At 63.8% G+C, this 56,228-nt stretch carries 52 protein-coding genes and 2 pseudogenes (1 of these 54 running past the window's edge); 28 read left to right on the top strand and 26 right to left on the bottom strand.

Annotation, left to right across the window (positions count from 1 at the left end):
* Window positions 1-1,157 carry the 5' portion of an MFS transporter gene (locus IAE33_RS17145; RefSeq protein WP_201164391.1) on the bottom strand. 13 nt of this gene lie to the left of the window's left edge, so only the first 1,157 of its 1,170 coding nucleotides appear in the window; its start codon is at window positions 1,155-1,157; its stop codon lies beyond the left edge, outside the window.
* A 94-nt stretch (window positions 1,158-1,251) separates the two neighbouring features.
* Between IAE33_RS17145 and IAE33_RS17140 the strand changes: the two genes are divergently transcribed.
* The gene (locus IAE33_RS17140) at window positions 1,252-2,187 is read left to right on the top strand and encodes a LysR family transcriptional regulator (RefSeq protein WP_201164390.1); all 936 of its coding nucleotides are present in this window, start codon (window positions 1,252-1,254) and stop codon (window positions 2,185-2,187) included.
* Window positions 2,188-2,198: 11 nt separating this feature from the next.
* Here the strand turns inward: IAE33_RS17140 and IAE33_RS17135 are convergent, their stop codons facing one another.
* A complete protein-coding gene (locus IAE33_RS17135; protein WP_201164389.1) occupies window positions 2,199-2,663 on the bottom strand; it encodes a hypothetical protein in 465 nt (154 codons plus the stop codon).
* Between the two features lie 127 nt (window positions 2,664-2,790).
* Between IAE33_RS17135 and IAE33_RS17130 the strand changes: the two genes are divergently transcribed.
* From IAE33_RS17130 to IAE33_RS24985, 4 genes and pseudogenes are all read left to right on the top strand, one after another.
* Window positions 2,791-3,282 carry a DUF1543 domain-containing protein gene (locus tag IAE33_RS17130; RefSeq protein WP_201164388.1) on the top strand — a complete coding sequence of 164 codons (492 nt, stop codon included), beginning with the start codon at window positions 2,791-2,793 and terminating at the stop codon, window positions 3,280-3,282.
* Window positions 3,283-3,390: 108 nt separating this feature from the next.
* Window positions 3,391-4,161: an SDR family NAD(P)-dependent oxidoreductase gene (locus IAE33_RS17125; protein ID WP_201164387.1), complete on the top strand. Its 771-nt coding sequence runs from the start codon at window positions 3,391-3,393 to the stop codon at window positions 4,159-4,161.
* Window positions 4,162-4,284: 123 nt separating this feature from the next.
* Window positions 4,285-5,166: pseudogene (locus IAE33_RS24990) on the top strand (cache domain-containing protein); the annotation flags it as partial.
* Window positions 5,152-6,285: a methyl-accepting chemotaxis protein gene (locus IAE33_RS24985; RefSeq protein WP_442967384.1), complete on the top strand. Its 1,134-nt coding sequence runs from the start codon at window positions 5,152-5,154 to the stop codon at window positions 6,283-6,285. The pseudogene IAE33_RS24990 and the gene IAE33_RS24985, both read left to right, overlap by 15 nt.
* A 125-nt stretch (window positions 6,286-6,410) precedes the next feature.
* On the opposite strand, the gene IAE33_RS17115 is transcribed toward IAE33_RS24985, so the two are convergent.
* Window positions 6,411-6,695 (bottom strand): hypothetical protein, encoded by a 285-nt coding sequence (locus IAE33_RS17115; protein ID WP_201164385.1) that lies wholly within the window; start codon window positions 6,693-6,695, stop codon window positions 6,411-6,413.
* Here IAE33_RS17115 and IAE33_RS17110 point away from each other — a divergent pair.
* Complete coding sequence (locus IAE33_RS17110; RefSeq protein ID WP_201164384.1) at window positions 6,688-6,837, top strand: hypothetical protein; 150 nt, start codon at window positions 6,688-6,690, stop codon at window positions 6,835-6,837. The genes IAE33_RS17115 and IAE33_RS17110 overlap by 8 nt on opposite strands.
* A 2-nt stretch (window positions 6,838-6,839) precedes the next feature.
* Here the strand turns inward: IAE33_RS17110 and IAE33_RS17105 are convergent, their stop codons facing one another.
* The 6 genes from IAE33_RS17105 to hpaA form a co-directional block, all read right to left on the bottom strand.
* Window positions 6,840-7,064, bottom strand: coding sequence for a hypothetical protein (locus tag IAE33_RS17105; protein ID WP_201164383.1), 225 nt, complete (start codon window positions 7,062-7,064; stop codon window positions 6,840-6,842).
* Between the two features lie 117 nt (window positions 7,065-7,181).
* Window positions 7,182-8,246 carry an aldo/keto reductase gene (locus tag IAE33_RS17100; RefSeq protein WP_201164382.1) on the bottom strand — a complete coding sequence of 355 codons (1,065 nt, stop codon included), beginning with the start codon at window positions 8,244-8,246 and terminating at the stop codon, window positions 7,182-7,184.
* An 89-nt stretch (window positions 8,247-8,335) separates the two neighbouring features.
* Window positions 8,336-9,061, bottom strand: a complete 726-nt coding sequence (locus IAE33_RS17095) for a hypothetical protein (RefSeq protein ID WP_201164381.1) — start codon at window positions 9,059-9,061, stop codon at window positions 8,336-8,338.
* A gap of 11 nt (window positions 9,062-9,072) precedes the next feature.
* Window positions 9,073-9,381 carry a chorismate mutase gene (locus IAE33_RS17090; RefSeq protein ID WP_201164380.1) on the bottom strand — a complete coding sequence of 103 codons (309 nt, stop codon included), beginning with the start codon at window positions 9,379-9,381 and terminating at the stop codon, window positions 9,073-9,075.
* A 56-nt stretch (window positions 9,382-9,437) separates the two neighbouring features.
* Window positions 9,438-9,860, bottom strand: coding sequence for a homoprotocatechuate degradation operon regulator HpaR (hpaR, locus tag IAE33_RS17085; RefSeq protein WP_201164379.1), 423 nt, complete (start codon window positions 9,858-9,860; stop codon window positions 9,438-9,440).
* A gap of 184 nt (window positions 9,861-10,044) precedes the next feature.
* A complete protein-coding gene (gene hpaA, locus IAE33_RS17080) occupies window positions 10,045-10,950 on the bottom strand; it encodes a 4-hydroxyphenylacetate catabolism regulatory protein HpaA (protein WP_201164378.1) in 906 nt (301 codons plus the stop codon).
* A 168-nt stretch (window positions 10,951-11,118) separates the two neighbouring features.
* Here hpaA and IAE33_RS17075 point away from each other — a divergent pair, with 168 nt between their 5' ends.
* The 11 genes from IAE33_RS17075 (at window position 11,119) to IAE33_RS17025 (ending at window position 22,795) form a co-directional block, all read left to right on the top strand.
* A complete protein-coding gene (locus tag IAE33_RS17075; protein ID WP_201164377.1) occupies window positions 11,119-11,790 on the top strand; it encodes a fumarylacetoacetate hydrolase family protein in 672 nt (223 codons plus the stop codon).
* Entirely contained in the window at window positions 11,787-12,554 is a 768-nt protein-coding gene (locus tag IAE33_RS17070) for a fumarylacetoacetate hydrolase family protein (RefSeq protein ID WP_201164376.1), read from the top strand. The genes IAE33_RS17075 and IAE33_RS17070 overlap by 4 nt, the downstream gene beginning before the upstream one ends.
* Window positions 12,555-12,559: 5 nt before the next feature.
* Window positions 12,560-14,020 carry a 5-carboxymethyl-2-hydroxymuconate semialdehyde dehydrogenase gene (hpaE, locus tag IAE33_RS17065; protein WP_201164402.1) on the top strand — a complete coding sequence of 487 codons (1,461 nt, stop codon included), beginning with the start codon at window positions 12,560-12,562 and terminating at the stop codon, window positions 14,018-14,020.
* A gap of 86 nt (window positions 14,021-14,106) precedes the next feature.
* Window positions 14,107-15,030, top strand: a complete 924-nt coding sequence (gene hpaD, locus IAE33_RS17060) for a 3,4-dihydroxyphenylacetate 2,3-dioxygenase (RefSeq protein WP_201164375.1) — start codon at window positions 14,107-14,109, stop codon at window positions 15,028-15,030.
* A 56-nt stretch (window positions 15,031-15,086) separates the two neighbouring features.
* Window positions 15,087-15,497 (top strand): 5-carboxymethyl-2-hydroxymuconate isomerase, encoded by a 411-nt coding sequence (locus tag IAE33_RS17055; protein WP_201164374.1) that lies wholly within the window; start codon window positions 15,087-15,089, stop codon window positions 15,495-15,497.
* 44 nt (window positions 15,498-15,541) lie between these two features.
* Window positions 15,542-16,849: an MFS transporter gene (locus IAE33_RS17050; protein WP_236406796.1), complete on the top strand. Its 1,308-nt coding sequence runs from the start codon at window positions 15,542-15,544 to the stop codon at window positions 16,847-16,849.
* A gap of 17 nt (window positions 16,850-16,866) precedes the next feature.
* Entirely contained in the window at window positions 16,867-17,670 is an 804-nt protein-coding gene (gene hpaH, locus IAE33_RS17045) for a 2-oxo-hept-4-ene-1,7-dioate hydratase (protein WP_201164372.1), read from the top strand.
* A 10-nt stretch (window positions 17,671-17,680) separates the two neighbouring features.
* Entirely contained in the window at window positions 17,681-18,481 is an 801-nt protein-coding gene (gene hpaI / locus IAE33_RS17040; RefSeq protein WP_201164371.1) for a 4-hydroxy-2-oxoheptanedioate aldolase, read from the top strand.
* 264 nt (window positions 18,482-18,745) lie between these two features.
* Window positions 18,746-19,282 carry a sigma-70 family RNA polymerase sigma factor gene (locus IAE33_RS17035; protein WP_201164370.1) on the top strand — a complete coding sequence of 179 codons (537 nt, stop codon included), beginning with the start codon at window positions 18,746-18,748 and terminating at the stop codon, window positions 19,280-19,282.
* A complete protein-coding gene (locus tag IAE33_RS17030) occupies window positions 19,279-20,235 on the top strand; it encodes a FecR domain-containing protein (RefSeq protein ID WP_201164369.1) in 957 nt (318 codons plus the stop codon). The genes IAE33_RS17035 and IAE33_RS17030 overlap by 4 nt, the downstream gene beginning before the upstream one ends.
* Window positions 20,236-20,338: 103 nt before the next feature.
* Complete coding sequence (locus tag IAE33_RS17025) at window positions 20,339-22,795, top strand: TonB-dependent siderophore receptor (protein WP_201164368.1); 2,457 nt, start codon at window positions 20,339-20,341, stop codon at window positions 22,793-22,795.
* Between the two features lie 152 nt (window positions 22,796-22,947).
* On the opposite strand, the gene quiC is transcribed toward IAE33_RS17025, so the two are convergent.
* On the bottom strand, window positions 22,948-24,855 hold the full coding sequence (gene quiC / locus IAE33_RS17020) for a 3-dehydroshikimate dehydratase QuiC (RefSeq protein ID WP_201164367.1): 1,908 nt from the start codon (window positions 24,853-24,855) through the stop codon (window positions 22,948-22,950).
* Window positions 24,856-25,142: 287 nt separating this feature from the next.
* Between quiC and IAE33_RS17015 the strand changes: the two genes are divergently transcribed.
* Window positions 25,143-26,516, top strand: coding sequence for an MFS transporter (locus tag IAE33_RS17015; RefSeq protein ID WP_201164366.1), 1,374 nt, complete (start codon window positions 25,143-25,145; stop codon window positions 26,514-26,516).
* A gap of 73 nt (window positions 26,517-26,589) precedes the next feature.
* On the opposite strand, the gene IAE33_RS17010 is transcribed toward IAE33_RS17015, so the two are convergent.
* From IAE33_RS17010 to IAE33_RS16985, 6 genes are all read right to left on the bottom strand, one after another.
* Window positions 26,590-27,999 carry a DOPA decarboxylase gene (locus tag IAE33_RS17010; protein WP_201164365.1) on the bottom strand — a complete coding sequence of 470 codons (1,410 nt, stop codon included), beginning with the start codon at window positions 27,997-27,999 and terminating at the stop codon, window positions 26,590-26,592.
* A 112-nt stretch (window positions 28,000-28,111) separates the two neighbouring features.
* Window positions 28,112-29,350: a serine hydroxymethyltransferase gene (gene glyA / locus IAE33_RS17005; RefSeq protein ID WP_201164364.1), complete on the bottom strand. Its 1,239-nt coding sequence runs from the start codon at window positions 29,348-29,350 to the stop codon at window positions 28,112-28,114.
* The gene (locus tag IAE33_RS17000) at window positions 29,347-30,615 is read right to left on the bottom strand and encodes a threonine synthase (protein WP_201164363.1); all 1,269 of its coding nucleotides are present in this window, start codon (window positions 30,613-30,615) and stop codon (window positions 29,347-29,349) included. The genes glyA and IAE33_RS17000 overlap by 4 nt, the downstream gene beginning before the upstream one ends.
* A gap of 93 nt (window positions 30,616-30,708) precedes the next feature.
* Window positions 30,709-31,140: a RidA family protein gene (locus IAE33_RS16995; protein ID WP_201164362.1), complete on the bottom strand. Its 432-nt coding sequence runs from the start codon at window positions 31,138-31,140 to the stop codon at window positions 30,709-30,711.
* Between the two features lie 27 nt (window positions 31,141-31,167).
* Window positions 31,168-32,340: an NAD(P)/FAD-dependent oxidoreductase gene (locus tag IAE33_RS16990; protein ID WP_201164361.1), complete on the bottom strand. Its 1,173-nt coding sequence runs from the start codon at window positions 32,338-32,340 to the stop codon at window positions 31,168-31,170.
* The gene (locus tag IAE33_RS16985; protein WP_201164360.1) at window positions 32,337-33,542 is read right to left on the bottom strand and encodes a benzoate/H(+) symporter BenE family transporter; all 1,206 of its coding nucleotides are present in this window, start codon (window positions 33,540-33,542) and stop codon (window positions 32,337-32,339) included. Before IAE33_RS16985 ends, IAE33_RS16990 begins: the two co-directional genes overlap by 4 nt.
* A gap of 344 nt (window positions 33,543-33,886) precedes the next feature.
* Here IAE33_RS16985 and IAE33_RS16980 point away from each other — a divergent pair, with 344 nt between their 5' ends.
* The gene (locus tag IAE33_RS16980; protein WP_028634358.1) at window positions 33,887-35,275 is read left to right on the top strand and encodes an aminotransferase-like domain-containing protein; all 1,389 of its coding nucleotides are present in this window, start codon (window positions 33,887-33,889) and stop codon (window positions 35,273-35,275) included.
* 27 nt (window positions 35,276-35,302) lie between these two features.
* On the opposite strand, the gene IAE33_RS16975 is transcribed toward IAE33_RS16980, so the two are convergent.
* The 4 genes from IAE33_RS16975 to IAE33_RS16960 all read right to left on the bottom strand — a co-directional run bounded on the left by IAE33_RS16975 (window position 35,303) and on the right by IAE33_RS16960 (window position 39,495).
* Window positions 35,303-36,238, bottom strand: coding sequence for a LysR family transcriptional regulator (locus IAE33_RS16975; protein ID WP_201164359.1), 936 nt, complete (start codon window positions 36,236-36,238; stop codon window positions 35,303-35,305).
* Window positions 36,239-36,357: 119 nt separating this feature from the next.
* Entirely contained in the window at window positions 36,358-37,068 is a 711-nt protein-coding gene (locus IAE33_RS16970) for a YebC/PmpR family DNA-binding transcriptional regulator (RefSeq protein ID WP_060481290.1), read from the bottom strand.
* 113 nt (window positions 37,069-37,181) lie between these two features.
* Entirely contained in the window at window positions 37,182-37,958 is a 777-nt protein-coding gene (gene tam / locus IAE33_RS16965; protein WP_201164358.1) for a trans-aconitate 2-methyltransferase, read from the bottom strand.
* Between the two features lie 127 nt (window positions 37,959-38,085).
* Window positions 38,086-39,495 (bottom strand): amino acid permease, encoded by a 1,410-nt coding sequence (locus tag IAE33_RS16960; protein ID WP_028634362.1) that lies wholly within the window; start codon window positions 39,493-39,495, stop codon window positions 38,086-38,088.
* A 323-nt stretch (window positions 39,496-39,818) separates the two neighbouring features.
* On the opposite strand from IAE33_RS16960, the gene IAE33_RS16955 reads away from it, so the two are divergent.
* Entirely contained in the window at window positions 39,819-41,243 is a 1,425-nt protein-coding gene (locus tag IAE33_RS16955) for an aminotransferase-like domain-containing protein (protein WP_201164357.1), read from the top strand.
* Window positions 41,244-41,291: 48 nt separating this feature from the next.
* Here the strand turns inward: IAE33_RS16955 and IAE33_RS16950 are convergent, their stop codons facing one another.
* The 3 genes from IAE33_RS16950 to IAE33_RS16940 all read right to left on the bottom strand — a co-directional run bounded on the left by IAE33_RS16950 (window position 41,292) and on the right by IAE33_RS16940 (window position 44,115).
* A complete protein-coding gene (locus tag IAE33_RS16950) occupies window positions 41,292-42,119 on the bottom strand; it encodes a sugar phosphate isomerase/epimerase family protein (RefSeq protein ID WP_201164356.1) in 828 nt (275 codons plus the stop codon).
* Window positions 42,120-42,150: 31 nt separating this feature from the next.
* Window positions 42,151-43,203 carry a Gfo/Idh/MocA family protein gene (locus IAE33_RS16945; RefSeq protein WP_201164355.1) on the bottom strand — a complete coding sequence of 351 codons (1,053 nt, stop codon included), beginning with the start codon at window positions 43,201-43,203 and terminating at the stop codon, window positions 42,151-42,153.
* A gap of 135 nt (window positions 43,204-43,338) precedes the next feature.
* Window positions 43,339-44,115 carry an IclR family transcriptional regulator gene (locus IAE33_RS16940; protein WP_201164354.1) on the bottom strand — a complete coding sequence of 259 codons (777 nt, stop codon included), beginning with the start codon at window positions 44,113-44,115 and terminating at the stop codon, window positions 43,339-43,341.
* A gap of 194 nt (window positions 44,116-44,309) precedes the next feature.
* On the opposite strand from IAE33_RS16940, the gene IAE33_RS16935 reads away from it, so the two are divergent.
* Window positions 44,310-46,073, top strand: coding sequence for an FAD-dependent oxidoreductase (locus IAE33_RS16935; protein WP_201164353.1), 1,764 nt, complete (start codon window positions 44,310-44,312; stop codon window positions 46,071-46,073).
* On the opposite strand, the gene IAE33_RS16930 is transcribed toward IAE33_RS16935, so the two are convergent.
* Entirely contained in the window at window positions 46,041-47,024 is a 984-nt protein-coding gene (locus IAE33_RS16930; protein ID WP_201164352.1) for a polyprenyl synthetase family protein, read from the bottom strand. The two genes, IAE33_RS16935 and IAE33_RS16930, sit on opposite strands and share 33 nt — an antisense overlap.
* Window positions 47,025-47,209: 185 nt before the next feature.
* Here IAE33_RS16930 and fni point away from each other — a divergent pair, with 185 nt between their 5' ends.
* From fni to IAE33_RS16905, 5 genes and pseudogenes are all read left to right on the top strand, one after another.
* Window positions 47,210-48,256, top strand: coding sequence for a type 2 isopentenyl-diphosphate Delta-isomerase (gene fni / locus IAE33_RS16925; protein ID WP_201164351.1), 1,047 nt, complete (start codon window positions 47,210-47,212; stop codon window positions 48,254-48,256).
* Window positions 48,253-49,530, top strand: coding sequence for a glycosyltransferase (locus IAE33_RS16920; protein WP_201164350.1), 1,278 nt, complete (start codon window positions 48,253-48,255; stop codon window positions 49,528-49,530). Before fni ends, IAE33_RS16920 begins: the two co-directional genes overlap by 4 nt.
* A complete protein-coding gene (gene crtY / locus IAE33_RS16915) occupies window positions 49,515-50,681 on the top strand; it encodes a lycopene beta-cyclase CrtY (RefSeq protein WP_201164349.1) in 1,167 nt (388 codons plus the stop codon). The genes IAE33_RS16920 and crtY overlap by 16 nt, the downstream gene beginning before the upstream one ends.
* Window positions 50,678-52,168, top strand: coding sequence for a phytoene desaturase (locus tag IAE33_RS16910; protein ID WP_201164348.1), 1,491 nt, complete (start codon window positions 50,678-50,680; stop codon window positions 52,166-52,168). Before crtY ends, IAE33_RS16910 begins: the two co-directional genes overlap by 4 nt.
* Window positions 52,165-53,097, top strand: a pseudogene (locus IAE33_RS16905) (phytoene/squalene synthase family protein); the annotation flags it as partial. The gene IAE33_RS16910 and the pseudogene IAE33_RS16905, both read left to right, overlap by 4 nt.
* On the opposite strand, the gene IAE33_RS16900 reads toward IAE33_RS16905, so the two are convergent.
* Entirely contained in the window at window positions 53,021-53,572 is a 552-nt protein-coding gene (locus IAE33_RS16900; RefSeq protein WP_028634370.1) for a sterol desaturase family protein, read from the bottom strand. The pseudogene IAE33_RS16905 and the gene IAE33_RS16900 overlap by 77 nt on opposite strands.
* A 187-nt stretch (window positions 53,573-53,759) precedes the next feature.
* On the opposite strand from IAE33_RS16900, the gene IAE33_RS16895 reads away from it, so the two are divergent.
* Window positions 53,760-54,695, top strand: coding sequence for a LysR family transcriptional regulator (locus IAE33_RS16895; RefSeq protein ID WP_201164347.1), 936 nt, complete (start codon window positions 53,760-53,762; stop codon window positions 54,693-54,695).
* Here the strand turns inward: IAE33_RS16895 and IAE33_RS16890 are convergent.
* Window positions 54,641-55,876 (bottom strand): MFS transporter, encoded by a 1,236-nt coding sequence (locus IAE33_RS16890; protein ID WP_201164346.1) that lies wholly within the window; start codon window positions 55,874-55,876, stop codon window positions 54,641-54,643. The genes IAE33_RS16895 and IAE33_RS16890 overlap by 55 nt on opposite strands.
* Before the next feature lie 194 nt (window positions 55,877-56,070).
* Here IAE33_RS16890 and IAE33_RS16885 point away from each other — a divergent pair, with 194 nt between their 5' ends.
* Window positions 56,071-56,208 (top strand): hypothetical protein, encoded by a 138-nt coding sequence (locus IAE33_RS16885; RefSeq protein ID WP_201164403.1) that lies wholly within the window; start codon window positions 56,071-56,073, stop codon window positions 56,206-56,208.
* The last annotated feature ends 20 nt before the right edge of the window (window positions 56,209-56,228 follow it).

Genomic DNA, 56,228 nt, shown 5'->3' with positions numbered 1-56,228 from the left:
TGAGCCCCACTGGCACGCCCCCGCCAGGCGAAAAGCACTACCATGGCCAGGCCCAGCGCAGCGGTAGCCGCCCCGGCAATGGCAATTGCCCGGTAGCCCAGGCCGGCATTGATCACTGCGCCGCCCAAGGCAGCGCCGATGGCGTTACCCAGGTTGAATGCACCGATGTTTACCGCCGAGGCCAGGTTGGGCGCCTGCCTTGCGGCTTCCATCACGCGCATCTGCAGGGGCGGCACCAGTGCAAAGCTGGCCGCACCCCACACCACGATGGCCAAGGCCGTTGGCAGCGGCCAGGCGAGTACCCACGGTAACCCCAGCAGCACGGTAATCAGCACGGTCAGCGATACGACAAGGGTGCGGTCAACCGAACGGTCCGCTGCCTTGCCGCCCCAGATGTTACCCAACGTCAGACCAATGCCGAACAGCACCAGCATGCCGGTGACGAAGGTCGTGGAGGCCCCCGCTTCGTTCTGCAAAATCGGTGCAATGTAGGTAAATACCGTAAACATCGCACTTGAGCCGACCACCGTCAGCAACAGCGCGGCCAGCACCGGGCCACGGGTCAGCACGCGGATCTCCGCCAGCGCCCCATCACCTTTGGGCGAGGGCACATTCGGCAAGGCGTACCACAGGGTGGTCATCGCCACTAGGCCAAGCCCGGCAATCCCCCAGAACGCGGTTCGCCACCCAAGCATTTCGCCGAACCAGGTCGCCAGCGGTACCCCGCCAATGGTGGCCAGCGTCAGGCCCATGAACATGGCGGCCACCGCCCCGGCGCGTTTGTCCGGCGGCACAACGCTGGCTGCCACTATGGCGCCGATGCCGAAAAACGCCCCGTGGTTCATCGAAGTGACCACCCGGGCCACCAGGAGGCTGGTGTAATCGCTGGCCAAGGCCGACATCACGTTGCCCAGGGTGAAAATCGCCATCAGGCCAATCAGCAAATAGCGCCGCGGGATGCGCACAGTGGCCAAGGTCATCAGCGGCGCGCCAATCAGCACGCCCAGGGCGTAAGCACTGACCAACAGCCCAGCAGCCGGGATCGAAACACCCAGGTCGGTGGCGATGCTGGGCAGCATGCCCATGGGGGCAAATTCAGTGACGCCGATGCCGAAGGCACCGATGGCAAGTGCAACAAGTGGGGGGTTGATACGCATGGCTGGCTCCTTATCTGTGCTGCAAATGCTACGATCTGTTTACAATGCGCACTAGACCGCTTTTTTACCAACCACCTTTGCTTGAGAGGCACAAATGGAACTGGCTGGACGCTCCGGTGAAATGGAGGTGTTCGCACGTGTGGCGCAAGCAGGCAGCTTGTCCGCCGCCGCCCGGGCGCTAGGCCTGACCCCCTCCGCCGTCAGCCGCATCCTGGCACGCACCGAGCAGCGCCTGGGCACGCGCCTGATGTTGCGCACAACCCGGGCGATCACCTTGACCCCAGAGGGCGAGGCTTACTTGCGGGGTGCACACCGGGTGCTTGCCGACATGCTCGAAGTGGAACAGGCCATCACCGACCAGGGTGTGCCCCGTGGCCGCCTGCGGGTCAGCGCCGCACTGGGGCACGGCCGCATGACCGTTGTGCCCCTGGTAGCAGCCTTCAGCGCCCGCTACCCGCAGGTGCTGGTGGACCTTACCCTCAGTGACGAGCTGGCGGACATCCTGGGCGGCCAGGCCGACGTGGCCCTGCGTTTCGGTGAGCTCCCCGACAGTTCCTTGAGCGCACGCCTGATCGGCGACACCGGCCAGGCCATCGTGGCCTCGCCTGGCTACCTGCAGCGCTGCGGCACGCCCCACGTGCCAGAAGACCTGCAAAACCACAACTGCCTGCGTTTCAACTTCCGCCGGGCGACACCCGACTGGCCGTTCAGCCGTGACGGTCAACTGTTCAGGCTGAAGGTGAACGGCAACATCCAATGCAGCAGCGGAGAGGCATTGGCGCAGTTGGCCAGGCTGGGCGCGGGCGTGGCACGCATTGGTACGTTCACCGTGGCAGAAGACTTGGCTAGCGGGCGCCTGGTATCACTGCTCGACGGCTACAACCCCGGTGACCGCGAACCGATCCATGCCGTGTTCGCGAGCGGGCCGTCCATGCCCGCGCGGGTGCGGGTGTTCGTCGACTTTCTGGTGGCGCACCACCAAGGGCATCAGCATTGGCCTACGGCGTCGCCCCAAACGCCGCACAGATAGCACCTGCGGGGTCAACCACCTGCGACGCGCCCTGCCATCCCAGCCAGCGCCTTGCGCAGGCTTGGCAGGTCGCTGTAGCGGTGCTCGCCGGTAACCTTGCCATGGCTCAGTTCCAGCCACTGCACCGAGTCGCGGTCGCCCCCATACTGCTCTGCCACTTCGCCGCTGCGGTCGAGCAGAATGCGGTAATTGGCCGAGCGCATGGCTGGCACCATCACGGCCTGGACCATGCTGGGCATTTTCTCGATGTCGGCCACAAACACCACTCCGCGGGCTTCCAGATAGCCTGCAGGCGTATGCTCCACGGCGCTGTTGACCAACCGTGCACTGGCCATGCTGCGGGCCACCATCACCACCCGCACGTCGTCAGCAAGCGTATAGGCCTTGTCGTGCTGGTCATTCAACGTCCAGTTGCCGGCAGCCTGCGCCAGGGGCGTGAGCACTAAGGTCAGAAGCAGTAACAATGAGGGGCGCATGCGGCTGTCTCGCAGTGAAGGTTCCCACACACTAGACGGGTTGTTCGCGCTCGCCAAGCCGCCGTGCTTGAAGCGGTGGGCAGATGTTGCAGAATAGCGCGGTCAGATGCCCGTCAAAGGAAACCTCATGCTGTATGTCGTCATGCTGGGCGGCCGCCACCCAGGCGCCAAGATCGAAGTGCACGACGTGGTCTTCGCCCAGGCCGAAACCCTTCAGCACACCTACCCGCAGCTACGTGACGCCTGGTTCGGCAGCCTGCAGGGCCTGCACGTGGACAGTTGGCTGGAGGTAGACGGGGTGGACGGCCAGCGCATCGAGTGGCACACCCAGCCCCCTGCTCGCGGTGCCAACCGTCTGTACTTCATCAACCTGGGTGGCTACGAGCGGGGTGTGTTCGGCGAAGCCCACCGGTACCTGCTGGTGAGCGCCCGCAACAAGACCGATGCCAAGGCGCTGGGGAAACTGCAGATGGCTGCCGGCTGGTTGAAGCCGCATACCGACGCGCTGCTGAACGTGGACGACTGCCTGGCTATTGACCAGGTAGGCGGGCTGCACCTGCACCTGGTGCCGGGGCCACACAAACCGACCGTCGCGCGTAACGACTATATCCCCATCTGACTCGGCCCCTTCAAGCGCTGGCCCTATCCTTCACCGCAGCCGATGGAGCTTCGGCGCCCTGAGGTGGTCTACTCCTCAAGCCGAGCCCACCGCCCCGAGGGGAACACCATGAGCCTGATCCCAGCCTTGCCTGGCCCCGCCAACGTACTGATTTGCGGCGCCAGCCGGGGCATAGGGCTGGCGCTGTGCACAGCGCTGCTGGCCCGCGATGATGTGCGTGTGCTGGTTGCCGTGGCGCGCCAGGCCAGCACCTGCGAAGCGCTGGTGGCACTGGGCAGGCAGTATGGCGAACGTGTGAGGCTGGTCGACTGCGACGCCAGGCACGAAGGCTCACTGGCGCTGCTGGCCACGGAGGTGGGTAGGGTTTGTGAGCACCTGAACCTCGTTGTCAGCACCCTCGGCATCCTGCACCAGGAAAACGCCAAGGCGGAAAAATCGTTGGCACAGCTTGACCTGGGGGGTTTGCAAGCAAGCTTCGCCACCAACGCCTTTGCGCCAATCCTGCTGCTCAAGCACGTGCTGCCTTTTCTGCGTAAACAGCCTGCCACGTTCGCGGCGTTGTCTGCCCGTGTCGGCTCGATCAGCGACAACCGATTGGGCGGTTGGTACAGCTACCGGTCAAGCAAGGCGGCCCTTAACCAGCTGTTGCACACGGCCAGCATCGAGTTGAAGCGGGTCAACCCAGCTGCCACGGTGCTGGCACTGCACCCAGGTACCACCGACACAGAGCTTTCCCGGCCCTTCCAAGGGAATGTGCCGGAAGGCAAGTTGTTCGAAACAGGGTTTGCAGCGCGCTGTGTCATCGAACTGGTGGGGCGCTTGGGGCCGTCGGTGACGGGCAGTTTCTGGGGGTGGGATGGTGAGCGGATTGGGTGGTAGGGAACCTTACCTCGACACTGCATCCGCTCGTCGTTGTGCGCACTAAAAAACGTGAGGCCTGTTCAATTTCCCCCATGACCCGCCGATACACCGTCAACGAATTGCCGTTTCCGGAGCCTTTCAATGTCACTGATCCCCGCACGTATCTCGCAGCGCATGACGTTAGCCATCCTGGCTTTGCTGGTTCTTACTGCTGCGGCGATATTTGCGGTGATTACGCTGGGTGGCAAACCCCGGCTGCTGGCCGCCGGAACGGACGCGGCCGAGCAGTCGGCAAAGGCCCTGACCAACGAACTGGCCCTGCCGCTGAACCGCATCGAGGGTACGGCCTCTGCCATGGCGCTGCTGGCACAGACCCTGCCTCACGATGTGGCGCTTTTCCAGGATAACCTGGCGGGCATTATCGACAGCCAAGGCAATGCCGCCATCGCAGGTGGCGGCGTTTGGCCAGAGCCCAACGCGTTCACGGCGGGGACCGAACGGCGTAGTTTTTTCTGGTCACGTAACGCCGACAACAAGCTGGTTTTTTCCGCCGAATACAACGATGCAAATACGCCGCCCTATCAGGCTGAGTCCTGGTATACCGGTGTCAAGTCCACCGCGCCTGGTCGTTGTGTCTGGTCGGACGCTTACCAGGACGCCGTAAGCGGTGTGGCAATGACCACATGCAGCGTGCCCTATCGCAATGGGGCCGCGTTCGCAGGTGTGGCCACCATCGACTTGAAGCTGGACGGCCTGGCCACTTTTCTCAAAGAGAAAGGCGATATAACAGGCGGTTATGCGTTTGCCGTGGATGCCTCGGGTAACGTGCTGTTCTTCCCCGATACCAAAGCCGACAAGGCACTGCTCACCGTCGCCGCGCTGGGCCAGGAGCAGCCCTGGCTCAAGCCCGTGGCGGATCGCCTGGCCGACAAATCGCAGGCCCTTTCAACATTCAGGCTGGACGACGATGGCAGGCTGGGCACTCCGGCTTACGTGACGCTGGCAACCATGGATAGCACCGGCTGGCGAATTGGCCTGGTAACGCCCGAATCCAGGGTCGTGGGCCTGGCAAATCATCTGACCGCGCAGATACTGTTGTTCCTGTTACCCCTGATGGCCATCCTGCTCGGCCTCGCCTGGCTGGCCGGCAAGCGGCTGTTGGTGCAGCTTGAGGAAACCACCCGGCAAATCGATACCCTGGGCCAAGGCGGCCAGGCCGGGGCTGGGCTGGAAATCGTGCGCGCCGATGAAATTGGTGCACTGCGCGAATCGGTCAATCATTACGCGGGCTCGTTGCGCGACATGCTGCACCGCATCGCCCAGGAATCTGTCTCGCTTGAGCGTCAGGCTGACGAACTGGCGCAATTGTCACACGGCTTGGCTGAACGCGCTGAGGCCCAGCGGCAGGACAACACCCTGCTGGCCACGGCAATCACTGAAATGTCGGCCAGTGCCAATGAAGTCGCACACAACACCTCTGATTGTTCCGACACTGCCCGGCGCTCATTGGATGACGCGCAGCAAAGCCAGAACCAGGTCAACGGCAACAGCCAGTTCATCGAGGGCCTGGCCACCGATATCTCCGGGGCTGCCGACGCTATCACGCAATTGGGAGCGGACATCGAACGTGTGGGGAGCGTGCTGGAGGTCATCAAATCCATCTCGCAACAAACCAACCTGTTGGCCCTCAACGCAGCCATCGAGGCTGCGCGCGCCGGCGAGCAGGGGCGTGGTTTCGCGGTGGTGGCCGATGAAGTACGCACGCTGGCCGGCCGCACGCAAACCTCTGCGAACGAGATTCAGGAGATGATTTCGCAACTTCGCCAGGCTTCAAGTTCAGCCGTTGCAACGATGCAAAACGGCGCCGAACGCACGCGGTCATCGGTGCAGCAGGCGGCCGGCGTCGCATCCACGTTGGGCACCACGGTAAAAAGCTTCGACGACATCGTCCAGCGTGCGCAACAGATTGCAGTGGCCGCTCAGCAGCAAAGTCACGTCACCCACGAAATCAACGAACTTGCCGTGCGCATCCATGCGTCCAGCGAGCAAGGGGCACGGGACGCCAATGCACTGCGTGAACTCGGCAAAGGCATGCAGTCGATCTCAAGCCGGCTGGGCGACTTGAGCCGGGGTGGGCGATAGCCCCTCTGGGCGGGGCGCAGTCAGGGACCGGCTTTTGATTAACAGCAACCGCCTGCGCCGGGGTCATCGCAGGCGGTGCTGTAGGCTCATTTCCCGAGCATGGCGTTCAGGTTGCAAATGTCGGCTCAAGGATGCTCAGTTGACACGGAGTTGTTAGCCTCAACATCCTTCATGTCCTCCTCCAGCACATCCGCATCACGGGCCTCGTCCTCGTGGGTACGTGCAGTGCCGTTGTCGCGTGGTACCTGGCTGTCCTGATCGGAACCGGGGTTACCTGGCGGTGGGTTCCAGTCTTCGGGCCGCTGCTGGGCCCCATTTTCCCCAGCACCCTGCTTAGGTTCGGATGGCGTCTGCTCCAGGCCGGAGCCATGGCCTTCACTGGTGTCAGGGATGTTGTGATCAATGGACATTGGCATTCTCCTGATAAAGGCGCTTGAATGGGCACCTGAAATTCAGAGCCGCTGGCTGACCCAGGAGTGCCTGACGGGCGACCAATGGCGCAGCAATGATCGGGAGGGCTTATTGCACGGCCAGAACAGCGGCGCGCGCTGACCTTAACTGACCTCTATCTGCGTAAGCCCCAACACTTCAGCCTGCGCCAGCACCTCTGCGGGTGTGGCATCGGCTGGCGGCATCACCAGGCTGTTCTCGCCATCACCAAAATGCAGCACGATCAGGTGCAGTGCAGCGTCGTGGGCAGGAAGCTCAGCCTGGTTCAGCTCAAAGGTATGGCTGGACGCGTTGCCGTTGAGTAGGTAGTGAACGGTGAACGTTTGCATGAGCACCTCGATCATGTGTGGGAGACTTATTACCTGACCGACAGGACAGGAAAAGATTCATGTCGAGGTGCTCGCGGCCCTATCCATCAGGGCAGACCCGCCCTGTTGAGGTAACGGCTACTGCTTCATGGTTTCTCGATAGGCCTCGATGAATGGCGCTTCGGCAGGATCGATCCGGTCCATGCCGGCCGCAATGCGGTGCCAGTAAGGGTACTGCGGTGCCAAGCGGGTAGCGTTCTCGATCTGTTGCAGGTCTTCGCACGTCAGCTTCAGCGCCACGGCCTGCAGGTTGTCCTGCAACTGTTCAAGGGTGCGCCCGGCGGTAATGACGCTGGTGATGCCGGGCCGGTCCTTCAGCCAAGCCAGGCACACCCGCGCGGGTGAGCAGCCATGCCGTTCCCCGACCGAAATCAGCGTTTCGATGATGTCGTAGGCGCGCTCGCGGTCGTGCACATAGGGTTCCGGCCAATCGTTGCCCTGGCGCGTGCCCTTTGGCGTCTGCTGCCCGCGGCGGACCTTGCCGGTCAACAAGCCCTCCCCCAGTGGCCCCCACACCAGCGTTGCGAAGCCCTGGTCGATGGCCATCGGCAAAAGCTCGTACTCGGCCTCGCGCGACTCAGGGGTGTAGTAGATCTGTTGGGACACCGGCTGCTGCCAGCCATTGAGTTGGGCACTGCCGAGGGTTTTCATCATCTGCCAGGCGGTGTAGTTGGAGGTGCCGAAGTAGCGGATCTTGCCGCTTTGCACCAGGTGGTCCAAGGCTGCAAGGGTCTCCTCGACAGGCGTAACGCCGTCCCAGTTGTGGATCTGGTACAGGTCGATATGGTCAGTGCCAAGGCGCTTGAGGCTGGCTTCACAAGCGCGGATCAGGTGATAGCGTGACGCGCCGCTGTCATTGGGGTTGTCACCCATCGGGCTGCGCGCCTTGCTGGCCAGGATGATCGACTGACGTCGCTCGCCCAGCGCCTTGCCCACGATCTCCTCAGCCAGCCCATGGGAATACAGGTCGGCCGTGTCCACCAGGTTGACGCCCGCATCAAAGGCCGCGTCGAACATGCGCCCGGCCAGGTCCACATCCACACTGCCGGTTTTCTCGAAGGCGCCGCGCCCACCAAACGGGACGGTCCCTACGACCAGTTCGGACACCATCAGCCCGGTATTGCCAAGTGCACGGTACTTCATAGGGTACTCCTTTCAAAAGACCTGAAGTACCGACGGCAATGGCTGCTGAATCGTTCCATCCAACACACACGCACCTGGCGGAAAACTCGTCAGGGCCGCATGAGGGGCTCTATGCCGATCCATTTCTTGACCGGGTGATAACAGAGCTTCTGCGGCGGGATGGCCAGCGTCTGCCCCCCAACCTGCAAGCTCCCCAGGTGAATGGTCCACCTGGAGTCGGCATTGAACTGGTTGGTTTGGAAGATCACGTAGGCCGAGCCATATCGCTTGTTGTTGGTGAGTTTGGGAATCAGCCGGTGCACTTCATCGCTGTTGATGTCATAGGGCGAAGGCCGGGCGGACTGCTCGGTCAACGAGGGGAAATCGTGAATGTCGTCGCTGCCAACATAGACCTCGGGGCGCGCGTTCAGCCGTGTACCATCGGCAAAGGTGATATAGGCCTGGCGGCTGTCGTAGAGCACCGGCACAGGTGGCACGCCACGGGTCGAGCCTGATGAAGGCCGGGCGCGGTCCTGGTTGTAGGCAATCATCTGCACGTAGAACTCTGGCTGTTTGTACCGCTCGCCAGGGTACTCCACGTGCAACCCCTGTTCGTAGGGCTGATCCCGCCAGCGGGCGGCGTGGTCGTAGAGGTAGGTTTCAAGGTACACCGTGGTCTCACCCTGCGGGCCGGACACCTTGAACTGGAACTCGGACTCGCACAGGTCCGCATACGCAGCACGCTCGCGCTGCCAGGGGACACAGGCAGTGAGCGAGGTCACTGCAAGCATCAGCAGGGTAATACTGGCGCGTTTGAACACTGCCACCACCTCCATCGTCACGCTCGTCAGGTGGCTGAAGCCTGGTTGGCCAATTGAGCATGGGTGGCCAGTTCTTCGGCGATGAACGCCGAGATCATTGCCCGGTAGACCTGCTCGACGACTACCGGCGAGGCACCGGTTTCTTGCGCCATGGCGCGTACCTTGGCGATGACCTGCTCGACGCGCGCCGGGGCACGTACGTCGTCGGTGGTTTTCTTGAAGCCGGCAGCTTGCGCCACCAGGTCGCCGCGGCTGGCCAGCAGCGACACGACTTGCCGGTCGATCTCATCGATGCGCTGGCGGACTTCGTCCAGAGAGGTGCAACGCGTTTCCATTCGCCAGGTTTCCTTGTGTTGAAATTGAGGATGGTTCAAATCGGTCTGCCCGCCACTCAAGGCTCGATGCGTTTAAGCTCGTTGAGCAACTGCAGCAGCTGCGTCAGCTTTTCTTCGCCAAACTGAGCCTGAATCTTGCTGTAGTTGGCTTCCATGCCCTCGCGCATGGCATTGAAGCACGCCTGCCCGGCTACGGTCAGCATCACGAAGACCCGCCGTTGATCCTCTGTGCCCTTGCGCCGGCCTACCAACCCGTCACGCTCAAGGCGGCTGAGCACACCCGTCATGCTGGGTTTGAGAATACAGGCCAAGTGGGCAAGCTGGTGGCTCTCCAGTTCACCGTGCTGGTGCAGGATCCGAATGACACGCCATTGCTGCTCGGTCAGGTCATGTGCGTTGAGCAGTGGCCTGAAAAATGCCATTGCAGCCTCGCGGGCCTGCAGCAGGCTCAGCGTCAACGAGGGGCGCGTCTTGGTCATGGGTATTGCCTGTGCCGTTTGATCCAGCCCACAAGAGTAAGAGCTGACGCACGGTGCGGCAACTGGCACGGCCTGTGGAAAGTGCAAGCTGTTCCACGGAAAACCCATTCAAGCCACCACGGCAAGCTGCGAGCATCGTCTGCAAACAACGACAAGTACCCGCAGGTATCGCCACGTGGCCACATCACTGCAACTCCGCTTGCCGCTGCCGGTACTCACCCGGCGTGAGCCCCGCGTAACGGTTGAAGAACCGACTGAAATAGGCCGGGTCCTTGAAACCCAGCTGGTAGCAGATTTCGTTCACGGAACTGCCGGAGAACAGCAGCAGGCGCCTGGCTTCCTGCATCAGCCGCTCCAGCACCAGGCGCTTGGAGGGCAAGTCGGCGATGCGCCTGCAAATGTCATTGAGCCGCGCCTCGGTGACACCGATCTGCGCCGCATAGCTCGCCAGCGGCCAATGCTCGAGGTAGTGCGCTTCGATCAGCGCATTGAAGCGGTGGAAGATTTTCAAGTCTTCATGGCGCGCCGGGGTGGCCTCGCGCGAATGGGGGCAAAGCCGCAGCAGGCTGATCATGATCAACCGGGTCAGCGATTGCAGCGCAGCGTCGCGCCCCGGGCCAGGGCGGGAAAACTCGTCGCTGAGTGCGTCCAGCCACCCTTCCAGGCGCCGGGCTTCGGCCTGGTCAGTGGCCGACAAGCGCGCCAACGCTACGCAGGCCGGGCGCACCTGCATGCCGGCCGGCAACAAGCTCGCATCCGCCTCGATCAGCTGCCACACCAGTTGTTGCCGAACCGTAAGCACATGCCCGTCGCTGTCAGGATCAGTGACGAAAGAATGCGTCACCGTGGGCGGGGTAAGGAAGAACATCGGCCCCGCTTCGATGAACTGCTGGTCGTCGAGGTAGACACGGACGTTGCCGGATTTCACGTAATGCACCTGAAAGAAGCGATCGTGGCGGTGTACCGGCATGTTGCGGCCAAAGAAGCCGGCAAGGTTGCCCAGCCGGTCGTGGTGCACCTCGCTCTCGCTGTAGCGCTGGTCGTAGACCTGCCCGATGTTGATGTTGGGAATGGGGTGCCGGTTGCTCATTGCTGGTTGCCCGCCAAAAACGCTAGCTACGTTGCCAAGGCGCATGGTGCGCCCGCCAAGGGGGCACCACAAGGGAAGCCTTGACCATTGTTAACATATTAACTATAACATTAACACATTAACGATTATTGGGGCGGCACACTGCTCCACCACCGCCAGGAGAAAAGCATGAGCCATGCGTTGCATGACGTTGCGAACGGCACCGTGTTCGGCGTAGCGCTGAACTACAACGGCCTGCTGCAGCAGCGTCTGGCCGAGTTCGACAAGCCGCCTTACAAGCAGGCGCCGGTGAAGCCGGTGCTGTTCATCAAAACGCCCAATACCCGTAATACCCACGGTGGCGAGGTGGTTCACCCCGCCGGCGAACGCCTGCAACCAGGCCCGGCACTGGGCGTGGTCATCGGCAAGGATGCTACCCGGGTGAGCGCGGCTGATGCCCTGGCGCATGTGGCCGGGTTCACCATCGTCAACGAATACAGCCTGCCCGAAGACAGCTACTACCGCCCTGCGGTGAAAGCCAAGTGCCGTGACGGGTTCTGCACCATCGGCCCGGACCTTGTGCCCGTGCAGGCCGTTTCCGACCCGCACGACCTGACGCTGAAGCTGTACGTGAACGGTGCCGTAGTGCAGGAAAACATCACCGCAAACCTGGTGCGCAGCATCCCGCAACTCATCGCCGAACTCAGCGAGTTCATGACCCTGCATGCCGGGGACGTGCTGATCACCGGCACCCCTGAAGGCCGGGTCGACGTGCACCCGGGTGATCGCGTGGCCGTCGAGATCACAGGCCTTGGCCGCCTGGCCAACACCATTGTTGCCGAGCTGGGAGACCCCGCATGAAACACGCGCGCATCCGTTATGAAGGCACCGTGCACGCGGTGACCGTGGAAGCCGACAGCACCCTGCGCCTGGCCGACGGCCGAGTGCTCGACGAGCATCAGGTCGAGTGGCTGCCACCGGCCACCGGCAGCATGTTCGCCCTCGGCCTGAACTATGCCGACCACGCCAGGGAACTGGCCTTTGCGCCGCCCACGGAGCCCCTGGCGTTCGTCAAATCCCCAGGCACCTACACCGGACACGATCAGGTCACCTGGCGCCCGGACAACGTCGACTACATGCACTACGAGTGCGAGCTGGTCGCGGTCATCGGCAAACCGGCGAAAAACGTCAAGCGTGAAGACGCCATGGCCTATGTGGCCGGCTATACGGTTTGCAACGACTACGCGATCCGCGACTACCTGGAAAACTACTACCGCCCCAACCTGCGGGTGAAGAACCGCGATGCCACCACGCCGGTAGGCCCGTGGATGGTCGATGCGACCGATGTACCTGATGTCAGCAACCTGAAACTGCGCACCTGGATCAACGGTGAGTTGAAGCAGGAAGGCACCACGGCGGACATGATCTTCGACATCCCGCATCTGATCGAATACTTCTCCAGCTTCATTACCCTGCAGCCAGGCGACATGATCGCCACCGGCACGCCGGAGGGGCTCGCCGATGTGGTGCCAGGCGATGAAGTGGTGGTGGAGGTGGAAGGCGTCGGTCGCCTAGTCAACCGCATCGTCAGCGAAGCTGACTTCTTCAAGAACAACAAGGCATGAGCAGCATGATCAAGCACTGGATCAACGGCCGTGAGGTCGAGAGCAAAGACACGTTCGTCAACTACAACCCGGCCACCGGCGACGCCATCGGCGAAGTCGCCAGCGGCGGTGCCGAGGAAGTGGCGCAGGCCGTAGCGGCGGCCAAGGACGCTTTCCCCAAGTGGGCCAACACGCCAGCCAAGGAGCGTGCGCGGCTGATGCGCAGGCTGGGTGAGCTGATCGACCAGAACGTGCCGAAGCTGGCAGAGCTAGAAACCCTCGACACCGGCCTGCCGATCCACCAGACCAAGAACGTGCTGATCCCGCGTGCTTCCCACAACTTCGACTTTTTTGCCGAAGTGTGCACGCGCATGGACGGCCACTCCTATCCAGTTGACGACCAGATGCTCAACTACACCCTGTACCAGCCGGTAGGTGTGTGTGGCCTGGTTTCGCCCTGGAACGTGCCCTTCATGACCGCCACCTGGAAGACCGCGCCGTGCCTGGCACTGGGTAATACCGCGGTGCTCAAGATGAGCGAACTGTCGCCGCTGACCGCCAATGAGCTAGGCCGCCTGGCGGTGGAAGCCGGCATCCCCAACGGCGTGCTCAACGTGATCCAGGGCTACGGCGCCACCGCCGGTGACGCGCTGGTGCGCCACCCTGACGTGCGCGCCATTTCGTTCACGGGCGGCACCGCCACCGGCCGCAAAATCATGCAGACCGCCGGCCTGAAAAAGTATTCGATGGAACTGGGCGGCAAGTCGCCCGTGCTGATTTTCGAGGACGCCGACCTTGAGCGGGCGCTGGACGCAGCACTGTTCACCATTTTCTCGCTCAATGGTGAACGCTGCACCGCCGGCAGCCGCATCTTCATCCAGGAAAGCGTTTACCCGCAGTTCGTCGCCGAGTTCGCTGCCCGGGCCCGGCGCCTGATCGTTGGCGACCCAACCGACCCCAAAACCCAGGTCGGCTCGATGATTACCCAGGCGCATTACGACAAGGTCACCGGTTACATCAAGATTGGTATGGAAGAAGGTGCCCGCGTGGTGGCCGGCGGCCTGGAGCGGCCCGCCAACCTGCCTGCGCACCTGGCCAAGGGGCAGTTCATCCAGCCGACCGTGTTTGCCGATGTGAACAACAAGATGCGCATTGCCCAGGAAGAAATCTTCGGGCCGGTGGCGTGCCTGATCCCGTTCACGGACGAGGCCCAGGCGCTGCAACTGGCCAACGACACCGAGTACGGCCTGGCCTCCTACATCTGGACCCAGGACATCGGCAAGGCCCACCGCCTGGCCCGTGGCATCGAAGCCGGCATGGTGTTCATCAACAGCCAGAACGTGCGCGACCTGCGTCAGCCGTTTGGTGGGGTGAAGGGCTCCGGTACCGGCCGTGAAGGCGGCCAGTACAGCTTCGAGGTGTTCGCCGAAATCAAGAACGTTTGCATTTCCATGGGCGGCCATCACATCCCGCGCTGGGGGGTGTAGGGCTCCAGGCAAAGTGGGTAACCCTGAGGGCGCGGCCTTGCCCGCCCTCACACGATAACAAGATCATCCTCTAACCGGAGTTACACATGGGCAAAGTCGCTCTCGCTGCCAAGATCACCCATGTACCGTCCATGTACCTGTCCGAACTGCCTGGCCCGCGCCAGGGGTTTCGCCAAGCGGCCATCGACGGGCATTACGAAATCAGCCGCCGCTGCCGTGAACTGGGGGTGGATACCATTGTGGTGTTCGACACCCACTGGCTGGTCAATGCCAACTACCACATCCTGTGTGGCGAGCACTTCAACGGTGTCTACACCTCCAACGAGCTGCCGCACTTCATCAGCAACATGGCTTACGCATTCCCGGGCAACAAGGAACTGGGCGTGATCCTGGGTGAGGCGTGCAATGCGTTCGGCGTCGAAACCATGGCCCACCACGCCACTACTCTGGGCCCGGAATACGGCACGCTGGTACCCATGCGCTACATGAACCAGGACCAGCACTTCAAGGTAATTTCGGTCTCGGCCTTGTGCACTTCCCACTACCTGGCCGACAGCGCCCGCCTAGGCTGGGCCATGCGCAAGGCCGTGGAAGACCATTACGACGGTACCGTGGCGTTTCTCGCCAGCGGGTCGCTGTCCCACCGCTTCGCGCAGAACGGCCAGGCACCGGACTTTGCCACCAAAGTGTGGAGCCCGTTCCTGGAGACGCTGGACCACCGTGTGGTGAAGATGTGGGAGAACGGCGAGTGGGAGGCGTTCTGCGCAATGCTGCCCGAGTACGCCGCCAAGGGCCACGGTGAGGGTTTCATGCACGACACCGCGATGCTGCTGGGCGTGCTCGGCTGGTCCAGCTACGCCGGCAAGGCCGAGGTGGTGACGCCTTACTTTGGGTCTTCGGGGACCGGGCAAATCAATGCCATCTTCCCTATCACCCCCCAGGACGGCTCGACCATACCGCCTGCGCAAGCGACCGTTCTGGCGAGCGTGGTTTCCACCAGCCGCCTCTGACCCACCTGCCAGGCCACCGCTCGGCGGCCTGACGCCCTCGCTCACAGGAGGCACCCATGCCACACCTGGTTCTGCTTTACACCCCCGACCTGGAAGCCGAGGCCGATATGCCTGGCCTGTGCCGGGCACTGGCTGACTGCATGCTGGAACAGCGCGATGACACCGGCAAGGCAGTGTTTCCAACCGGCGGCACGCGCGTGCTTGCTTACCCGGCCGCCCATTGCGCGGTGGCTGACGGCAACGGCAACTACGGCTTCCTGTACGCCAACCTGCGTATGGGCACAGGCCGCAGCGCGGCGACCCACAAGGCGGTAGGCGACAACCTGCTGCAGGTGCTCACGCAGCACTTGAGCCCCGTACTGGCGCAACGACCGGTCGGCATCACCCTGCAAATCGACGAAAGCAGCCAGCAGGTCTACGACGCCAAGCACAGTACTTTGCACCCCCTGTTCAACCGCCCGGCCTGAGCCCAGGCCGAATGCTGTCTCATCACACAACAAGTACAAAAACCATGAGCACTCTCGAACATGCCTCCCTGGGCCGGCCCGATTCAGCGCTGGCCGATGCCACCCACCGTGCAATCACCTGGCGGCTGATGCCGTTGCTGCTGATCTGCTACTTGTTCGCCCACCTCGACCGCATCAATATCGGCTTCGCCAAGATGCAGATGAGCCAGGACCTGCAGTTGTCCGACACCGTCTACGGCCTGGGCGCCGGTCTGTTTTTCATTGCCTACGCGCTGTTTGGCGTACCCAGCAACCTGATGCTCGAACGCATCGGGCCACGCCGCTGGATCGCCACGCTGATGGTGGGGTGGGGAGCACTGTCGACCAGCATGCTGCTGATTGAAAGCAGCACCGCCTTCTACCTGCTGCGCTTCGCCCTGGGTGCCGCGGAGGCCGGGTTCTTCCCAGGCATCCTGGTGTACCTGAACCGCTGGTACCCGGCCGGGCGCCGGGCGCAGATCACCGCGTTGTTCGCCATCGCCGTGCCGCTGGCGGGCGTAGTGGGCGGGCCGGTATCGGGGGCGATCCTGGCGTTCATGCACGATGCAGGCGGGCTGCGGGGCTGGCAGTGGATGTTCCTGCTCGAAGGTGCACCCGTCATTCTGTTGGGCCTGGTGGTGCTGGCAGTGCTGCCGGAGCGCTTCGAACAGGTGAGCTGGCTGGACACAGCCCAGAAGAGCGCCTTGCGCGCCCAGTTCGGCCATGAAGAACAGCGCAAGCCCGTGACATCCCTGAGCGGCCTCGTTGCCAGCCGGGCGATCTGGCTGCTGGTGGCGGTTTACTGCGCAGTGATGCTCGCGGTGAATACCCTCGCGTTCTGGATGCCCAGCCTCATCCACGGCGCCGGCATCGGCAGCGATGCCAGTGTTGGGCTGCTCAGCGCCCTGCCCTACCTGGTCGGCTGCGCGTTCATGCTGGCGTGCGGGCGGTCCAGCGACCACCGGCGCGAGCGCCGCTGGCACCTGTGTGTGCCTTTGCTGATGGCCGCCGCTGGCATCGCCATCACCGGCCTGGCCCCGCAACAACCCTGGCCCGTGCTGGGCGGGCTGGTGCTGGCGGGCATGGGCGCCAGTGCGGCGCTGCCCATGTTCTGGCAATTACCCCCGGCATTTCTGAACGCGCGCACGCAAGCCGCCGGCATTGCGCTGATCAGTTCACTGGGCAGCATTGCGTCGTTTGCCGCGCCCTACTTCATCGGCTGGGTGCGCGACACCACGCAAAGCGCAAGCCTTGCACTATACGCACTCGCCTGTTTCATCACCCTGGGCGCCCTGCTGGTGCTGCGCACCCGGGCTGCCATCGTCAACCCTTGAATACAGAGATCGTCACCATGCTTGATACCGCATTCATCCAGCAGGCCGCTGAACGCCTGGACCAGGCCGAGCGCTCACGCGAGCAGGTCCGCCAGTTTTCCCAGGATGTACCGGCGATCACCATCGAAGACGCCTATGCCATCCAGCGTGCCTGGGTGGCCAGGAAAGTGGCCGCCGGGCGCAAACTGGTCGGCCACAAGATTGGCCTGACCTCACGCGCCATGCAGGTGTCCTCCAACATCACCGAGCCGGACTACGGCGCGCTGCTGGACGACATGTTGTTCGACGAAGGCAGTGACATTCCCTTTGACCGGTTCATCGTGCCGCGGGTGGAAGTGGAGTTGGCGTTCATCCTCGGCAAGCCGCTCAAAGGCCCCAATGTCAGCGTGTTCGACGTACTGGAAGCCACCGAGTGGGTCATCCCGGCCCTGGAAATCATCGACGCGCGTATTCAGCAGGTCGACCCGGTTACCCAGGCTACACGCAAGGTGTTCGACACCATCTCCGACAACGCCGCCAATGCCGGTGTGGTGATGGGCGGGCGGGCGGTGCGGCCGGGCGACGTCGACCTGCGCAAGGTACCGGCGGTGCTGTACCGCAACGGCGTGATCGAAGAATCGGGGGTCAGTGCGGCCGTGCTCAACCACCCGGCCAAGGGCGTTGCCTGGCTGGCCAACAAGCTGGCGGCGTACGACGTAACTCTGCAACCTGGGCAGATCATCCTCGGCGGCTCGTTCACCCGGCCGGTGGCCGCCCGCCCTGGCGACACGTTCCACGTGGACTACGACATGCTCGGCTCCATCGCCTGCCGCTTCGTCTGAGGGACCGACCATGGACATGCCCATCAATCACTTCAAACAACGCCTGCTCAGCGGGCAGCCCCAGATCGGCCTGTGGCTCGGCCTGGCTGATGCCTACTGTGCTGAATTGGCCGCCAACGCTGGCTTCGACTGGTTGCTCATCGACGGCGAGCACGCCCCCAACGACCTGCGCGGGATCCTCGCACAGTTGCAAGCCATAGCGCCCTACCCCAGCCACGGGGTCATCCGCCCTGTGGTGGGCGACACCGCGCTGATCAAGCAGGTGCTGGATATCGGCGCCCAGACCTTGCTGGTACCGATGGTCGAAACGGCCGAGCAGGCCCGGCAGCTGGTGAAGGCTGTGCACTATCCGCCTCACGGCATCCGGGGCGTGGGCAGTGCGCTGGCCCGTGCTTCACGCTGGAACAGCATCGCCGGCTACCTCGACCATGCGGATGAGCAGATGTGCCTGCTGGTGCAGATCGAGAACGCCGAAGGCATGGCCAACCTGGGCAGTATCCTGGCGGTGGACGGCGTGGACGGTGTATTTATCGGGCCAGCTGACCTCAGCGCGGCCATGGGGCACCGTGGCAACCCGGGGCACCCGCAGGTGCAGGCGGCCATCGAGGATGCGATCGTGCGCATCGCCAAGGCCGGCAAGGCGGCGGGTATTCTCAGTGCCGACCAGAGGCTGGCACGGCGGTACATCGAACTGGGTGCAGCATTTGTTGCGGTGGGTGTCGATACCACAGTGCTGATGCGTGGGCTGCGGGACCTGGCGGGGGCGTTCAAAGGCATGCCGACATCGGACACCAGCGCCGGGGTGTATTGACCTTCAAGCACTAGGTCGGGAACCCCCGGTGTCAGGGTAGTGGTCGTGTCCCCCGGTTTTTGAAAAGCATTTCGGGGGCGGCAAATGTATGGTGATGCCTTTCTATTCCGAAGCCACCAAACCCCGTTGGTGGTTCTGGAGGTTACGAAAGCAGCGAACGAGGTACGATTACTGCCTCCTCGACAGCCTGGCGCGACGTACATTGCCGAATGTTTCCGATTGAAATATATTGCGAAACATTCCTGTTTGCCTGTGTTTCTCACCATGGCCGCTTATTCCTCCTCTCCCCATTCTGATCAGGGCGTCGCGACGCTGTATGGCGCTCATCATGGCTGGCTGGTGAATTGGCTGCGGGGCCGTCTGGGCTGTTCTCATCAGGCCGCCGACATCGCGCAAGACACGTTCATGCGCGTGTTGTTGGAGGACCGCAAACAACCGATCACCCACAAATTGATCGAACCCAGACACTTTCTGGTCACCATCGCCCGACGGGTCATGGTCGACAGTTTTCGGCGTCGGTCGGTGGAAGAGGCCTACCTGCGAATCCTCGCTGAACAGCCCGACCATTACGCTGTCTCCCCGGAAGAACGCCTGATGCTGCTGGAAACCCTGCACGCGCTGGACGCGATGCTCAGCGGGCTGGGCAAGCGGGTGAAGACCGTGTTCCTGCTCGCGCAGTTGCAGGGTCTGGCTTACAAGGACATTGCTGAACAACTGGGCGTATCGGTGAGTTCGGTGACCAAATACATCGCCCGCGCCACCGAACATTGTCTGCTGTTCCAGCTGGAGCACGGCGCGTGAACCATTCCCCCGAACATCAGGCCTTGAGCGCAGCGGCCCACTGGTTTGCACGCATGGGCGCCACGCCAGGTGACGCCGCGATGCAGCGCCAGTTCCAGACCTGGCACGACGAAAACCCCTTGCACTCCTGGGCCTGGGAACGGGTCGCGCTGTTGCAGGCACAACTGGGCAATGCCAGGGGCGCGCTGGGGTATCAGATACTGGATCGCGCAGGTCGCGCTTCAGTCGGGCGACGTGGCGTGCTCAAAACGGTTGCGCTGTGTGCCGGTCTTAGCGCCCTGGGCTGGGCGGGGTATCGTGAAGCGCCCGTGTTGCTCGCCGATCTGCGCACTGACACTGGCGAGCGCCTGACCCGCACATTGGCCGATGGCAGTACGCTTGTCCTGAACACGGCCAGTGCCGTGGACATCGTGTTCAACGCAGAGGCGCGACTGATTCTGCTGCGCCATGGCGAAATCTTCATCGAAACCGCCAAGGATCCCCGGCCCTTCATCGTGCGCAGCGCACAGGGTGACATGGAGGCACTGGGCACCCGTTTCAGCGTGCGGCAGCAGGACGGCGTCACGCAGTTGACCGTGTTTCAGCATGCGGTGGCGGTTCGCCCTGAAGGCGCGCCGGGGGAGCAGACGATCATCGACAGCGGCCAGACCGTGAGCCTCAACGCTCGCACGTTGTTCGATCGTCACCCGCTGGACCCTCTGGCTGACACGTGGGTTAGCGGCCGACTCGTGGTCGATGGCTGGCGGCTGGACCGTCTCATCGGTGAATTGCAGCGCTATCGCAGCGGATACCTCGGTTGCGCGCCAGAGATTGCGCACCTTCGGGTCTCGGGTTCCTATCCGCTGGATGACATCGATCTGGCGCTGTCAGCGATTGCCCGCTCGTTGCCGGTCAAGGTGGTGCGCTATACCGATTTCTGGACGCGCCTGGTGGAGCATCAAGCGTCCGTCTGACTTTTTTCATTTTTTTTTTGGGTGACATTGTCGATTTGCCCACGCTCGCGCGACTCCTTGTAAGAGACCCTTACAACGCCCGAAAAGGGCATCAGGAGCCAACATGCGCACCCCGTCAAAACCCGCCACCCGACATCCCTTTGTGTTCAAGTCCCGCAACACCTTGAAACTCGCCGTACTGGGGGCATCGCTCGCGTGGCTGGAGCCAATCTTGCTGGGCGGGGCGTACGCGCAGGCAGCCAGCGTGCAGAAAAACTACGCCATCGCAGCGGGGCCGCTGGGCGCGGTATTGGGCCGTTTCGCCAATGAAGCAGGCGTGGTGCTGTCGTTTCAGACGGGTTTGACCGATGGCAAGCAAAGCGCCGGACTCAACGGCACGTACAGCGTCGAACAAGGCTTCGCGGCGTTGCTCGCGGGCTCGGACCTGATCGCCACCCCCGGCGTACAAAGGGTTTACGTGCTGTACCGCGCCGAAGAAACCTCGGCCCTGCAACTCAGCGCCACCAGCGTCGTCGGTACGGGAATCGATGAGACCACCGAGAATACCGGCACTTACACCCCGCGCCAGACCAGCACCGCCACCAAGATGGGGCTGTCGCTGAAAGAGACCCCGCAGTCCGTCACTGTGATCCCGCGCCAGGTCATGACCGATCACCACTTGGCGTCGCTGGACGACGTGGTCAAGTTCACGCCGGGCCTGTCCAGCAACCACCGAGACAGTGATCGCTACACCTTTTACTCGCGCGGCTTCCAGATTCAGAACTTCGAATACGACGGCATTCCTTCCCAGACAGCCAACGAATCCCAGCAGTACACCAGCACCCTGGCCGACATGGCGATTTACGACCGCGTGGAAGTTGTGCGCGGCGCCACCGGCCTGTTGAGCGGCGCGGGCACACCGTCGGCGACGCTGAACCTGATTCGCAAACGCCCGACCTCGGAGTTTCAGGGGTACGTGTACGGTGAGGCCGGTGCGTGGGACCGCTATCGGGCGGAGGCCGATGTGGCGGGGCCGTTGACCGACAGCGGCAATGTGCGGGGGCGGCTGGTCAGTGTGTACCAAACCGCCGGTTCCTTCATCGACTCGTACAAGACCGAGAAACGCGTGATGTACGGCGCGGTGGACATGGACCTGAGCGAAGACACGCTGCTGCGCTTGAGCCTCGATTACCAGAACAACGACTCCGACGGCGTCAGCTTCGGCCACATCCCGCTGTTCAACAGCAACGGCACCGCGACCCATTTTTCCCGTTCATTCAACCCCGGCGCGAAATGGAGCTACCTGGACAACACGCAGTACAACTTCAGCACCGTGCTGGAACAGAAACTCGCCAACAACTGGGCCCTCAAAGCCGCCTACACCCATCAGTACGGCTACCGCCACGGCGTGGTCGGCTCGGCCAGTGCCGGTGCGCCGGATTTCGAAACCGGTGGCGGCGTGCGCATGTACGTCAACCGGCTGGACAGCTATCAGACCCAGGACAACGGCGACCTGTACGTCACCGGGCCGTTTGAACTGGGTGGCCGCGATCATGAGCTGGTGTTCGGCGCCAACGTGGCGTACACCCACCTCAACTACCCGGACTATGAGCGTGCAACGCCCTCGGTCGACAACATTTACACCTACGATGGCAACCCCGGTGGCAAACCGCACCTGGGCAAAACCGGTGAGAACCTGACGCGCCTGAGCCAGAACGGCGTCTACGGGGCCGTGCGCTTGAAACCTGCGGATGCGCTGTCGGTGATCCTCGGCACGCGGGTCAGTTCTTGGACGGAAAAGGACGACAGCAGCGACGATTTCACCGGCGAATCCACCAGCCGTGACCGCACCAAGAAGACTGGCGTGGTCACGCCGTACGCAGGCGTCATCTACGACCTGAACGATACTTACTCGGTCTACGCCAGCTGGACCAGCATTTTCCTGCCACAGACCTTCTACAAAACGGCAGGCAACACCTCGCTCAAACCACTGGAAGGCGACAACTACGAGGTGGGCCTCAAGGGCTCGTTCTACGACGGCGCGCTGAACGCGAGCGTTGCGCTGTTTGAGGTGAAGCAGAAGAACACACCGCAATTCGTCGACACTGGCGAAGACGGCCGCGAGGTGTATCAGGCCATCAGCGGTACTACCACGCGGGGCGTCGAGACAGAAATCTCCGGCGAAGTGCTGCCCGGTTGGAACGTCATCGGCGGCTACACCTACCGCGAATCCCACGACAAGGATGACCATCGCGTCGAAACCAACCAGCCGATGAACCTGTTCAAACTCGGCACCACCTATCGCCTGCACGGCGAACTGAACAAGCTGACGGTGGGCGGCAGCATGACCTGGCAGAGCGACATTTACGCGGTCAACGAAGCCTTTGGGACCAAGGCTCACCAGCGGCCGTTCGGCGTGGTCGGGTTGCTGGCCAACTATGAAGTCGACTCGAACCTGAGCGTGGGTCTGAACGTGAACAACCTGTTCGACAAGAAGTATTACGACGGGCTGGGCACGTTCAACTCGGGGTCCTACGGCGACCCGCGCAACGCGGTGATCAACGCTCGCTGGAAGTTCTGAACGGCCGTCGTATAACGGCCTGCCCGTCGGCAGGCCACTATCGGCCCGAACAAGAATGACAGTCCGCCAAAAACTGAATCAGCGTCCCCCCAGCAAACGGACTATGCCCCCTATCAAAATCCACAAAGCGCATTCAACCTTCAAACCCAACGCTACAACACCGGCTTACGCGCCACCCCACTACGAGCCTTGGCCATCGCCGCCAACCGCACCGCCACGTTGGCCGCCCCATACCCCGCGTACCCCCCCTTGCGCTGGATAATCTCGAAGAAGAACCGATCCTCAAACGGCTCGGTATACACGTGGAATAGCTCCCCCCCCTGCGCATCACGGTCATAAAGCACGTTGTAATAGGCCAGCTCGCTAAGAAACTCGTCATCGAAGTCAAAGCGCGCAGCCAGGTCATCGTAGTAGTTGAGCGGAATTTCCAGCAACGGCGCCCCCGCCAGCTTGGCCCGGGCCACTTCGCGGAAGATGTCCGTGCAATCGAATGCGATGTGGTGCACACCCGACCCCCGGTAACTGGACAGCGCATGGGCAATGGCGGTGTTGCGGTTTTCCGAGATGTTCAGCGGCAAGCGCAGCGTACCGCAGGGGCTGCGCAGGGCGCGGCTTTTCACCAGGCCGTAAGGGTCAGGCAGCACCACTTCGTCATCAGCGGCAAAGCCGAACAGGCTCTTGTAGAACAGCACCCAGCTGTCCAGCGACTCGGCCGGCAGCGCCAGCGCCATGTGGTCGATACGCTGCAGCCCACCGGTGGGCGCGGCGCCCGGGTTCAGGCTGAAGTCGGTGTCATACAGGCTCTGGCCCGCACTGCCCTGCTCCACCAGATACAGCAGGCTGCCATCCGGGGCGCGCACGGCCGGCACCTCGCACTCGTTGGGCCCGACCAGCCCGCGGAACGGTTGGCCACGGAACGCCGTGGCGCGCTTCAGGGCCGCCTGCTGGTCCTTCACCCGCAAGGCAGTAGCGCACAGCGAAGGCCCATGGGCTTCAAAGAAGTTGTGACCGAACGAGTAAGGCTCAGCATTGAGCACGATGTTGATATCACCCTGGCGCAGCAGTTGTACGTCCTTGCTCCGGTGCTGGCCCGCTTCGGCAAAGCCCAGTTTCTTGAGCCAACCGTTCAGGCGCGCGCCCACCGCTTCATCGACGGCAAACTCCAGAAATTCAACGCCATCGTAGGTGCTGGCAGCTGGCGGCGCGAACAGTACGCCCGGTTCGATGGCAGTGCCTTCCTGCTCCAGACGCAAGCGCGTCTGCTCTTCGAGGTACAGCAGTGAACGCAGGCCGTCGGCGGCGTTCTGCCGCGGCGGCGCAGCGCGGAAACCGTCGTTGAAGATTTCCAGGGACAACGGCCCGCGGTAACCCGTGGCCAGAATCGGCGCCAGGAACCCGGCCATGTCCATCTCACCCTGCCCCGGGAAGCAGCGGAAATGGCGGCTCCACTCCAGCACATCCATGGCCAGGATTGGCGCGTCGGCCATTTGCACGAAGAAGATCTTGTCGGCGGGAATGTCGCGGATGGCGGCGGGGTCACCCTTGAGCGACAAGGTGTGGAAGCTGTCCAGGATCACACCCAGGGCGGCGTGATCCGCCTGGCGCACCAGGTTCCATACCTGCTGGTAGGTATTCACATGGCGGCCCCAGGCCAGTCCCTCGTAACCAATGCGCAAGCCGCGCTTGCCAGCGTGCTCAGCCAGCAGGCGCAGGTCGTCGACCAGCAGGTGTTCGTCGCCCAGCGCGTCGGCCTGCACGTTGCTGCACACCAGCACCAGGTCGGTGCCCAGTTCCTGCATCAGGTCGAACTTGCGCTCGGCTCGGTCAAGGTTTTTCTGCAGGCGGTCGCGGCGGCAGCCTTCGAAATCGCGAAATGGCTGGAACAGCGTCACGGCAAGCCCCAGGTCGGCGCACATCTGGCGTACCTGGCGCGGGCTGCCGGCGTAGTACAGCAGGTCGTTCTCGAAAATTTCGACGCCGTCGAAGCCGGCGGCGGCGATGGCCTCGAGCTTTTCCGGCAGGGTGCCGCTCAAGGACACGGTGGCGATCGAACGCTGCATGGCGGGAGTTCCTTGTTGTCAGGGGATCACAGGGCCAGCGGGGATACAAAACCCCCGTTACAGTTTCTGGCACGATGGATTATTCGCAGGTAAAGTCGGCGCTTCAATCCCTTTGTACGGAATGGTTAGTTTTGCGTTCGATTATCGCACGAAACCCGTTTTAGCGAATTGCCTGACCGCTGGCCCGTGGTCAACATGCATCACAGACGCAGGCCCAATGTTCACCGCCTCCTGCCTTGGCGTTTCCAGCCGGAGCCTGCGCTACAACAATAACAACGGAGACAACGATGGCTCACTCCAGCTCTCAAGCCAAGAAAGCGACCGCCAGTGGATGGATAGGCTCGGCACTCGAGTACTACGACTTCTTCATCTACGCCCAAGCCGCTGCACTGATTTTCCCGCAGATATTCTTCCCCAATACCGACCCTAAAATGGCCATCATTGCCTCGCTGGCCACCTACGGTGTGGGCTACCTGGCGCGCCCGGTCGGTGCCTTCGTGCTCGGCCACTGGGGCGACACGCGCGGTCGCAAGAACGTGCTGCTGTTGTGCATGTTCCTGATGGGCATCTCGACCATGGCCGTCGGCCTGCTGCCCACCTACCACGACATCGGCATGCTGGCACCGGCCCTGCTGGTGCTGTTGCGGCTGGTTCAGGGCTTTGCCGTGGCCGGTGAAATCTCCGGCGCCAGCTCGATGATCATGGAGCATGCGCCGTTCGGGCGACGCGGTTACTACGCCAGCTTTACCCTGCAAGGGGTACAGGCGGGCCAGGTGATGGCTGCCGCCGTGTTCCTGCCGCTGGCTTACTTCATGCCTAGCGAGGCGTTCAATGACTGGGGCTGGCGCATTCCGTTCCTGATGAGCGCAGTGGTGCTGATTGCAGGCTTCATCATCCGCAAGGAAGTGCATGAAACCCCCGCATTCGTGAAGGAAGAAAAGCAGGCCAAGGTTGCCAAGTCACCCATCAGCGAAGCCTTCCGCCACAGCTGGAAGCACATGGTGCTGGTGATGTTCATGGCACTGATGAACGTGATCCCTGTGGTAGCCACCATCTTCGGCGCGGCCTACGCGGTACAGCCGGCCTATGGCATCGGGTTCGACAAGAGCGTGTACCTGTGGATTCCGGTGGTGGGCAACATCGTGGCAGTGCTGGTGATCCCGTTCGTGGGCAACCTTTCAGACCGCATTGGCCGTCGCCCGACCATGATTGCCGGGTGCCTGGGCTCAGGGCTGCTGGCCTTCGTGTATCTGTACGCGATCAGCATCCAGAACGTGCCGCTGGCCTTCGCTTCGTCGATCGTCATGTGGGGCATGGTCTACCAGGGCTACAACGCGGTGTTCCCAAGCTTCTACCCAGAGCTGTTCCAGACCCGCTACCGCGTTTCGGCCATGGCCATCGCGCAGAACATCGGCACCATGCTCACCGCCATGCTGCCGGCGCTGTTCGCCCTGGTGGCGCCGCCTGGCTCGGACAACATACCGCTGGTGGTCGGGGGCTTGGCGTTCTTCATCACTTGCGTGTGTGCACTGGCGGCCTACATCGCGCCGGAAACCCATCGCATGACCATGGAAGACCTGGGTAATCCGCAGGCCAAACCGATGGAGAAAGAGGCCTATGAGGCCAGCCGCAAGGGGAGCTTGCAGGCTGTGAGCCAGTGATGGGTCATTGAGCCCAGCGCCTTGGGTAGCGGATCGCAAGCTGCGCTCCACCACCCAAGGCACTGTCTGCGAATCAGTTCACCACCCCCTGCAGCCCCCGCCACAGCCGCTCCACATCTGCCCGTTCGGTCGGCAACGCGCCAATCGAAACCCGCACCATCCAGCGGCCATCCAGCGTGGCCGGGGTCACGTAAGCTGCCCCGGAAGCGTTCAGCCGTTGCGCCCAGCCGCGGGTATGGGTATCCAGCGCCTCGCCTTCCAGCCCCGCAGGCCGATGCCGGATGCACAGTGTTTGCAACTGCACCGGGGCCAGCAACTCCCAATCGGCGGCAGCCGCTACCTGCCCGGCCAACCACTGCGCATTGTCCAGGTCACGCCGCAGACGTGCCTGCAACGCCTCTACCCCTTCGCTGCGCAACATGAACCACAACTTCAGGGCCCGGAACCTGCGCCCCAGCGGGATACCCCAGTCGCGCAGGTTCTTCACCTCGCCATCCACGGCCGACTGCAAGTAGCTGGGGTTGGTGCTCATGACGCGGATCAGGTGCTGCGGATCACGCACGTAGTAGATCGAGCAGTCGAACGCCACCCCCAACCACTTGTGCGCATTGACCACCACCGAGTCCGCCAGCTCGATGCCATCCCACATCCACCGGCACTCGGGCAGGATCATCGCCGAACCCGCCATGGCGGAATCCACGTGCAACCACAGCTTGTGCGCCTGGGCGATGGCGCCGATAGCGCTTAGCGGGTCGAGGGCCGTGGTGGTGGTGGTGCCAGTGGTAGCAACCACCGCACACGGCTGGTTGCCTGCCGCCAGGTCCTGTTCGATGGCGGCCTGCAGTGCCTCTGGGCGCAAGGCGTAGCGTTCGTCGGTGGGGATAAGCCGAATGTTGGCGCGCCCGAAGCCGGCCAGCAGCGCCGCCTTGTCTACCGAGCTGTGGGCATGGGCGCTGACATACACGATCAGCGGCCTGGCTTCGGCCTGCAGGCCGCCACGCACCAGGGCGTAATCGGTGGCGCGTTCACGGGCGCTGATCAGCGCAACCAGCGTGCTGGTCGACGCGGTGTCCTGGATCACCCCGCTCCACTGGGCCGACAAACCCAGCAACTCACGCAACCAGCCCAAGGTGGTTTCTTCCAGCTCGCTCAAGGCCGGGCTGGACTGCCAGGACAGGCCCAGCACGCCCAGGCCGGTACTGAGAAAATCGCCCAGCACCGACGACAAGGTGCCGTTGGAGGGGAAGTAGCCGTAGAAGTCAGGGTGCTGCCAATGGGATAACCCAGGCATGATCACCTGCTGGACATCCGCGAGGATCGCTTCGAACGCCTCGCCCTGTTGCGGAGCGGCGTCCGGCAACACCGCCTTCAGGTAGCCGGGCTCAACCTGGGCCATCACCGGCCGCTCGCCCACGGTCTGGCGGTAGTCGGCAATCAGGTCGATCAGCTGGTGGCCGTATTGGCGGAATTGTTCGGGGGTCACGGGGGCTCTCCTGAGGAATGTGATTGCCAGATACTGCTCTAGTCTAGGCACAGCGCCCCTGGCGAATAACCCCGCTTCGTGCATAGCTGCTATGGCGAACCCGCAAGGCTCCTCATGCCAGCAGGTATACCGGGAAGCACTCACACAGATGCATCACACGGCGTCGGGTGTTTTCCAGCAGTGCGCTGTCGTTGGGCTGCGCCAGCAGGTCGGCGATCAGGCCAGCCACTTCAGCGCATTCAACCTCGCCAAACCCACGCGTCGTCAGTGCGGGTGTGCCAATACGGATGCCACTGGTGATCGTCGGTTTCTGCGGATCGCCTGGAATCGAATTTTTGTTCAGGGTGATATGGGCGCTTTCCAGCAGGGCTTCCGCATCCTTGCCGGTAATGTTCATGGCGCGCAGGTCAAGCAGGAACATGTGGCTGTCGGTGCCGCCGGACACAACCCGCAAGCCGCGCCGGGTCAGCACATCAGCCATGGTCCTGGCGTTGTCGACCACCCGTCGCTGGTACTGTTTGAAGTCGTCGCTCAGGGCTTCGCCGAACGCCACCGCCTTGGCGGCAATCACGTGCATCAGCGGCCCGCCCTGGTACACCGGGAACACCGTCTTGTCGAGCAGGGCCGCGTATTCAGCCTTGGCCAAAATCAAGCCGCCGCGCGGGCCGCGCAGGGTCTTGTGGGTGGTCGAGGTGATGAAGTCGGCGATACCGACTGGCGAGGGGTACACGCCTGCCGCTACCAACCCAGCGTAATGGGCCATGTCGACCATCAGGTAGGCGCCGATTTCATCGCAGACTTTGCGAAAGCGCGAGAAATCAATGACGCGGGAATAGGCCGATGCACCTGCGATGATCATTTTCGGCCGATGCTCGCGTGCCAGCGCTTCCATCTGTTGGTAGTCGAGGGTCTCACTGCCTGGCTCAAGGCCATAGGCAAAGGCCTGGAAGAACTTGCCCGAAAAATTCACCGAGGCGCCGTGGGTCAGATGGCCGCCGTGAGCCAGTGACATCCCTAGAATGCTATCGCCCGGCTCAAGCGCCGCAAGGAAAACTGCCTGGTTGGCCTGTGAGCCGGAGTGCGGCTGAACGTTGACATATTCGCAGCCGAACAGTTGGCGGGCTCGGTCGATGGCAAGGTTCTCGATTTCGTCGACGACCTTGCAGCCACCGTAGTAACGGCGGCCTGGATAGCCTTCGGCATACTTGTTGGTGAGTACCGAGCCTTGGGCCTGGAGCACCTGTTCGCTCACGTAGTTTTCCGAGGCGATCAGCTCCAGGTGGGTTTCCTGACGATTGCGCTCGCGGTCAATCAGACGAGCGATGGCGGGGTCGCGAAATTGCAAGCTCATGCGGAGATTCCTTGTGATGGCGCTGTGTTCAACGGCGCCGGCAACTGACCCGCCAGTGCGCCTGGCGGGCCGCCGGCGCTGCCGGAGAGGAAGATGGAGGTGTCTTTCAAGCCGCTGCCGGTGATCAGCACCACAGCGGTTTGCGCGGTATCGGGATGTGCCTGGGCATACTTGATCAGGCCGGCGAAGGCGCTGGCAGCACCCGCTTCGGCGAATACACCGGTGCGCGAGGCAAGCCTGGACGCCGCTGTCACGATGTCCTGGTCACTGACGCACATGAATTCGCCGTTGCTGGCTGTTACCGCGCGCATGGCCTTGAGGCGATCGCGTGGCAATGCCACGTTGATGCTGCTGGCCAGGCTGGTAGGTGCGATGCGTGCGGTGCGTGCCATGGAGCGGTCGCTGCGCCACGCCCGGTACATGAAGTTGCTGTGTTCGGCCTGCACACCGATCAGGCGCGGCATACGGTCGATCCAGCCCAGTTGCAGCAAATCGAACAGGCCCTTGTAGACTGAACCCAGGATGCAGCCATTACCGACCGGCACGAATATCAGATCGGGCACCTGCCAGTGCAGCTGTTCACAGATCTCGAAGGCAACGGTCTTCTTGCCCTCGCTCATGTACGAGTTGATACCGGTGGTTCGGTTGTACCAGCCGTGCGCCTGGCAGCCGGCCAGGCATTGCTCGAATGCCTCATCGTACTGGCCGTCCACCAATACGATCTCGGCCCCATAGCCCAACATCTGCGCGCGCTTTTCCCGGGGTGCGGTGCGTGGCAGATAAATCACATTGTGCAGGCCCATGCTGGCACTCATCCCGGCCAGCGCCGAGGCGGCGTTGCCTGTGCTGGCCACGGCCACGGTGCGGGCGCCCGACTGCAAGGCATGGGCTACAGCCAGCGCACTGGCGCGGTCCTTCAGCGACCCCGTGGGCTGCCTGGATTCGTCCTTGATCAACACCTTGATCGCCGAGCCTTCGCCAAGCAGATTGGCCGGCGCATACAGCGGCGTATTCCCCACCAGCAGCGGCGGTACGTACTGGGTCGAACTGAGTGGCATCAGCCGGTCATAGCGCCACATGCCGGGGGCCTGCTGGTGCGCCAGGGCTGCTCGGGGCCATTCACGCTTCAGCGTGGGGTAGTCGTAAAGCACATCGAGGGCACCTTCGCCCTTGCAATGTGGGCAAAAGTAACTGACCTCATGGGGCTGGTATTGGCGGTCGCACACCAGGCACTGCAATGCATACGCTTTGTACGAATTCTTCATGGCCATCCTTAGGGAGTGTGCTGTGCGGGTGCTTTCCCTGCCGACGTCGGTTCGCTGCACAGAACCGACGGGCACTCGCTGACAAAGGGCGCTTCAGACCACCATGATGGCGTCGATGGCAACCAGGGTATTGCGCGCCAGGGCGCTGGCCCCTGCGGTAGTGCGCGCCGGGTATGGCGGGGTGAAGTACTCTTGCATCACGCGGTTCAGGGTGGGGAACTCACTCAAGTCGGTGATGAACGCGGTTACTTTCACCACGTTTGCCAGTGTTCCGCCTGCCGCCTCGGCCATCTGCGCCAGGTTGTCGAGGGTCTGGCGCAGCTGGCCTTCGAAATCCTGTGCCAACACTTCGTTGGTCAACGCCGAAACCGGTGTCTGTGCCGACAGGTAGATGGTCTGCCCGCGGCTCACCTTGATGCCCTGGGAATAAGTGCCCAGCGGCAACGGGGCCTTGTTGGTGAAAATCACGTTTTCCTCGGCCAGGAAAGGGGTGCCAGCAGTATTGATTTGAGCAGTGCTTTGCATGGTGACGGTCCTTGTTGAGTGTGAGGGTTAGTGCAGGTCGGCAACCTTCTTCACGGCCAGGCTGGCGAACGCCGCATCACGGCATCGCGCCGGGGAAAAAAGCAGGTAGTTCAGTTGCAGGGCCGCCAGGTCCTGCGGTACGGCCACGCCCAGCGCAGCATGCGCACACAGCCGCGCGATGGCGGGGGCGGCCTGAATGCCATAGCCACCCAGTGCGGCCAACCAGATGAAGTTTTCGTGTTGCGGGTCCTGGCCGAGCACTGGAGAGCGATCGGCAACAAACGTACGTAGGCCCGCCCACTTATTGATGATCGCCCGGGGCCGCAGCCGCGTTACGGTTTGCAGCCGGTCCATGGTGATCGCCAGCCCCAGCTCATCCGGCAAGGCATCGCAGGGTGGCGAAGGCTCTTCATCGCACGGCGAAACGATCAGCCGCCCGGCTTCGGGTTTGATGAAGATGTCTTCGTCGACCGTGCCCAGGTACGGCGTGCCATGGACGTCGCACTGCGGGTCCACGGCCAGTACGGTACGGCGCAGCGGCCGCACGCCAACCCTGGATACTGAGCAGCGCTCTGCCAGCTCGTCGGCCCAGGCGCCGGCGGCGTTCACGACGATGGCTGCCTGCAGGCGCTGACCGTCCTGGGTAAGCAATGTCCAGTGGCCGGGCTGCCATTCGCCTCTGAGCACTTCGCACGCCCGCTTGACCACCCCGCCCCGTTTGCGCAGCCCGCCAAGGTAGGCACCGTGGATAGCATGCACATCCAGGTCGAAGGCGCTGGGCTCGTAGATACCGGCGGCCCAGGCACCATCGGCCAGGTAAGGCACATGCTCCAGCACCTGCTTGGCATCGAGGTAGCAGGCGCTGGGCACCTGGGCCGACACGGCCTTGAACCGTGCCCTGAGTTTGTCTTCGCGGCTTGCTTGCGCCACGATCAGCGCACCCCGGGGTGCCCACAGCGGGTGCTCGGCCAGGCCTTCGGGCGGGTTTTCGAAGAAGGCCCGCGAGGCACAGGTCAAGGAGCGGATTTGCTGGTTGCCATAGCTCTCCATCGAGATCGCAGCCGAGCGGCCCGTGGTGTGATAGGCCAGTTGCGGCTCCTGCTCAAGCAGGCACACGCTGCCATGAGCGGCCAGTTCGTAAGCCATCGACACCCCGGCGATGCCGCCACCCACCACAATGAAATCGTAAGACCCGCTCATGGTCGGCTGCCCTCGGTGATGGCGACGGTTTTGCTTTCCCGGGTCCAGGTCAGCGCGAAGTGGGCGACCAGGCCGAACACCAGCCCCCAGAACGCAGCCGCCAGGCCCAGGAAGCTCATGCCCGAGGCCGTGACAAGGAAGGTGATCAATGCGGCTTCGCGCTGTTTGTCGTCTGCCATGGCGCCGGTCAGGCCGGCACTGATCGCGCCGAACAAGGCCAGGCCCGCAAGGGATGCGATGAGTTCTTTGGGCAGCGCGGAAAAGACCGACGCCAGGGTCGCACCGAAAATCCCCATCAGAATGTAGAAGAGGCCGCAGGCGATTCCGGCGACATACCGTTTGTCGCGGTCCTCGTGGGCCTCGCGGCCCGTGCAGATCGCTGCCGTAATGGCCGCCAGGTTCAAGCCATGGGAGGCAAACGGCGCCATCAGCACCGAACCGATCGCAGTGACCGAGATGATCGAGCGCGCCGGGGTGGTGTAGCCCGAGGTGCGCAACACGGCCATGCCGGGTACGTACTGGCCGGTGAGCGTCACCAGCGCCAGCGGCATGCCCAGGTTGATGATGGCGTGCCAGTTCCACTGCGGTGCGGTGAATACGGGGTGGGCCACCGCGATCACGATCGAGCCGCTATTGAGGGTGCCAAGCGAGCCCGCTACGGCGCAGCCGACAACCAGCACCGAGAGGATTGCGTAACGGGGCGACAGGCGCTTGAAGATCAGGTAAGCCGCGATCATCGACAGCACCAGCGCCGGCTGTAGCGTCACTGAAGTGAACAGCTCGGTGCCGAAGCGGAACAGAATGCCGGCGAGCATCGCCGCAGCGATGGCTTTGGGCAAACGGTTCATCAGTTTGTCGAACGCACCGGACAAACCCACCGCCGCAATGATCAGCGACGCCACCACGTAGGCGCCCACGGCCTGTGGCAGCGTGATGGTGGGCAGTAGCGACACCAACAGGGCCGCCCCTGGCGTCGACCAGGCCGTGATGACCGGGATGCGCAGGCGCCAGCTGAGCAAAAGGCCGGTGACCCCGCTGCCGATGGAAATGGCCCAGATCCAGGACGACACCACGTCATCCGGCAGGTGCGCTTGCCTGGCGGCCTGGAACACGATGATCAGTGGCCCGGCATAGGAAATGATCACGGCGATGAGGCCTGCGATCACGGCGGAGAGCGATAGATCCTTTCTGATTGTGTCCATGAGGCCTCGGCTTGGCGCGGCGGCATTGCGCATTGGTTAGCAAGATTGAGTCGATTGATTCGATGCGCAATGAGTGTATTGCAACAAATTGAAATGATTCAATACCTGATTGCTATCATTGGTTCAATTTTTGTGAATACCGACTGTAAAAACAACCTAACAACCATGTAGTACGTTGATTTATAGGGATTTAACACGTAAATGAAATTTTCCAATGCCCCATCGGTTACCGGCCCAGCTCATTGATTCGAATCAATGAATCGCTGTTGCTGGGTTTTACTGGTGGATCAATGCCGCTGTGATATCCTCGCGCATTGATCATTTATTCGATGGCAGTGTCATTCATGTGGGTTCCCCAGCTAAACGAGTCCAATCAGCCGATGTACCTGTCGATCGCCGATGCGCTGGCACGGGATATCAACAGTGGCGTCTTGAACCAGGGTGATCGGCTGCCGACGCTGCGCGAGCTGGCGACTACCCTGAACGTCACACCCGGCACCATCAGCCGGGCCTACAACGAGGCCCATCGCCGTCGCCTGGTACAGGGGGAAGTGGGGCGCGGCACCTACGTGCTCAGCCAGGGCCAGCTGGAACTGCCGGCCAGCAACAGCGCTGCCCCGCTGAACCTGGGGCAGTCGGAGCTGCTTGATCTGTCGATCATCAAGCCCTACAGCGAAACGCTTGAGTACTGGCTACGCGGGGCCCTGGTCGGCATGGCCAAGAGCACGGATTTCGCCCGCGCCCTCGATTACGCACCTGACGGCGGCCACCCTGCCCACCGCGAGGCGGGTGCGCAGTGGCTGCGCCACGCCTTGCCCGATGCCCAGTGGCAGCAAGTCGTGATCACTGCCGGGGCGCAACACGGCCTGATGGTGGCGATGAGTGCCTTGACCCATGCCGGCGACCTGGTGCTGTGCGAAGCGTTGTGCTACCCCGGCATCATTTCGGTCGCCCACAGCCTGGAGCGCCGCCTGCGCGGCATACCCATGGATGACGAGGGCATCCTCCCCGATGCGTTACGCGAGCTGTGCCTGCGTGAAAAGCCGGCCATGCTGGTGTGCGTTGCGACCTGCCAGAACCCCACGGCTGCCATCATGTCGGCTGCTCGCCGCGCGCAGATCGCGGCCTTGGCCGAAGAGTTCGACTTCATCATCCTCGACGACGATATCTATGGCTTCCTGGCTACGGACCCGTCTATCAAGCCCCTCTCGGCGTATGCACCAGACCGGTCGGTCTACCTCACCAGCCTGTCGAAGGCGATCATGCCGGCACTGCGCGTGGGGTACCTGTACAGCCCGCCCAAACTGCTGTCGCGCCTGACCTCCATGGTGCGCAGCAGTGTGTGGATGCCCTCCCCGCTCACGGCCCAACTGGCCAGTAATGTCATCACCGAAGGCCTGGACAGCAAGCTGGTGCGCATCCAGCGTACCCAGGCGGCAGAGCGCCAGGCAATCGCCCGGGAAATCTTTGCAGGCTTCCAGTTCAAGACCCAGCCTTACTCGTACCACCTCTGGCTCACCCTGCCTGAGCCTTGGAGCGCCGACGAGTTCACCCTGCTCGCCCGCGCCAACGGCGTGCTGGTGCTGAGCGGCACCCAGTTCCAGGCCGAGCGTGGGGGGGATAACCGCTGCGTGAGGCTGGTGCTGATGTCGCCAACCAGTCACGATGAATTGCGCTTTGCCTTGACCAAGTTGGCCAGCCTGATCGATTCGGACCCGCGACGGTACTATTGAAGCCAACCGCCCTGATGCCCGTGGCTGTCAGGCGACCCCACCCTGCACGCCGAACTGCGACTGACGCCACAGCTCGAACACCCGGTTGCGCAACCAGCGATGCTCAGCCGAGGCCTGCAGGCGCTGATGCCAGACCACCCAATAACGCTGGGTGTGTTCCACGAAGCCCAGTGGCCGCCAGGCCAGCGCATGCAGGCGGCACAGTTGCCGCGCAATATGCTCGGGCACGGTCGCTACCGCCTGGCTGGCCGCGATCACCTGCACCGCAGCGGAGAAGAACGGCACCTCCAGGCCTACCCGACGCTGCAGGCCCTGCGCCCGCAAATGGCGGTCGATGAAGCTGTCCTTGTCGCCACCCCCGGAAATACGCACGTGCTTGTGCGCCAGGTAATCGTTCTGACCGAGCACGGGGTGGGCGGCCAGCGGGTGGTTGCGCCGCATCAGGCACACGGCCCGGTCTTCGCCCAGCAGGCGCCCGTGCAGGTTGGGCGGCGACTCGTCGAACAGGGTGGTGGCCAGGTCGATTTCGCCACTGGCAAGCAAGGCGTATTGCCCGGCCTGCCAGGTGCGGTACTCCAGACACACTCCAGGCGCCTCCTGCTCCAGCGCTGCCACCAGCAGCGGCAACATGTGCTCGGCCACATAATCCGAGGCGGCCAGGCAAAAACGCCGTTCACAGCGGGCAGGGTCAAAGACGGCGGGCTGGCGCAGACTGTGAAGCTCTTCAAGCACCTGGCGCAGGGGTTCGACCAGGGCCTCGGCGTGCTCGCTGAGCACGTAGCCACGCCCTTGACGCACCAGCAGCGGGTCGTCGAACGCTGCTCGCAGGTGGGCCAGTTGCCGGCTCAGGGCCGACTGGCTGACGCCCAGCCGCTCGGCAGCGTGGCTCAGGTTCTTCAGTTGCAGCAGATGCTCCAGCGTGCGCAGGTGCGCCAGGCTGAGGGAGGCGAAACTAGGGTTCATGCAGGCTGCCCTCGGGGGTATCGACAGCCCCACAGGCCAGGCGCAACCTGGCGGAGGTCACGCGCGGCCGTGGCCGCCGGCGCTGCCGGCGATCGGGCCGCGAAAGCGGCCCAGGCAGGTCACTCGGTCAGGCCCACGTACACGTTCTGCACGTCATCGTTTTCGTCGATGGCTTCCAGAAACGCTTCAACCTCGGCCAGGGCTTCGGCGCTCAGGCTGGCCGCACTCACCGGGTTTTTCGGGGTGTAACCCAGTTTGGCAGAGGTCACGGTGAAGCCCTGCTCCGGCAACGCCTTCTGCACCGCATCCAGGTCCGTGGTGTCGGTGATGAACAGCGTAGAGCCTTCCTCGTCACCTGGCTCGAAGTCCTGGGCACCGGCTTCGATGGCAGCCATTTCCGGGTCGGCGTCGCCGGTGGGGGTGGCTTCGATCAGGCCAACATGGTTGAAGTCCCAGGCGACCGAGCCGCTGGCACCCAGCTGGCCCTTGCGGAACAGCACACGAATCTGCGCGACGGTGCGGTTGACGTTGTCGGTCAGGCACTCGACGATCAACGGCACCTGGTGCGGCGCGAAGCCTTCGTAGCTGACCGCCGCGTACTGCACGGCATCACCGTCCAGGCCCGCACCTTTGCGAATGGCCCGTTCCAGGGTCTCGCGGGTCATCGAGGCTTTCTTGGCCTGGTCGATGGCCAGGCGCAGGCGCGGGTTCATGTCCGGGTCGGCGCCAGCCTTGGCGGCAATCTGGATTTCCTTGGACAGCTTACCCATGACCTTGCCTTTGGCGTTGGCCGCGGCTTCTTTATGTTTGGCTTTCCACTGTGCGCCCATGTCGACTCTCTTGTTTCAACGGCCGGTTCAGGAAGCGACCGGCACAAAAAGTGGGTGCATTTTATACGCCTCTGCCCCGTGATCGACAACACATGTCGGTATCAGGCCGCGCCTCAACGGGTCGCGACCACGAACAACCGCGGAAACGGCAACAACACCTTGCCATCGCTGGCCGCCGGGTAGGCTTGCTGCATGGCCTGCAGGTACATCTGCAGGAACTGCGCCTGCTCCTGGGGTTGCAAGCGTGCCAGGTAGGGCCGCAGGGCTGAGCCCTTGAACCACTCCACCACCGCCTGGGCGCCGCCGACCAGCGGGTGATAGTAGGTGGTACGCCACACATCCACCCGCGTGCACAGCGGGCTGAGCACATCGTAGTAGAAGCTGGCGCCGTGCCTGGGTGGCAATCGGAAATCAGCGAACGTTGCCGCCCATGGGCCCTGGCTGGCGATTTCACGCAGGGCGGCATGGGCCGGTTCCTCCAGGTTGTCGGGGGTCTGCACGGCCAGGCTGGCGCCCTCGCTGAGCTGCTGGACCAGGTGCGGATAAAGGCTGGCGTGGTCGGGTACCCACTGCAGCGACGCATTGGCCAGGATCAGGTCCTGGGGTTCGGCCGCGCACCAGCCGGTAATGTCGGCAGTGACCATGCGCACCCGCGGAATGCACAGGCGCTTGCGCTCACGGGCCTTGTCGATCATGTCGGCGTCACTGTCCAGCGCCGTCACCTGGGCGTCGGGGCAACGCTGCAGCAGCACTTCTGTCGAGTTGCCAGGCCCGCACCCAAGGTCCGTGGCGTGGCGCACCGGGCGCGGGGGCACCGCGGCCAGCAGGTCGCGCACGGCGCGGGTGCGTTCGTCTTCGAACAGGGAATACTGGGTGGCGGACCAGGACATGGGAGCAATCTCCTTGAGCGATGGGTGCAGCATATGCCATCTGCCGGGTGTCTGGGGCTGGGGAAGGCCCACAATGCAAAGCGGCCGGGTCCCAAGGGAGCCGGCCGCAGCGTAACGCCGTTGACGCTTAGTGCTGGCGGCTGCTGCGCAGCTGATGCACCACGCCCATTGCCACCACCACCGCAGCGGCGATACCGGTGGAGATCACCAAAATCTGGTAGTCAGGCATGAAGGCCATGGTCACCAGGGCGGCAACGATGAAAGCGATCACCAGGTAGGTCAGCCAAGGGAACAGCCACATCTTCAGGCGCACTTCCTTGCCCTCGGCAATCAGCTTGCGACGCATGCGCAGCTGCGAGCAGGCAATCACCAGGTACACCAGCAAGGCGATCATGCCGGTGGTGTTCATCAGGGTGTCCAGCACGTCCTTGGGGCGCAGCGTCTCGCTGAAGTTGATCAGCGCGCAGACGATGGCCACGGCGCACGAGCCCATGATTGCGTACACCGGTACGCCGGTGCCGGCCCGGGTGATCTTGAAGAACGACGGTGCATCGCCGCGCTGGGCCAGGGAGAACAGCATGCGCGAAGCTGTGTAATGGCCGGAGATCAGGCAGCTGCTTACCGAAGTCAGTACCACGAAGTTCATCAGCAGCTCGGCGTAAGGCACGCCCAGCAGCTCCAGGGTACGGCGGTAGGCACCGTAACCGGAGACGCCCAGGTGCGGGTCGTTCCACGGCACCAGGCAGACGATCAGGAAGATCGAGCCCACATAGAACAGGCACACGCGCCACACCACCGAGTTGGTGGCCTTGACGATCTGCGCGGCAGGGTCTTTGGCTTCGGAGGCGGCGATGGTGACGATCTCGGCGCCCAGGAAGGCGAACATCACGCCCAGCAAGGCCCCGATCACCGTGGTGATCCCGTTGGGCATGAAGCCTTCGGCGGTAAGGTGGGTGATGCCGCGCACTTCACCGAACTGCCAGATGTTCAACACCGCGGCGGTACACACGATCAGGAAACAGACGATCGCGATCACCTTGATCAACGCAAACCAGAACTCGAACTCGCCGTAGTGCTTGACGTTGAAGAAGTTGACCGTGATCAGCACCAGGGTGGTGGCCAGCACGAAGACGTTGACGCTCACATCCGGGAAGAACCCATGCAGGATCTTGCCCGCCACGTAGGCCTCCCAGGCCATGAGGATGACCCAGTACCACCAGTACAGCCAACCGATGGTGAACCCGGCCCAGCGGCCGATGGCGCGGTCGGCATAGGTGGAGAACGAACCGGTGTCGGGCGACGAGGTCGCCATTTCGCCCAGCATGCGCATGATCAGCACCACCAGGATGCCGCCTGCCAGGTAGGCCAGCACCGCAGCCGGCCCGGCGCTGTGAATCACGCTGCCGGAGCCGACGAACAAGGCGCCGCCGATCACCCCGGCGATGGACATCATCGTCAGGTGGCGCGACTTGAGCGAGGCACTGAGCTTGCTCTCGTGCCCGCCTTTCGCGGTGGTTGTTGTGGATGTTGCGTCCATCAGTTGTGTACCCCGTGCTTCTTTTTATCCAAGGAAATGCGTGAAACCCCGATGGCTGGCGGCTTCACCTGTACATCAGTGCTAATGCGGGCAGGATGGTGTGACAAACACACGCAGGCCTTCCATGGCGGCCTGCTGACGCGCCCCAGGGCTGACGCCTGGGGCGAACTGAACATGCTTTATGTGGCGATATCCGACACCTAATGTAAAAATGTCCGACGCAGAGAGCCATGCACAGTGGCATGAAACTCGCACTGCACTGTATAGGCCGCCGACCCAGTACACCGGCAAGGCGCCTGGCTACACCCACCTGAAGGCACCCCATGCTGCAACTACATCCAGAGTCCACGACGCCGCTGGTCAACCAGATCATCGACGGGCTTCGCACCCTTATCGACAACCAAACGCTAAAGCCTGGCGCCAAGGTGCCGTCTATCCGCGCCTTTGCCGCCACCTACTCGGTGAGCACCTTCACCGTGGTCGAGGCGTACGACCGCCTGGTCGCTCAAGGCCTGCTGGTGAGCCGGGGCAATGCGGGGTTCTTCGTCAACCGGGCCGCGGGCGAACTGCTGGAGCAGCACACTGCCGAGGCTGACGCCAGCCGACCAACGTTCAACTCCGAATGGTACCTGCAGCAGATCTTCGAGATCCGCCAGTTGCCGTTCAAGCCGGGGTGCGGCTGGTTGCCCAACGATTGGATGTACGAAGACGGCCTGCGCCGGGGTTTGCGCCAGGTGGCCGGCAGCCCGTTGGAGTTGTCTGGTTACGGCGACCCCATGGGGCTGCCGGAGCTGCGTACCCTGACCGCGCAGAACCTGCAACAGGAGCTGTCGATTGTCGCCAACCCTGCGCAATTGATGCTCACCCACGGCGCCAGCCAGGCACTGGACCTGGCGGTGCGCACGCTGGTCCGGCCGGGTGACGTGGTGCTGGTGGACGACCCTGGGTACCCCAACCTGATGAGCATCCTGCGTACCCAGGGTGCCACGTTGGTGGGTGTGCCGCGCACGCCTACCGGTTACGACCTCAACCACCTCGAGCACCTGCTGACGCAACACCGCCCGACGGCGTTTTTCACCCAGCCGCACCTACACAGCCCGACCTGCTCGCGCACCCCGCTGCCGCAACTGCACCGCCTGCTGCAGCTGGCCGGCCAGCATGGCTTCCGGTTGGTCGAGAACAACCTGTACGCCGACATGGTCGCCGAACCCCAGCCGTGCCTGGCCAGCCTCGATCATCTGCAGCAGGTGGTGTATGTGGGTAGCTACTCGAAGAGCATCTCACCCAATGTGCGGGTGGGCTATATGCTCGCCAACCCGGGCCTGGCGCAGCAGCTGCTGCAGATGAAGATGCGCTCGGGGCTGACCACGTCCCAGGTGATGGAGCGTGTGGTGTATGCCGCGATCATCGACGGCCGCTGGCGCAAGCACCTCAAACGCCTGCGCCAGCGCCTGGCCGAAGCCCACCAGGAAGTCGGCCGGCACTTGCACCGGCTGGGCTTCGAGCTGTTCACCGAGTCGGACGAAGGCATGTACATCTGGACCCGCCACCCGGCTATTCCCGACAGCGCGCTGCTGCTGGACGATGCGCTGGAAAAAGGCATCATGCTCGGGCCTGGCCAGTTGTTCATGGTCGATGCCGGGCAGACCGGGTGGATGCGCTTCAACGTGGCATTCAGCCTGGACCCGTTGATGTGGGAAATGCTGGAGCAGGTGCTGGCCAAGCATGTGCGGCGTGGAGGGGTGTGAAAGGGCGATGGCTGCAAGCAGCGCCGCTTTGCGGCGCATCGCTCGCTTTTACGGAAGAGAGGTGGCTTTGGCGAGCACGGCCTTGGCCCGTTGCAGGGCCATACGTGCCCGTTGTTCGCCACTGATACCCTGCTCCAGCAACTGGCGGGTCGGTATTTCCAGGCTCAGCGGCACGTTCGCTGGCAGAGCACGCAGCAACCCTACGAGGTCGGCATCGCCGTCGCCCGGAAAGCGCCGTTCGTTGCGCGCCTGGCGCAGGATTTCATCCATGTCATCCGGTACCGGGCCCGCCACATCACACAACTGGGCATAGCGCAGGCGCTCGGGTGCCAGCGTGGCTAGGTCTGCCAGCGCCGAAGCCGAGCGGTTGAAATGGAAGGCATCCACCAATACACAGGCATTGCCGCGATCAGCATTGGCCACAACGCGCATGGCCTGGCGCAGGTCACGCACCTCTGTCCAGGGCATGAACTCCAGATGCGGGTAAATGCCGTAGTCTGCGGCCAGGTCACACAAGTGCGCAAACCGTTCGGTTAGCCGCGACTCGTCAGGGTCGTTGCCCGCCACCAACAATTCGGTACCGCCCAGCTCCGCGCCCACGTCGAGAATGGCCTTGAAGTCCGCCACGCAGGTATCCGGCTTGAGCCGCAGAATCTCCAGGTCCAGCACTTTGGTGCCGGTGTCGCGCAAGCGCGCCTGGGTTTGCCGACGCAGGCTCGCGTCGGCCACCAGCGGAAAGTGCTGTTCCTGCTCTGTCGCCGGCACCAGGCGCAGGCCTACGTGGCTATACCCCGCACGGGCAGCGGCTTCCACCATGTCCGGCGGCGACAGCTCCAGTACCGTAAGCGCTGCTAGGGAAAAAATTCGATCCGTCATTTTGCTTCACCGTCAATAAAGAACACGCCCGTCAGGCGATCAATTCTGGAGCACAGGCCCGGCCGCTGGCGGCTGCCCGGCGGATAGCGTCGACCAGTGCCAGGGTACGCCCACCATCGGCCGCATCAGTCAACGGGGCCTGCTCGCCACGGGCCACGCGCACGAAATGCTGCAACTGAAGGGTCAAGGCTTCGCCAACCGGGATACTTTCCTGGCTTTGCAGCAATGGCGTGTGCCACCCCGCCCCCGCCTGGGCGTAATGCCAATGCTTGAGCTGCGGAATGCTCAGTGAGCCCCGGGTGCCCGCCAGCAGGTAGCACGGCTGATCCGGCTGACGTGGGTAAACCGGGCTTTCACCCGAGTCCAGTTCCCAACTCCAGGGCGCCGCCACAGCGTCCGAACCGGTCAGGCTGCCCAGGGCGCCGTTCTCGAACTGCAGCAGCACGGCCGCGCTGTCTTCATTGGCGAAACCGCGCACATCGTTGCGGGTGAAAGCCTGCACCTGCACCACTTCACCGCACAGGTAACGCAGCAGGTCGAGGTCGTGAATGAGATTGGTCAGGAGAAAGCCCGCTCCCGGCTCGCGTCGCCACGCGGTGTCGAAGTAGCTGTCAGGCTTTTGCAGTTGCCACATGGCCGTAACGTTGATCAGCCGGCCGAGCGCGCCGTCGCCAATGACCTGATGGGCCTTGGCGATCAGCGGGTTGTGCCGGCGGTGGTGCCCGACGAGAACGGGCACACCCGTGCGCCGTGAGGCCTCCACCAGGGTGCGGACTTCATCCAGGTGCACACCCACCGGCTTTTCCACCAGCACAGGCACCCCCGCCTGCACACAGTCCAGGGCCGTCAGCACGTGCTGGTTGTTGGGGTTGGCGACAATCACGGCCTGCGGCTGCACCTTGTCGAGCATCACGCGGTGGTCCGCGAACCAAGGTACTGCGCATTCAGCAGCGAACGCCTCGGCCTGTGGGCCGGGGTCTGCTACCGCGCACAGTTGCGCGCCTGGCACATGCTGCAGGTGCTGGTAGTGCTGGCGGCCCATGATGCCTGCGCCGACCAGCGCGATACGAAGGGGTGAGCTCAACGGAAGGTCCTCGGTGCATTATTATAGGTTTTCTGGAACATTGTTCCGGATTCAATAAAAAGCACTGTAGAACTTCGTTCCTGATTTCAACACCCCTGCCATCAGACATTGTTCGGTAATCGACCAGTAAACGCCTCAGGCAAACAGCTCGCTGGCGGGGCTTGCCACCGACAGCTCCTGGGCCGCCGCCAGCAACAGTGGCGCTAGCTCGGCCAAGCGCCCTGGCGCAAGCCGTGCACTGGGCCCGGCAATGCTCAGCACGCCGATCACCCCCAGGTCGCTGGGGCGTCGAATTACAGCCGCCAGGGCAGACATGCCCACTGCGGACGTTTGCTCCACCCAGGCGTAGCCCCGCTCCCTGGCCTGGTGCAGGTAGCCGAGCAACTGGTCCATGGAGCGCGGCGCGTTCGGCCCAAACTGTTCGGGGTCGGCGATGCCCTGGCGCAGCACCATCTGCACGGCCTGCTCGTCCTCCAGGCTGGCCAGCCAGGCATGCCCGGAGGCGGTATAGAACAGCGGCGCGTCACGGCCCATGTCCGGGTCGTAGCGCAGGCCGGAGCGCGCGCCCTGGGATTTTGCGATCCACACTTGGCGGGCACCGTCGATCACCCCAAGGCGCACCAGTTCGCCACTGTCCTGGGCCAGGCGGTCAAGGATTGGCTGGACGATGTCGGCACCACTGCTGCCCAGGTAGCGGAAGCCCAGCGCCACCAGCTTGGCCGACAACTGGTAGCGGCTGGTGTCACGGTTCTGGCGCACGTAACCCAGCCGCACCAGCTCGGTAAGCATGCGGTGAGTGGCGCTTTTGGGAATACCCAGGCGATCTGCAAGGGTTTGCAGGGCCAAACCCTGGGGCTCCCCGGTAAGGCTTTCGACAAGGCTGAATGCGCGCTCGATTTGACTGCCGGCCATAGGGAGTGTCCTGAAAAAGGGAACGAATTGTGAAAGATGATTCCATGTCGATAAAGGCGCGTGCAGTGTTGAACGGGTCGATTCGACCGATTATCGCCCATAAAACGCGGGCTTTGACGCTCCGCTACTTGCGGCCAATGCCGGCCCTCATAAAAATATGGAATCAAGTTCCAATAAAATACAGGAATCTCGCGATGTCTGCCGCGCCCGTTGAAACCGAATGCGATGTACTGGTCATTGGCTCTGGTGCTGCCGGCCTGGCGGCTGCCGTTACGGCTGCCTGGCATGGGCAACAGGTGGTGCTAGTGGAAAAGGATGACGTGTTCGGCGGGGCCACCGCCTGGTCCGGGGGTTGGGCCTGGGTACCGCGCAACCCCTTGGCGCGGCGTGCCGGCATCGAAGAAGACATCACCCAGCCACTGACGTATCTGCGCCATGAACTGGGCGCGTTCTACGACGCGGAGCGCGTCGAGGCCTTCCTGCACGCCTGCCCGCACATGGTGGCGTTCTTCGAGCAGCACACAGCGCTGCAGTTCGTGGACGGTAATGGCATCCCCGACATGCATGGCGATACCCCAGGCGCGGCACAGGGGGGGCACCAGGTGATTGCTGCACCCTACGACGCCCGCGAAGTCGGCGCGCTGCTGCCGCGCCTGCGCAAGACGCTGCGCGAAACCTCGTTCATGGGGATGCCCATCATGGCGGGGCCAGACCTGGCCGCATTCCTCAACATGACCCGCTCACCCAAAGCGCTGCTGCATGTGTGCAAACGCTTCGGCCGCCACCTCTATCACCTGGCCCGCTACGGCCGGGCCATGCACCTGGTCAACGGGGTGGCGCTGGTTGCACGCCTGGCCAAGTCGGCGCAGGACCTGGGTGTGCGCCTGCAGGCATCGTCGCCGGCCAGGCACCTGCTGATCGAGCAAGGCAGGGTCTGTGGCGCATCGGTCACCACACCTGATGGTGAGCAACGCATCCGCGCCCGCGCCGTGGTGCTGGCCGCGGGCGGGTTCCCCCACGACACCGCACGCCGTCAGCAATTATTCCCCCGCGACAACAGCGGCCACGACAACCTGGCCCTGCCCCCCAAGGGCTGCTCAGGCGATGGGCTGCGCCTGGGTGAGTCGGCGGGCGGTATCGTTGCCACCGACTTGAAGTCGCCCGTGGCCTGGGCGCCGGTCTCCCAGGTACCGCACAGCGACGGCAGCATCGGCCACTTTCCGCACATCATCGAGCGAGGCAAGCCGGGCATCATCGGCGTGCTCGCCAACGGCAAGCGTTTCGTCAACGAAGCGCACGGTTACTACGACTACGTATCTGCGATGGTGGCGGCGGTACCGGAGGATCAGGAGGTGTGCTCCTGGCTCCTGTGCGACCATCGGTTCATTCGCCGTTACGGCTTGGGCCATGCGCGCCCGGCACCGCTGCCGCTGGGCCCACATGTACGCAGCGGCTACCTTAAGCGGGCTGCCACCCTCGAGTTGCTGGCGCAGGCATGCGGGATCGACCCTGCGGGGCTGCGCGCGACGGTGGATGCCTTCAACCTGCATGCCCGCACTGGCCAGGACCCGGCCTTCGGCCGCGGCTCGACACCGTTCAACCGCAAGCAGGGCGACCCGCAGCACAACGGCGCGAACCCCTGCGTGGCCCCTATAGAACATGGGCCGTTTTACGCCGTCAAAGTCAAACCAGGCTGCTTTGGCACGTTCGCCGGCCTGCGCACCGATGGCAGTGCCAGGGTGCTGGACGCCAACGGGAAACCGGTCGAAGGGTTGTACGCAGCGGGCACGGACATGGCCAGCATCTTTGGCGGCTGGTACCCCTCAGGGGGCATCAACCTGGGGCCGGCGCTTACCTTCGGCTACGTGGCAGGCCGGCACATTGCCGGTGCCACCGCGTATGAACAGCCAGCGGCAGCCAACGGTTCAGACATGCTGGGTAAAGGCGCCGCCCGCTGAGGCGTCCAGCCGGTTCTGGCACCACGCGCCCGTGGTGCCACCGGCCTGCCCTGGGCTTCGCGCAAAGACCCTGCGCATGGCCGTGCAGATCGGCGAATCGGCCAGCGCCAGGTTCGCCAGGCACTGCTCTACGTGCTGCAGGTGCGCCTCCAGCCGTTGGCGCACCTCACGCTCACCACACATGGCCAGCAGGGTGGACTTGCCCTGGTCCAGGCCGGTGCTCTTGCCGCTGGCCGGGTCACGGTCGTGCAGGTCATCGTGCAGTTGAAACGCCTGGCCCAGGGCGTCGGCCAGGCGGTGCAAGCAGGCCAGCTGCGCAGTGCCGGTACCGGCCAGCCGGCCTGCCATGCCCAACAGCGCGGCGAACAACGCGCCCGTCTTGAGCTGGTTGGTCTCGGCGATTTCCGCCGCCGTGCGCGGGCGCGCGCCATCGCGCAAATCCTGTAGCTGACCCTTGACCAAGCCCTCGCTGCCGATGGCAGCGGTGAGGGTCACCACCAAATCGCTGCGCACTTCCGGCGCCACCGTCTGCAGCCCGGCGACCACGCCAAAGGCGCGCGACAGCAATGCAATCGCCGTCAGTACCGCTACATCCTCACCGAAGGCCAGGTGCAGCGTTGGCCGGCCACGGCGCAGCGCTGCGTTGTCCATGCAAGGCAGGTCGTCCAGCACCAGGGAGGCCGCGTGCACCATCTCCACGGCGCAGCCCAGGTCAAGCGCTGCCTGCGGGCAAGCCCCCAGGCCCGTGGCCGTGAACAGCAGCAAAATGGGCCGCAGGCGTTTGCCCGGTGCCAATGTGCAGTCACGCATGGCCGCCGCGACCAGGTCCCGTTCATGCCCTGCGGGTGGCAACAAGGCGGCCAGCCGGGCTTCGATGGCGGCATGCGCTGCAGCCAGCTGGTGATCGTGGCCGGCGTCGGCGGCGCTGAGCGTGGGGGCTGTGGTCGTCATCCTTGCCTCGCGAAGTGGGCGGCCCATTGACCGTAGTAGAAAAGGAACGACTGATGCACGCCGTTGCCTGATGCTGTGCCAATTTTCAGCTTAGCTATACAAAGCGCGTCGCGTTGTACAAGTTGTCTGGCTCATGCACACAGACCGCACGCACCGCAGGATGATTCCCTGGCAATGGAGCCGGCATGAACAAAAGCCCGTTGAGTCAACGCAAGGACGATCACCTGGATATCGTCCTGGCCAACAGCAGCGCCAGCCACGGGGTCGACCCGGGGTGGTCGGCGCTGCGTTTCGAGCATTGCGCCCTGCCTGAAATGGCACTGGACGACGTAGACCTGGGCACCCAGCTGTTCGGTATGCCCCTGCGGGCGCCGTTGCTGATCAGCTCGATGACCGGAGGGGCGGAACGGGCCCGTTTTATCAACCATCACCTGGCCGAAGCAGCCCAGGCACTCGGCGTTGCCATGGGGGTGGGCTCCCAGCGGGTCAGCCTGCGCACCGGCCAGGATCAAGGCCTGACCGGTGAACTGCGCCGGCTGGCACCTGATACACCGCTGCTGGCCAACCTGGGCGCTGCACAGTTGCGTGAGCCCGATGGCCTGGACCTGGCCCGGCGCGCCGTGGACAGCTTGCAGGCCAATGCGTTGATCATCCACCTGAACCCTTTGCAGGAAGCCGTGCAGCCCGAGGGGGATCGCAACTGGCAGGGTGTACTGGCGCACATCGAGCACTTGTGCCGGCATCTACCGGCGCCCGTTGTCATCAAGGAGGTAGGGGCTGGCATCTCCCCGGCAGTGGCACGCCAGCTGAGCGATGCAGGCGTCGCGATGATCGACGTGGCAGGCGCCGGTGGCACCAGCTGGGCTGCCGTGGAAGCCGAACGCACCCAGAATGCCGCCGATCACGCGGTGGCGATGGCGTTCAGCGGGTGGGGCATCCCCACGGCGCAGAGCCTGCTGGCGGTACACCGCGCCGTGCCCGGTATCGGCCTGATCGCCTCGGGCGGTGTGCGCGACGGGGTGGATGTGGCCAAGGCCATCCGCCTGGGCGCCGACCTGGTGGGCCAGGCCGCCGGGGTGCTGACCGCGGCCATGGCGTCAACCGAAGCGGTGGTGACGCACTTCGACGTGATCATCCGCCAACTGCGCATCGCCTGCTTCTGCACCGGCTCGCAAAACCTTGCCCAGTTGCGTCGGGCACGCCTGGTGCCGCCGCGCCTGGACCTGGCATGAGCCACTTTGCGGTCGTTGCACCGCCCTACCCCAGCCACTTTGCGGCCATGCAGGCGCTGGGCGCCGAGTTGGTCGCACGCGGGCACCGGGTGAGTTTTTTCCATCAGCCTGAAGCGCAGCGCTGGGTCAGCGATACGCGGCTGGGTTACGTCGAGGTTGGCCATGCCGACTGCCCGCCGGGTAGCCTGGACCACGCCATGGGGCTGGTGGCCAGGCCAACCGGGCCGCTGCAACTGCGCCAGCTGATCCGGCACCTGGCCCAGACCACTGCCATGCTGTGCAAATGGCTGCCTGCAGCGCTGCGGGAACAGCACGTGGATGCGGTGATCTGCGACCAGATGGAGCCCGCAGGTGCACTGGCCGCCGAACATTGTGGGCTGCCGTTCTTCTCGGTTGCCTGCGCATTGCCGATCAACCGGGAGCCCGGCCTCCCGCTGCCCGTCATGCCCTTCAACCATGGCCTTGACCCGCGCATCTACGAAGGCAGTGAGCGCGTGCATGACTGGCTGATGCGGCCCATGCAGCATGCGCTGGAACAGGCATGCCTGGCGCTGGGCCTGCCAGCACGCCAGGCGGCCCACCAGTGCCTGTCGCCCTTGGCCCAGTTGAGCCAGACACCCTCTAGCCTGGACTTCCAACGGCAAGGGCTACCCGCACACTTCCATGCGGTGGGCCCATTGCGCAGCGCACCTTGCACTGCAACACCCGACTGGGCGTTCGACGCCGGCAAACCACTGGTATTCGCCAGCCTGGGCACCCTGCAAGGTCACCGCTTCGAGCTGTTCGCGCGTATCGCCCAAGCCTGCCGCCGCCTGGATGCTCAGCTGCTGGTTGCCCACTGCGGCGGGTTGAGCCCGGCACAACAGGCAAGCCTGCTGCAACTGGGCGCCACCCTCGTCACCGATTTCGCCCCCCAACACTGGGCCGTGCGCCAGGCCAGCGTGGTGGTCAGCCATGGCGGCCTGAACACCGTGCTCGACACGGTGGCGGCTGGCACCCCGCTGCTGGTCATCCCCATCGCCTTCGATCAGCCTGGCGTGGCTGCGCGCGTGCGCTACCACCGGCTCGGTGAGGTGCTGTCACGCCATGCCGGGGTCGGCCCCATCACCGCTGCACTGGGGCGGCTGCTCAGCCAGCCAGCCCCCACACACCCCGCGCTGCAGGCCGAACTCGCCACCTGCGGCGGCGTCCAGCGCGGCGCTGACATCCTTGAAACCGCATTACGCAGCGGCAAACCTGTGCTGCAGGAGGGCAACCTGTGCGCCATGACCTGATTCTGCTGGGCGGCGGCCTGGCCAATGGCCTGATTGCCTGGCGCCTGCAGCAACTGCGACCGGAACTGCGCGTGCTGTGCCTGGAGCAAGCCGCCGAGCTGGGTGGCAACCACACTTGGTCGTTCCATGATGCCGACCTGACGCCACCGCAGCAGCGCTGGCTGGCACCACTGGTGGTCAAGCGCTGGCCGGCCTATCACGTGCACTTCCCGGCTTTTTCGCGGTGCCTTGCCAGTGGCTACGCCAGCATCACCAGCGAGCGCTTCGCCCAGGTCATCACCCCTGCCCTGGGCTCCTCCCTGCGCACGGGCTGCCACGTAACCGAGGCTCGCCCCGACCAGGTCACCCTGGCCAGTGGCGAAACCCTGCAGGCCAACGTGGTGCTGGACGGGCGCGGCATTCAGCCCAGCCCGCACCGGGTACTCGGCCAGCAGGCGTTTCTCGGCCAGGTGCTGCGCCTGACCGCGCCCCACGGCTTGCAGGCCCCCATCCTGATGGATGCCCGGGTGCCGCAAGGCCAAGGCTATCGCTTTGTTTATGTACTGCCGTTCAGCAGCGACACCCTGCTGGTGGAAGACACCCACTACGTGGACCGCCAGGCACCGGCCCCCGAGCAGTTGCGCGAACATATCGGCGCCTACCTGCAACAGCGCGGCTGGCACATTGCCGAATGCCTGCGCGAAGAACAAGGCGTACTGCCCATCACCCTGGCCGACGATTTTCCCGCCTGGTGGGCGGCGCAGCATCGCCAGCCTGCGGTCGGCCTGCGTGCCGGGCTGTTCCACTGCACCACCGGCTACTCGTTGCCGGACGCGGTACGCCTGGCTGACTGGCTGGCCGCCCAACCACTGGACAGCGCAGCCTCGCTGGCCGAGGCGCTGGCCGGCTACTTGGAACAACGCTGGCAAGACCAGCGCTTTTACCGACTGCTCAACCGCATGCTGTTCCTGGCCGGGCGACCGGACCAGCGCTGGCGTGTGATGCAACGCTTTTACCAACTGCCCGAAGGTTTGATTGCCCGGTTCTATGCGGGTCACAACACCTGGCGCGACCGCCTGCGCATTTTGTCTGGCAAGCCGCCAGTGCCGGTCGGTGAGGCCATCCAGGCCGCCTTGCGCCATTCTCCAGCCCATTTCAAGGACCCTTCATGAGCAACGAACGATCCGCTTTGGTTGTCGGCGCAGGCCTGGGCGGCCTCGCCCTGGCCATTCGCCTGCAGGCTGCCGGCGTACGCACCACCCTGCTGGAGGGGCGTGACAAGCCGGGCGGGCGCGCCTACGTCTATCACGACCAGGGCTTTACCTTCGACGCCGGCCCCACGGTGATCACCGACCCGAGCGCCATCGAGGCGCTGTTCACCCTGGCCGGGCGCCCCATGCAGGACTACGTGCAATTGCTGCCAGTGGCGCCGTTCTACCGCCTGTGCTGGGAAGATGGCCGCGCCTTTGACTATGGCAACGACCAGGCCGAACTGGAGCGCCAGATCGAAGCTTTCGAGCCAGCGGATGTGGAGGGTTACCGGCAGTTTCTGGCTTACTCCAAGGACGTTCTGCAGGAGGGCTACATCAAGCTCGGCGCGGTGCCCTTCCTGTCGTTTCGCGACATGCTCCACGCTGGCCCGCAACTGGCGCGGCTGCAAGCGTGGCGCAGCGTGTACAGCATGGTCGCCAAGTTCATCAAGGACGATCAACTGCGCCAGGCGTTCTCGTTCCACGCCTTGCTGGTCGGCGGCAACCCGTTCGCCACTTCATCGATCTACACGCTGATCCATGCCCTGGAGCGTACCTGGGGCGTGTGGTTCCCCAAAGGTGGCACCGGCGCCCTGGTGCAGGGTATGGCCAAGCTGTTTACCGACATGGGCGGCACGCTGGAGCTCAACGCCCAGGTGGAGGCCTTCGAAACCCAGGGCAGCCGCGTGACCGGCGTGCGCACCCGTGACGGGCGCCGCTGGGAGGCACACGCGGTGGCCTCCAATGCCGACGTGGTGCACACCTATGCCGACCTGTTGGGCGGGCACCCCCGCGGCACCCAGGAGGGCAAACGGCTCAAGGGCAAGCGCTTCAGCAATTCACTGTTCGTGGTGCACTTCGGCCTCAAACGCCCCCAGCCCCACCTGCGGCACCACACCGTGTGCTTCGGCCCGCGCTATCGCGAGCTGATCGACGATATCTTCAACGGCTCCACCCTGCCTGATGACTTCTCGCTGTACCTGCATACCCCCTGCGCCACCGACCCCAGCCTGGCGCCCGAGGGCTGCTCGAGCCACTACGTGCTCGCGCCGGTGCCGCACATGGGCAATGCCGCGATCGACTGGGAAGTGGAAGGCCCACGCTTGCGGGACCGTATCCTGCAGTACCTGGAGCACCACTACATCCCCGGCCTGCGCGACGACCTGGTCACCTGCCGCATCTTCACCCCGCAGGACTTCCACCACGAGCTCAACGCCCACGTAGGGTCGGCCTTCTCGCTGGAGCCGTTGCTGACCCAAAGCGCCTGGTTCCGCCCGCATAACCGCGACAGCCAGGTGAGCAACCTGTACCTGGTGGGCGCTGGTACTCACCCGGGCGCCGGGGTGCCCGGTGTGATCGCTTCGGCCAAGGCCACCGCCGCCCTGATGCTGGAGGACCTGCACCCATGACCCCGGCCAGCCATGACGCGTTGCTGGCCCACGCCGAACACAGCATCGCGGTGGGCTCCAAGAGCTTCGCCGCCGCCTCTCGCCTGTTCGACGCGCAAACCCGGCGCAGCGCAGTACTGCTGTACGCGTGGTGCCGGCACTGCGACGATGTGATCGATGGACAGCAGGCGGGCCACGATGCGGTGGTACTGACACCTGAGCAGGCCCGCGAACGCCTGGCCACACTGCAGTTGCAGACCGACGCCGCCTGCGCCGGCCGGCCGGTGCATGACCCGGCCTTCGCCGCCTTGCAGGAGGTGGTGCGCCGCCACGGCGTCACCCGGGACGAGGCATTCGCCTTGCTGGAGGGCTTTGCCCAGGATGTCTCGGGCTGCCGCTATCAGACCCTGGACGAGGTAATGGGCTACTGCTACCACGTGGCCGGCGTGGTCGGCCTGATGATGGCAAGGGTGATGGGGGTTCATGAACAACAGGTACTGGACCGGGCCTGCGACCTGGGCCTGGCCATGCAGCTGACCAATATCGCCCGGGATATCGTCGACGATGCCCGGGTGGGCCGCTGCTACTTGCCAGCCACCTGGCTGGCTGAGTTCCAGGTACCCGCCCAGGCACTGGCCGACCCCCGCCACCGCCGCGCCGTGGCAAGCATGGCCCAGCGCCTGGTGGCCGAAGCCGAGCCTTACTATGCCAGCGCCCAGGCGGGGCTGACAGCACTGCCGCTTCGCTGCGCGTGGGCCGTGGCCACCGCTGGCCAGGTGTATCGGCGTATTGGCCACAAGGTGATGCGGGCAGGCACCGACGCCTGGGACGGGCGCCTGTCCACCACACGGTTGGAAAAGGTGGGCGCGTTGCTCAGTGGCCTGTGGCAGGCCCTGATCCGGCGGCTGCATCGCCACCCTCGGCGGCCTGCGCAGCTGTGGCAGCGCCCTTGCGGCGCAGTGGCCCATCATGATGAGCACGCAGTTGCCGACGCAGCCGCTCGATAGACGGCGCGTACAGGAAGCCGAACGAGACGCACCCCTCTTTGCCCGGTACCGCGTGATGCAACAGGTGGGCCTGGTAAAGCCGCTTCAGGTAGCCCCGGCGCGGCACCACCTTGAACGGCCAGCGCCGGTGCACCAGGCCATCGTGGGCCACGAAATACAGCAGGCCGTAGGCAGTCATGCCCGCGCCTACCCATTGCAGCGGGTACCACCCGGCGTTGCCCAGGGCGATCAGGATGATGGCCAACACGGCAAACACCACCGCATACAAGTCGTTCTTCTCGAACAGGCCAGTGCGCGGCTCATGGTGCGAGCGGTGCCAGCCCCAGCCGAAGCCATGCATGATGTACTTGTGCGCCAGCCAGGCAACGGCTTCCATGGTTGCCAGGGTGCCGAAGAAGGTCAGCAGCGTAACGGTCATGCTTGCGCTCCGGGCGATGTCGGACAGCGAGGGCGTCCGGTGGTGGATAGTGCAGCTAAGAGTACGAGGGGGCGTTCAGTGTTCCATCACAGCGCTGCCCAAACGGTGTTCATGCTGCCAATCGGCAGTCTCACACAGGATCCCGTATGCTGCCAGGGCAGTGAAACGGGTTTAGCCAAGGTTGCTCATGTATTCCTCAGAACGCCTGAAAGGCATCGATGTGTTCGTTACCGTAGCCGACCTCGGCAGCTTCACGGCAGCCGCCGAGCGGCTGAACCTTACCGGCTCTGCGGTGAGCAAGAGCATTGCCAGGCTGGAGGCGCGCCTGGGCACGCGGTTGTTCAACCGCACCACTCGCCGGCTGGCACTCAGCGAAGCCGGCGTGACGTTTTACCGCACCTGCACCTGCGTACTGGCCGACCTCGAAGAGGTGGAGCACGCATTGCTGGCAACAGGCGACCAGCCCCACGGCAAGGTACGCATCGAGCTGCCGGCGTCCTACGGGCGCCTGCATGTGTTGCCGCTGATCCTCGACTTCATTCGCCTGCACCCTTTGCTGCAGCCCCATGTGTCGTTCTCGGACCGTTTCGTCGACCCGGTCTACGAAGGCATCGACATCGTGGTACGCATCGGCGGCCCCGACACCTGGCCAGCCGCGCTGGGGCACCAGTATTTCGGTGCACAGCGCCTGGTGTTCTGCGCAGCGCCCGCCTACCTGGCCGAGCACGGCGTACCCCAGCACGAGCGGGAGCTGGAACACCATCACTGCGTCGGCTATGGCCATACCGACGGCCAGGTCAGCCCCTGGTTGTTCAAGGGCCGCCAACCGGGCGAGATGGAGCAACGCACGCTGCAACCGCGTATCGCGGTGGGCGATGGCGAGGGTGAGGTCGCGGCCGTGCTGGCCGGCCATGGGATCGGTCAGTTGCCCACCTGGCTGACCCAACGGCACCTGGACCGGGGTGACCTGGTGGAAGTGCTGCCAGGGCTGGCGACCGACGGCCTGCCGATGAACCTGGTATGGCTGAAAAGCCGCGAAGCCCTGCCCAAGGTACGGGCGTTGCTTGACTACCTGCTGGCGCGGCTGGCGCCACACGGCACACGGCCAGGGCCGTCAGCCTGAGGTGCAAGGCCCCGCACCAGGGGCACCAGCAACAGCGCCAACAGCGCCACCGCTGCGGCCACATAACCCAGGTTTTCGATGCCAAGGCCAGGAATGGCCAGGCCACCCAGCACGGCCCCCAAGCCGATACCGGCATTGGCTGCGGAAACGTTGGTGGTACCCGCCAGCGCTTGAGCGTGGTTTACCGACGCCATCACCCGGACCTGGCTGATGGGGTACAACGCGGTGTTGGCCACGCCCCACACCGCCAGCGCCAGGCAAAACAGCACGCCCATATGTGCCAGCGGCACCAGTGCTGCCATGCCCATGGCCAGCAACGCCAGAAAACCGGCAGTGGCCATAAGCGCCGAACGCTCCACCGCCCGGCCACCGGCCCAGTTGCCCAGCAACCCGACCGCCCCGAAGCCCATCAGCCACCAGCCGGTGTGGGCTGCCGGCACGCCGGCGACGCGCTGCAGCAGGTCGGCCAGGTAGGTGTAACCGGTGAACATGGCGGTAAACACCACCACTGACAGCAGCACGTTGGCGAGGAAGAAACGCTCGGTGAAGATCCGCGCCTGACGGGCAAAATCCACCTTCGCCGTACGGGGCACCTGCGGCATCCACACCCACATGGCCAAGGCCATCAGCAGCGACAAGCTGGCCAGCATCCAGAACGCGCCGCGCCAGCCCATGGCCTCAGCCGCCAGGGTGCCCAGCGGAATACCCAGCAGCATGGCTGCCGAAATGCCCAGGTATACCTTCGATACCGCACGCCCGGCGTTGCCCGGCCCGGCCAACTGGCCAGCCGTCTCGCTGGCAGTGCCCCAGAACACCGGCAGCGCCAAGGCCGGAATCACCCGCGCAATGGCCAGCACCCAAAAGCTGCCCGAGACGGCGGCCAGCGCATTGGAGGCGGCAAACAGCACGAGAATGCCGATAAACAGCCGCTTGCGGTCCAAGTGGGCCAGCAGCGCGGTCAGCAAGGGCCCCGCCAGCATGACCGTGAACGCGAACAGGGTGACCAATTGCCCAGCCATCGAAATCGACACCCCCAGGTCGCGACTGAGCGCGGGCAACAGGCCGACGATCAGAAATTCGGTGGTCACGATTAGAAAGGCGGAAAAGGCCAGGATGGCGATGCTGATCCCGGCGTTTCGATCAACGGGGGGAGCGGCAAGATCAGGTTGTGCAATAGGCATCGGTTAATACTCACGACGGTAAAGCATCAGTCTATTCATTCTCTGGCTTCTAATTGCCGGCCATATTTCACAAATTGCCTGAATCCAGATCATCAATAAACGGCTGATGTATACAACTTTTCAGATTCCTGATTACATAACCGCTCGCCTACGACGTCTGTCATCGCTGACGCGTATTGCGACAGGCTCAAGCCATGTCACTCGTACAACCCAAGAAAACACTGCTGGTCAAAAATGCTGAACTGCTGGTGACCATGGACGGCCTCCCCCGCCAAAAACCCGGCGCGGGGCCACCGGGCCGGGCGCTTTTTGCCTATGCTGCTGTCTACTGACAAGGAACCACTGTGACGAG

It is taken from the genome of Pseudomonas sp. S60, assembly GCF_016647865.1.
Classification (GTDB): domain Bacteria; phylum Pseudomonadota; class Gammaproteobacteria; order Pseudomonadales; family Pseudomonadaceae; genus Aquipseudomonas; species Aquipseudomonas parafulva.
This window is presented reverse-complemented; position numbering and strand designations above follow the sequence as displayed.

Excerpts from the sequence above, each read along its gene's own strand:
- IAE33_RS16900 (WP_028634370.1), bottom strand. The coding sequence starts at position 53,572 with ATGACCGTTACGCTGCTGACCTTCTTCGGCACCCTGGCAACCATGGAA.
- glyA (WP_201164364.1), bottom strand. The coding sequence starts at position 29,350 with ATGAGCTTGCAATTTCGCGACCCCGCCATCGCTCGTCTGATTGACCGC.
- IAE33_RS16910 (WP_201164348.1), top strand. The coding sequence starts at position 50,678 with ATGAGCAACGAACGATCCGCTTTGGTTGTCGGCGCAGGCCTGGGCGGC.
- IAE33_RS17115 (WP_201164385.1), bottom strand. The coding sequence starts at position 6,695 with ATGTCCATTGATCACAACATCCCTGACACCAGTGAAGGCCATGGCTCC.
- IAE33_RS16940 (WP_201164354.1), bottom strand. The coding sequence starts at position 44,115 with ATGGCCGGCAGTCAAATCGAGCGCGCATTCAGCCTTGTCGAAAGCCTT.
- tam (WP_201164358.1), bottom strand. The coding sequence starts at position 37,958 with ATGTCCTGGTCCGCCACCCAGTATTCCCTGTTCGAAGACGAACGCACC.
- IAE33_RS16930 (WP_201164352.1), bottom strand. The coding sequence starts at position 47,024 with ATGACGACCACAGCCCCCACGCTCAGCGCCGCCGACGCCGGCCACGAT.
- IAE33_RS17135 (WP_201164389.1), bottom strand. The coding sequence starts at position 2,663 with ATGCGCCCCTCATTGTTACTGCTTCTGACCTTAGTGCTCACGCCCCTG.
- IAE33_RS17075 (WP_201164377.1), top strand. The coding sequence starts at position 11,119 with ATGAGCCATGCGTTGCATGACGTTGCGAACGGCACCGTGTTCGGCGTA.
- IAE33_RS16985 (WP_201164360.1), bottom strand. The coding sequence starts at position 33,542 with ATGGACACAATCAGAAAGGATCTATCGCTCTCCGCCGTGATCGCAGGC.
- IAE33_RS16895 (WP_201164347.1), top strand. The coding sequence starts at position 53,760 with ATGTATTCCTCAGAACGCCTGAAAGGCATCGATGTGTTCGTTACCGTA.
- IAE33_RS17100 (WP_201164382.1), bottom strand. The coding sequence starts at position 8,246 with ATGAAGTACCGTGCACTTGGCAATACCGGGCTGATGGTGTCCGAACTG.
- IAE33_RS17095 (WP_201164381.1), bottom strand. The coding sequence starts at position 9,061 with ATGGAGGTGGTGGCAGTGTTCAAACGCGCCAGTATTACCCTGCTGATG.
- hpaH (WP_201164372.1), top strand. The coding sequence starts at position 16,867 with ATGCTTGATACCGCATTCATCCAGCAGGCCGCTGAACGCCTGGACCAG.
- hpaE (WP_201164402.1), top strand. The coding sequence starts at position 12,560 with ATGATCAAGCACTGGATCAACGGCCGTGAGGTCGAGAGCAAAGACACG.
- hpaA (WP_201164378.1), bottom strand. The coding sequence starts at position 10,950 with ATGAGCAACCGGCACCCCATTCCCAACATCAACATCGGGCAGGTCTAC.
- IAE33_RS17070 (WP_201164376.1), top strand. The coding sequence starts at position 11,787 with ATGAAACACGCGCGCATCCGTTATGAAGGCACCGTGCACGCGGTGACC.
- IAE33_RS17015 (WP_201164366.1), top strand. The coding sequence starts at position 25,143 with ATGGCTCACTCCAGCTCTCAAGCCAAGAAAGCGACCGCCAGTGGATGG.
- IAE33_RS17055 (WP_201164374.1), top strand. The coding sequence starts at position 15,087 with ATGCCACACCTGGTTCTGCTTTACACCCCCGACCTGGAAGCCGAGGCC.
- IAE33_RS17105 (WP_201164383.1), bottom strand. The coding sequence starts at position 7,064 with ATGCAAACGTTCACCGTTCACTACCTACTCAACGGCAACGCGTCCAGC.
- IAE33_RS17125 (WP_201164387.1), top strand. The coding sequence starts at position 3,391 with ATGAGCCTGATCCCAGCCTTGCCTGGCCCCGCCAACGTACTGATTTGC.
- hpaR (WP_201164379.1), bottom strand. The coding sequence starts at position 9,860 with ATGACCAAGACGCGCCCCTCGTTGACGCTGAGCCTGCTGCAGGCCCGC.
- IAE33_RS16955 (WP_201164357.1), top strand. The coding sequence starts at position 39,819 with ATGCTGCAACTACATCCAGAGTCCACGACGCCGCTGGTCAACCAGATC.
- IAE33_RS16975 (WP_201164359.1), bottom strand. The coding sequence starts at position 36,238 with ATGAACCCTAGTTTCGCCTCCCTCAGCCTGGCGCACCTGCGCACGCTG.
- IAE33_RS16885 (WP_201164403.1), top strand. The coding sequence starts at position 56,071 with ATGTCACTCGTACAACCCAAGAAAACACTGCTGGTCAAAAATGCTGAA.
- IAE33_RS16935 (WP_201164353.1), top strand. The coding sequence starts at position 44,310 with ATGTCTGCCGCGCCCGTTGAAACCGAATGCGATGTACTGGTCATTGGC.
- IAE33_RS17035 (WP_201164370.1), top strand. The coding sequence starts at position 18,746 with ATGGCCGCTTATTCCTCCTCTCCCCATTCTGATCAGGGCGTCGCGACG.
- IAE33_RS17140 (WP_201164390.1), top strand. The coding sequence starts at position 1,252 with ATGGAACTGGCTGGACGCTCCGGTGAAATGGAGGTGTTCGCACGTGTG.
- IAE33_RS16990 (WP_201164361.1), bottom strand. The coding sequence starts at position 32,340 with ATGAGCGGGTCTTACGATTTCATTGTGGTGGGTGGCGGCATCGCCGGG.
- IAE33_RS17050 (WP_236406796.1), top strand. The coding sequence starts at position 15,542 with ATGAGCACTCTCGAACATGCCTCCCTGGGCCGGCCCGATTCAGCGCTG.
- IAE33_RS16980 (WP_028634358.1), top strand. The coding sequence starts at position 33,887 with ATGTGGGTTCCCCAGCTAAACGAGTCCAATCAGCCGATGTACCTGTCG.
- IAE33_RS17000 (WP_201164363.1), bottom strand. The coding sequence starts at position 30,615 with ATGAAGAATTCGTACAAAGCGTATGCATTGCAGTGCCTGGTGTGCGAC.
- IAE33_RS17110 (WP_201164384.1), top strand. The coding sequence starts at position 6,688 with ATGGACATTGGCATTCTCCTGATAAAGGCGCTTGAATGGGCACCTGAA.
- hpaD (WP_201164375.1), top strand. The coding sequence starts at position 14,107 with ATGGGCAAAGTCGCTCTCGCTGCCAAGATCACCCATGTACCGTCCATG.
- IAE33_RS16995 (WP_201164362.1), bottom strand. The coding sequence starts at position 31,140 with ATGCAAAGCACTGCTCAAATCAATACTGCTGGCACCCCTTTCCTGGCC.
- quiC (WP_201164367.1), bottom strand. The coding sequence starts at position 24,855 with ATGCAGCGTTCGATCGCCACCGTGTCCTTGAGCGGCACCCTGCCGGAA.
- IAE33_RS16890 (WP_201164346.1), bottom strand. The coding sequence starts at position 55,876 with ATGCCTATTGCACAACCTGATCTTGCCGCTCCCCCCGTTGATCGAAAC.
- IAE33_RS17025 (WP_201164368.1), top strand. The coding sequence starts at position 20,339 with ATGCGCACCCCGTCAAAACCCGCCACCCGACATCCCTTTGTGTTCAAG.
- IAE33_RS16960 (WP_028634362.1), bottom strand. The coding sequence starts at position 39,495 with ATGGACGCAACATCCACAACAACCACCGCGAAAGGCGGGCACGAGAGC.
- IAE33_RS16920 (WP_201164350.1), top strand. The coding sequence starts at position 48,253 with ATGAGCCACTTTGCGGTCGTTGCACCGCCCTACCCCAGCCACTTTGCG.
- fni (WP_201164351.1), top strand. The coding sequence starts at position 47,210 with ATGAACAAAAGCCCGTTGAGTCAACGCAAGGACGATCACCTGGATATC.
- IAE33_RS16950 (WP_201164356.1), bottom strand. The coding sequence starts at position 42,119 with ATGACGGATCGAATTTTTTCCCTAGCAGCGCTTACGGTACTGGAGCTG.
- hpaI (WP_201164371.1), top strand. The coding sequence starts at position 17,681 with ATGGACATGCCCATCAATCACTTCAAACAACGCCTGCTCAGCGGGCAG.
- IAE33_RS17130 (WP_201164388.1), top strand. The coding sequence starts at position 2,791 with ATGCTGTATGTCGTCATGCTGGGCGGCCGCCACCCAGGCGCCAAGATC.
- IAE33_RS17090 (WP_201164380.1), bottom strand. The coding sequence starts at position 9,381 with ATGGAAACGCGTTGCACCTCTCTGGACGAAGTCCGCCAGCGCATCGAT.
- IAE33_RS16970 (WP_060481290.1), bottom strand. The coding sequence starts at position 37,068 with ATGGGCGCACAGTGGAAAGCCAAACATAAAGAAGCCGCGGCCAACGCC.
- IAE33_RS24985 (WP_442967384.1), top strand. The coding sequence starts at position 5,152 with ATGGATAGCACCGGCTGGCGAATTGGCCTGGTAACGCCCGAATCCAGG.